At 62.2% G+C, this 57671-nt stretch carries 43 protein-coding genes and 1 pseudogene (1 of these 44 running past the window's edge); 18 read left to right on the top strand and 26 right to left on the bottom strand.

What is annotated here, in order from left to right; translation table 11 throughout:
* Positions 1-3672 carry the 5' portion of an NEL-type E3 ubiquitin ligase domain-containing protein gene (locus tag K0H47_RS21505; protein ID WP_219273586.1) on the bottom strand. 2238 nt of this gene lie to the left of the window's left edge, so the window shows 3672 of its 5910 coding nt (coding positions 1-3672); its start codon is at positions 3670-3672; its stop codon lies off the left edge, out of view.
* 285 nt (positions 3673-3957) lie between these two features.
* Between K0H47_RS21505 and K0H47_RS21500 the strand changes: the two genes are divergently transcribed.
* On the top strand, positions 3958-9102 hold the full coding sequence (locus K0H47_RS21500) for a dermonecrotic toxin domain-containing protein (protein ID WP_219273585.1): 5145 nt from the start codon (positions 3958-3960) through the stop codon (positions 9100-9102).
* Here the strand turns inward: K0H47_RS21500 and ureC are convergent.
* The 11 genes from ureC to urtA all read right to left on the bottom strand — a co-directional run bounded on the left by ureC (position 9087) and on the right by urtA (position 19269).
* Positions 9087-10787: an urease subunit alpha gene (ureC, locus tag K0H47_RS21495; protein WP_063033358.1), complete on the bottom strand. Its 1701-nt coding sequence runs from the start codon at positions 10785-10787 to the stop codon at positions 9087-9089. The two genes, K0H47_RS21500 and ureC, sit on opposite strands and share 16 nt — an antisense overlap.
* A gap of 111 nt (positions 10788-10898) precedes the next feature.
* Positions 10899-11204, bottom strand: a complete 306-nt coding sequence (locus tag K0H47_RS21490; RefSeq protein WP_063033357.1) for an urease subunit beta — start codon at positions 11202-11204, stop codon at positions 10899-10901.
* A complete protein-coding gene (locus tag K0H47_RS21485; RefSeq protein WP_063033356.1) occupies positions 11201-11731 on the bottom strand; it encodes an N-acetyltransferase in 531 nt (176 codons plus the stop codon). The genes K0H47_RS21490 and K0H47_RS21485 overlap by 4 nt, the downstream gene beginning before the upstream one ends.
* Before the next feature lie 5 nt (positions 11732-11736).
* Positions 11737-12258, bottom strand: a complete 522-nt coding sequence (locus K0H47_RS21480) for a GNAT family N-acetyltransferase (protein WP_063033355.1) — start codon at positions 12256-12258, stop codon at positions 11737-11739.
* Between the two features lie 9 nt (positions 12259-12267).
* The gene (gene ureA / locus K0H47_RS21475) at positions 12268-12570 is read right to left on the bottom strand and encodes an urease subunit gamma (RefSeq protein WP_003217383.1); all 303 of its coding nucleotides are present in this window, start codon (positions 12568-12570) and stop codon (positions 12268-12270) included.
* A gap of 175 nt (positions 12571-12745) precedes the next feature.
* On the bottom strand, positions 12746-13585 hold the full coding sequence (locus K0H47_RS21470; protein ID WP_219273583.1) for an urease accessory protein UreD: 840 nt from the start codon (positions 13583-13585) through the stop codon (positions 12746-12748).
* Positions 13586-13615: 30 nt separating this feature from the next.
* Positions 13616-14314 carry an urea ABC transporter ATP-binding subunit UrtE gene (gene urtE / locus K0H47_RS21465; RefSeq protein WP_017478391.1) on the bottom strand — a complete coding sequence of 233 codons (699 nt, stop codon included), beginning with the start codon at positions 14312-14314 and terminating at the stop codon, positions 13616-13618.
* Positions 14315-14430: 116 nt separating this feature from the next.
* Positions 14431-15291 (bottom strand): urea ABC transporter ATP-binding protein UrtD, encoded by an 861-nt coding sequence (gene urtD, locus K0H47_RS21460; RefSeq protein ID WP_003217378.1) that lies wholly within the window; start codon positions 15289-15291, stop codon positions 14431-14433.
* Entirely contained in the window at positions 15288-16367 is a 1080-nt protein-coding gene (urtC, locus tag K0H47_RS21455) for an urea ABC transporter permease subunit UrtC (protein ID WP_219273581.1), read from the bottom strand. The genes urtD and urtC overlap by 4 nt, the downstream gene beginning before the upstream one ends.
* Positions 16367-17869: an urea ABC transporter permease subunit UrtB gene (urtB, locus tag K0H47_RS21450; RefSeq protein WP_063033352.1), complete on the bottom strand. Its 1503-nt coding sequence runs from the start codon at positions 17867-17869 to the stop codon at positions 16367-16369. The genes urtC and urtB overlap by 1 nt, the downstream gene beginning before the upstream one ends.
* Before the next feature lie 134 nt (positions 17870-18003).
* On the bottom strand, positions 18004-19269 hold the full coding sequence (gene urtA / locus K0H47_RS21445; protein WP_003217372.1) for an urea ABC transporter substrate-binding protein: 1266 nt from the start codon (positions 19267-19269) through the stop codon (positions 18004-18006).
* Positions 19270-19566: 297 nt separating this feature from the next.
* On the opposite strand from urtA, the gene K0H47_RS31185 reads away from it, so the two are divergent.
* Together K0H47_RS31185 and K0H47_RS21440 are read left to right on the top strand one after the other, a co-directional pair.
* Positions 19567-20880 (top strand): hypothetical protein, encoded by a 1314-nt coding sequence (locus K0H47_RS31185; RefSeq protein ID WP_257626722.1) that lies wholly within the window; start codon positions 19567-19569, stop codon positions 20878-20880.
* Between the two features lie 171 nt (positions 20881-21051).
* Positions 21052-25488, top strand: coding sequence for a DUF4329 domain-containing protein (locus tag K0H47_RS21440; protein WP_257626721.1), 4437 nt, complete (start codon positions 21052-21054; stop codon positions 25486-25488).
* Here K0H47_RS21440 and K0H47_RS21435 read toward each other — a convergent pair.
* From K0H47_RS21435 to K0H47_RS21395, 9 genes are all read right to left on the bottom strand, one after another.
* Entirely contained in the window at positions 25485-26495 is a 1011-nt protein-coding gene (locus K0H47_RS21435) for an iron ABC transporter permease (protein ID WP_177025933.1), read from the bottom strand. The genes K0H47_RS21440 and K0H47_RS21435 overlap by 4 nt on opposite strands.
* Positions 26492-27439 (bottom strand): ABC transporter substrate-binding protein, encoded by a 948-nt coding sequence (locus K0H47_RS21430; protein WP_218263925.1) that lies wholly within the window; start codon positions 27437-27439, stop codon positions 26492-26494. Before K0H47_RS21430 ends, K0H47_RS21435 begins: the two co-directional genes overlap by 4 nt.
* Entirely contained in the window at positions 27436-28224 is a 789-nt protein-coding gene (locus tag K0H47_RS21425; RefSeq protein WP_218263924.1) for an ABC transporter ATP-binding protein, read from the bottom strand. The genes K0H47_RS21430 and K0H47_RS21425 overlap by 4 nt, the downstream gene beginning before the upstream one ends.
* 139 nt (positions 28225-28363) lie before the next feature.
* Positions 28364-30469, bottom strand: coding sequence for a TonB-dependent siderophore receptor (locus K0H47_RS21420; RefSeq protein ID WP_219273579.1), 2106 nt, complete (start codon positions 30467-30469; stop codon positions 28364-28366).
* A gap of 152 nt (positions 30470-30621) precedes the next feature.
* Positions 30622-32004 (bottom strand): PepSY domain-containing protein, encoded by a 1383-nt coding sequence (locus tag K0H47_RS21415; protein ID WP_177070014.1) that lies wholly within the window; start codon positions 32002-32004, stop codon positions 30622-30624.
* A 118-nt stretch (positions 32005-32122) separates the two neighbouring features.
* Positions 32123-34195 carry a TonB-dependent copper receptor gene (locus K0H47_RS21410; RefSeq protein ID WP_219273577.1) on the bottom strand — a complete coding sequence of 691 codons (2073 nt, stop codon included), beginning with the start codon at positions 34193-34195 and terminating at the stop codon, positions 32123-32125.
* 91 nt (positions 34196-34286) lie between these two features.
* Positions 34287-34658, bottom strand: coding sequence for a DUF2946 domain-containing protein (locus K0H47_RS21405; protein ID WP_219273575.1), 372 nt, complete (start codon positions 34656-34658; stop codon positions 34287-34289).
* A 64-nt stretch (positions 34659-34722) separates the two neighbouring features.
* Positions 34723-35205 (bottom strand): copper chaperone PCu(A)C, encoded by a 483-nt coding sequence (locus K0H47_RS21400; protein ID WP_063033343.1) that lies wholly within the window; start codon positions 35203-35205, stop codon positions 34723-34725.
* 46 nt (positions 35206-35251) lie between these two features.
* Positions 35252-35647 (bottom strand): DUF2946 domain-containing protein, encoded by a 396-nt coding sequence (locus K0H47_RS21395; RefSeq protein WP_063033342.1) that lies wholly within the window; start codon positions 35645-35647, stop codon positions 35252-35254.
* A gap of 310 nt (positions 35648-35957) precedes the next feature.
* Here K0H47_RS21395 and K0H47_RS21390 point away from each other — a divergent pair, with 310 nt between their 5' ends.
* The 6 genes from K0H47_RS21390 (at position 35958) to ribD (ending at position 41862) form a co-directional block, all read left to right on the top strand.
* Positions 35958-36404 (top strand): DMT family transporter, encoded by a 447-nt coding sequence (locus K0H47_RS21390; RefSeq protein WP_017478404.1) that lies wholly within the window; start codon positions 35958-35960, stop codon positions 36402-36404.
* Between the two features lie 91 nt (positions 36405-36495).
* Positions 36496-37242: a class I SAM-dependent methyltransferase gene (locus K0H47_RS21385; RefSeq protein WP_063033341.1), complete on the top strand. Its 747-nt coding sequence runs from the start codon at positions 36496-36498 to the stop codon at positions 37240-37242.
* Between the two features lie 64 nt (positions 37243-37306).
* A complete protein-coding gene (locus K0H47_RS21380) occupies positions 37307-38314 on the top strand; it encodes an SUMF1/EgtB/PvdO family nonheme iron enzyme (protein WP_201142985.1) in 1008 nt (335 codons plus the stop codon).
* 72 nt (positions 38315-38386) lie between these two features.
* Complete coding sequence (gene ribA, locus K0H47_RS21375; RefSeq protein WP_063033339.1) at positions 38387-38986, top strand: GTP cyclohydrolase II; 600 nt, start codon at positions 38387-38389, stop codon at positions 38984-38986.
* A gap of 69 nt (positions 38987-39055) precedes the next feature.
* Positions 39056-40759, top strand: coding sequence for a WD40 repeat domain-containing protein (locus tag K0H47_RS21370; RefSeq protein ID WP_063033338.1), 1704 nt, complete (start codon positions 39056-39058; stop codon positions 40757-40759).
* Positions 40756-41862: a bifunctional diaminohydroxyphosphoribosylaminopyrimidine deaminase/5-amino-6-(5-phosphoribosylamino)uracil reductase RibD gene (ribD, locus tag K0H47_RS21365; RefSeq protein WP_063033337.1), complete on the top strand. Its 1107-nt coding sequence runs from the start codon at positions 40756-40758 to the stop codon at positions 41860-41862. The genes K0H47_RS21370 and ribD overlap by 4 nt, the downstream gene beginning before the upstream one ends.
* Here ribD and K0H47_RS21360 read toward each other — a convergent pair.
* Complete coding sequence (locus K0H47_RS21360) at positions 41841-42767, bottom strand: LysR family transcriptional regulator (RefSeq protein WP_063033336.1); 927 nt, start codon at positions 42765-42767, stop codon at positions 41841-41843. The two genes, ribD and K0H47_RS21360, sit on opposite strands and share 22 nt — an antisense overlap.
* A gap of 47 nt (positions 42768-42814) precedes the next feature.
* Here K0H47_RS21360 and K0H47_RS21355 point away from each other — a divergent pair, with 47 nt between their 5' ends.
* The 4 genes and pseudogenes from K0H47_RS21355 to K0H47_RS31500 all read left to right on the top strand — a co-directional run.
* Positions 42815-43228, top strand: coding sequence for a VOC family protein (locus K0H47_RS21355; RefSeq protein WP_063033335.1), 414 nt, complete (start codon positions 42815-42817; stop codon positions 43226-43228).
* Between the two features lie 23 nt (positions 43229-43251).
* Positions 43252-44403: an efflux RND transporter periplasmic adaptor subunit gene (locus tag K0H47_RS21350; protein WP_063033334.1), complete on the top strand. Its 1152-nt coding sequence runs from the start codon at positions 43252-43254 to the stop codon at positions 44401-44403.
* The gene (locus K0H47_RS21345; RefSeq protein ID WP_219273574.1) at positions 44400-47483 is read left to right on the top strand and encodes a MexW/MexI family multidrug efflux RND transporter permease subunit; all 3084 of its coding nucleotides are present in this window, start codon (positions 44400-44402) and stop codon (positions 47481-47483) included. The genes K0H47_RS21350 and K0H47_RS21345 overlap by 4 nt, the downstream gene beginning before the upstream one ends.
* A gap of 37 nt (positions 47484-47520) precedes the next feature.
* A pseudogene (locus K0H47_RS31500) lies at positions 47521-47616 on the top strand (DUF6124 family protein); the annotation flags it as partial.
* Positions 47617-47628: 12 nt separating this feature from the next.
* Here the strand turns inward: K0H47_RS31500 and K0H47_RS21340 are convergent.
* A complete protein-coding gene (locus tag K0H47_RS21340) occupies positions 47629-48348 on the bottom strand; it encodes a cobalt-precorrin-6A reductase (RefSeq protein ID WP_219273572.1) in 720 nt (239 codons plus the stop codon).
* Positions 48345-49550 carry a precorrin-6y C5,15-methyltransferase (decarboxylating) subunit CbiE gene (gene cbiE / locus K0H47_RS21335; protein ID WP_219273571.1) on the bottom strand — a complete coding sequence of 402 codons (1206 nt, stop codon included), beginning with the start codon at positions 49548-49550 and terminating at the stop codon, positions 48345-48347. Before cbiE ends, K0H47_RS21340 begins: the two co-directional genes overlap by 4 nt.
* A gap of 95 nt (positions 49551-49645) precedes the next feature.
* Between cbiE and cobG the strand changes: the two genes are divergently transcribed.
* From cobG to K0H47_RS21310, 5 genes are all read left to right on the top strand, one after another.
* Complete coding sequence (cobG, locus tag K0H47_RS21330) at positions 49646-50947, top strand: precorrin-3B synthase (protein WP_342215333.1); 1302 nt, start codon at positions 49646-49648, stop codon at positions 50945-50947.
* Entirely contained in the window at positions 50940-51566 is a 627-nt protein-coding gene (locus K0H47_RS21325; protein WP_063033330.1) for a precorrin-8X methylmutase, read from the top strand. Before cobG ends, K0H47_RS21325 begins: the two co-directional genes overlap by 8 nt.
* Positions 51566-52297 carry a precorrin-2 C(20)-methyltransferase gene (locus K0H47_RS21320; RefSeq protein ID WP_003217336.1) on the top strand — a complete coding sequence of 244 codons (732 nt, stop codon included), beginning with the start codon at positions 51566-51568 and terminating at the stop codon, positions 52295-52297. Before K0H47_RS21325 ends, K0H47_RS21320 begins: the two co-directional genes overlap by 1 nt.
* Positions 52297-53937 carry a precorrin-3B C(17)-methyltransferase gene (cobJ, locus tag K0H47_RS21315; RefSeq protein ID WP_219273570.1) on the top strand — a complete coding sequence of 547 codons (1641 nt, stop codon included), beginning with the start codon at positions 52297-52299 and terminating at the stop codon, positions 53935-53937. Before K0H47_RS21320 ends, cobJ begins: the two co-directional genes overlap by 1 nt.
* Before the next feature lie 301 nt (positions 53938-54238).
* Positions 54239-55030: a hypothetical protein gene (locus K0H47_RS21310; RefSeq protein WP_063033327.1), complete on the top strand. Its 792-nt coding sequence runs from the start codon at positions 54239-54241 to the stop codon at positions 55028-55030.
* Between the two features lies 1 nt (position 55031).
* Here K0H47_RS21310 and K0H47_RS21305 read toward each other — a convergent pair whose 3' ends face one another.
* Together K0H47_RS21305 and K0H47_RS21300 are read right to left on the bottom strand one after the other, a co-directional pair.
* Positions 55032-55628 carry a MarC family protein gene (locus K0H47_RS21305; RefSeq protein ID WP_003217330.1) on the bottom strand — a complete coding sequence of 199 codons (597 nt, stop codon included), beginning with the start codon at positions 55626-55628 and terminating at the stop codon, positions 55032-55034.
* Positions 55629-55839: 211 nt separating this feature from the next.
* The coding region (locus K0H47_RS21300; protein ID WP_219273569.1) for a response regulator at positions 55840-57671 on the bottom strand (1832 nt) is incomplete at its 5' end.

Raw genomic sequence — 57671 nt, 5'->3', positions numbered from 1 at the left:
TCGGAGCAGGGTGCTGAAGTCGGGCAGGGCGCCCAAAGGGTTGTCGTTCAGGGACAGTTCTTCCAGGCGGCTCAGGCCGGCCAGTTGGCCGGCGCTGGTTTCGCTCAGGCGGATCGCATTGGCGGACAGGTCCAGGTGCGTCAGCTCCTTCATTGCCGTGATTGCTTCGGGCAGTTCGGTCAGCGTCTGGCGTCCGATACCGCCGACTTGCTTGAGGGTCATACGTTTCAGATTGGGGAAGTTGCCAAGGAACTGCCCGGCGCTCTCGGTGAAGCTCACCTGCTCGAGAACCAACTCCTCGACGTGGCCAAAGTCGGCGTTCACGTTGGGCAGGTTCACCTGGGCGCTGATTTCCAGGCGACGCCCGCTATTGGCCCCGGCACGGGCCACGGTCTGTCGGCGCCAGCAGTTCCTCAACGCATCGGCCGCCGACCGCTCCCGGCCGCCCGGGCCCACCCCAAATGGACGCCGGCTCGTCTCTTCACGGGCACTGCGTTTAACCCAGTCCTTGAGCGCGCGGTCGAGGGTGGCGTACTGGTTTTCCCTGCGCGTCAATTCACTGCGGGCATCGCTCCCGAGGGTCTCGATGAAGGCGTGTGCTTGCTCGTCGTTGAACCCCGGATACAGCTTGCGCACCCGCGTATGGGTGCTGCGCAGTTGATTGAGTTTGTGTAGCGGGGAGCCCCCTGGCAAACGCTGGTTTCCCGCCAACGGTTTGCGCAGCACCGGGTAATCCAGCAGCACCGAGCGTAGCTCATCCCGGGCCAATGGCGCTTGCCGGACCCGCTGCTTCAAAGTGCCGGCGTCCCGTGCCGCGTCGCCCAGCGCGCGGCGCTGGCCTTGTTCGAGCCGCGACAGAACAGCGCCATACAGGTCGGTGGTGCCGAACGATCCGTCTTCACCCATCGCCAGTTGCAGCGGCGGCGCGTCGGCAACTGGACCGACGGCGTCAATCAGCGGACCCTGTTCGCTGCCCAAGCGGATTTCTACCCGCAGGTTTGGGTCCCATCCCGGCAAGCTGGGCAACGTATGCAAGGCCAGGCGCCGACTGTCCTGGCTCTCCAATGCATCCAGGTACAACCCTTCATAGGCCCTTGCCATCCGCACTTGCTGCTGGCTTTCTCGCGCCAGGGCAGTGAGCCTAGGTGACAACTTCTGATGTCCACTCAGCGCGGTTAAATCCGCGTCCGTGGCCGTTTCCAGCAACTGCCCGGCAACCTCGGCCGGGAGACCGGAAAACAGGTCCATGAGCTGTTGTACCTGGGGCGAGCGGGCCAGATTATGGGCGCGGTAATCCGCGTCGAACAGCGAGGCCCGGCAGTCCCTGGCGGCCTGGGCAACTTCCCGGCGCCAGAGCATCGCCTGTTCGTCCAGCACACGAGGGGTAGGATCGAGGACCGCCGGATAGGTCAGGCCTTGTTGCGCCACCACGCGGTCGGTGATCGCCGGGTCAGCCTGCGCGTAATCCAGCGGATCATCGCTGCCCATTTGCTCGATAAACGTCTCAAGCCGCTGATGCAGGCGAAAGCGCTCAAGGCAATCGGTCAACAGGGCGGGCGGCAGTTGCAGGTCTACATGCAGTTGGCGCAGTTGATCGGCGGTGGTGCCACTCGCCAAGCGCACCTGTTCCAGTTGCGCGTCGCTCAAGCCTCCGGTGCGGTAGCCCAGGCGACGCATCAGCATCGGGCCGTCCCACGTCAGCGGCTCTTCGCCTTCATGCAGCCAGGCGCCCGCGCCGTTATGCGCCACCTGCGGGGCATAGGCGTCGGAGCGTGTGGGGTGTTGTATGCGATAGGTGTCACCGTCGGGCTCAGGTTTGAGCACGTACAGTTGATCGTCGAGGGGCAGCAGGGGGTGTTGGCCGTGACTGTGCAACCCCAGATCATCAACGGCAGCATTCCTGGGCAGCACGACTTCACTGCGATAGGGCGTAAGGTCCGGCTTCCACAGACGCGGCTCGCCGCCTGGCAGTTGAATAGGCTTGAGCTCCCGTACCACCGCTGGCGGTGCCGTCAGTTTTATCAGGCCTTTTCCGGCACCGACCGTCAAGGCCAGGGTTGCCAGGTTTTGCGCGACGTCGAACCAGTGGTCTTTCGCCGCCTCCCGGTCACCTTCGCTCCATTCCATCACCCCATCGAAGGTCTCATACAGCAACTGGCCCGCCATGGCGGCCAGCATGATTTCGCCGACCACCGGGACGAACGCCAGCGCCAGGCCAATCACGGTCGCGCCGCCTTCCAGCCAATGGGCGATTTTTTGTGCGCGCACCCGGGCGTCGACATCGGCGGTGGGCACTGCCTGGTTGCGGGCATCACTGAGGGCCTTGTCGCGCCCATGCTCAAACAGGTTGGTCCACAGGTCGACGTTGCCTGCCCACAGGCCGCGTCTTGAGACCACCATCAAGTACAGGTCGGGAGCGTCCGTCCTTACAACCCTGCAGCCGGTTTTCGGTGGGGGAAGTTTCTGCGGCAGCACCGTATCTGCCAATACCGGGAAGGCGATGTGCAGCATCGTTTGGGTCACCGACGAGCGCGCCACTGTGTCGATTACGGAGGTGGAGCCGGCAGCGGGTTGCGTAAACCGGTTGAAGAACGCCGGCTTGTCGTGTTCATCGAGAAACTGGCTGAAAAAGCGTTGGTAGCTTGTGGGCCCCGGGAGGTCGTTACTGCCTGGCTCGCTCGGTTCTTTATCGCGCGTTACCCACTGACGGTTCAGTTCGGCTCTCAGCTCCCCCAGGTTGTCGTAGCGCTTGAGCGGGTGCTGCGGATCGTGGGGGAGATAGACGATGAAGTCAGTGGCGTATTGGTATTTTTCCACTGGCATAAACACCACGCTCCCCATCAGCGCGCGGTCCATTACGCTCAGGCAACTGAACCACACGGGCTTGCCACCCAGCGTGGGGTTACGTTCGCCGTCGACAACCTTAAGCACCATGACGAAATCATCCGGGCGAATATCCTGCTTGAGCAACGCCAGGTACGCCGCGGCCCTGAGGGCGTCTTTCTGGCTGGTGATCACGGCGTCGCGCAACCGGGCGGCCACAGCTTCGTCGGTGGGCAGTAATACTTCCCTGAGGTGAGCCTGGTAGCGGGCACCCACGTCCAGTGTGCGGCACAACCTGATAAAGGCGGGCACGCTCAGCGTCTGGCTGATCGTGGGAGACGCACCCTCCCGGTCCGGGTGTTGGGTAAACCCGGAGGCGGGATCAAATGCGCCGTCTTCACCTTCGCTGGCTTCAAAGTTATGCAGGGTGGCCTGTATCAGTGAAACCTCGAGTACTTTGTATTCGCCGGCCTTGACCCCCAGCTTGCCGAGCTTCAGTGGCTCATACAAACGAAGATAGGTGCCTTCGACATCCACGCTGATGTTGAATTGTTCTTTCAGCGCGCTGTTGAGCAGGCCTGTGGCGAACGGCATGAGTGCCTGGATATTTGCCAGGTGTTTATCCACAGCGTGCTGAGATTTGAAACTGGTTTCATTGAACGCCTTCAACGTTCTTCGCTGCAGCGGCGATAAGCTGTCTATCCACTGCGCCTGTTCGAGCCTGGCCTGTTTCAGCGCGACTATCCGGTGGGCCGGCGCTTGCACCAACCAGTCTGGAATAGCCTGGCGAATGAACTCATTGTTGTCGTCTGAAGATGAGGCGGGAGTAACAGCGGGGGCATCCTGCATGGGGGCATTCCTTTGGATAGGCAAAGGAAAAAGGCTACTGAAAACCGCTGTGGATTAATAAGTCGAAAACCCGTTGGGTAACTCCCAATAGTTACCGCATCGGCCCCGGATTACGCATGGGTTGGCGACTTAATTACCCCTTGGAATCCACCCTGTATGCATCGGGCGTGGAGCTGCCTTTTGAGGGTTCAGGCAGGGGCGTTCAAACCATTCAAATAGCTACCGCCGAGTGCCAGGGGCGACTGATTAAGGTCATCGCCTTTATTTCCTCAACGGTACTCGTATATGTCAGCACCTCAAGCCTCTGCCCCTCTTTTGCCGGGCAGTGAAGGGCGTCACTATGCACAGATCAAGGCCGCCATCCCCGAGAGTCTGATCAACGCATCCCCCGCACTGCGCGCAGCCATCAGGCAGGCCAGGCCAGAGATCCCCGTCTGGTACGCGGCCGCCACTGCGGAGCAGAGGGCGTTACTCAAAAACCTGTCAGAGGCAAGCTTCAAGTCCAACAAAGCGCTGGAGCAACTAACGGCCAGGGTGCAAGAGGTCAACGCGTTCGCCCAGCCATTGCTGGAGGCGGCGTTGAAGGCCGCGGGGTTCGAGCTGGACGTCAACCAGGTGCATCTGCGCCTCTATGTACCGGTCGAAGGACTAGCGACAGGCTACCGGACCAAGACCTTGTCCCTGTTGCAAGCGGCCTTGAACAATTTTGAGGAGCGTGAGACCCACGCCGGGTTCTCTGACAGCGCTTCAGGTTTTATCACTGCGCCCGGCGCGGATGGGCATTTCGAGCGCTATACCACGCCCCTGACAATCGAGACCTTCGCCCGGTTATGTCGCGACCTGGACTTGGGTAAGCGGTACCAGGAGCACCTCACTACCTACCTGCTGCCCGTGCAAACCGTGTCCAGGGGCTTGCTGCGCGAGCGTTTTATCAACCGGCAAAAGGATGCCTTCAGGGCTGCCGCCTACGTGGCGTTGCTCAAGGGGGATATTGGCAGTGACGACTATGCGCTGCTGCTGCGCATTGCCAATGGCGAGCGACGCATCAAGCTCGGTAACAAGCAGGTCTGGCATCGCTGGCCCACTATCATGGACCTGCAAATGCACGGCTGCCTCATGATCGACCCGAGCGTGGAGCATCGCTATGGGAGCTGGTTTATCGTCTATATCCCCGACCACCCCGACCATCCCATCAAGCGCTACGAAACCCATGCCGCGTACGTAGAAGAAACCACCCGCGAGCTGACCGCTTATAAACCCGAGGACTACTGGGATAGCAGAGGGGTTCAGGTCACGGCGCATCAACAGTTTTTCTCACGGTTCATCGGGAAAAAATACCTGGCTTACTACTACGGGCGGTTCACCGAGAAACGCGTCGATGAACCCCTCAGGCGCGTGGCCCTTGGCCCTGATCCAGCGTGGCGACAGTACTACGCAAGAAAATCGCTCATCGAACTCCAGGCGATCAACGCCCTCTTAAAGTCCCCGCGACATATCAGCCGCACGCCGCAGGACCAGCCAAACCTGAACCTCAACGCCCACCCGATCAAGGGGCTGTGGATCGACGTCGATCCTTGGGACGAGCTGTACGCCGACATGCGCAAACGCGCACTCGACGATGCCTTGAGCATGGCGGTGCCCACCGCTCAAACCGACGCTGCCGGGCGTGACCGGCGGCTGGCGCATTTGATGAACATTGGCCTGTTCGCCGTGAACCTGGTGTCGATGATCATTCCTCCCTTGGGGGCAGTGATGGCAGTGGTCACGGCCGGGCAACTGCTGTACGAAGTGTTGGAGGGCGTGGTTGAACTCGGCCAGGGTGACCGCGAGGCCGGCTGGGCGCATATCGGTGATGTGCTGGACAACCTCGCGCAATTGGCGGTGGGCGGCGCTGCATTGCATTTCAGCGTGTCGCCGTTTATCGAGGGGCTCAAGGCGGTCAGGCTGCCGTCGGGAAAGGCCCGCTTGTGGAAGCCCGACCTCGCGCCCTATGCGCAGGACATCCAACTGCCTGCGGGCTCGATTCCCGACCCGGGGGGGGTGCATACCGTCAACGGGCGTCAGGTGGTGTCAGTGGACGGCACTCACTACGCGGTGACCGCGCAAGACGAACCGGACGTATACCGGGTCCAGCACCCCAGCAGGCCTGGGGCGTATGAGCCACAGATCGTCAACAACGGTTCAGGCGCCTGGACCCATGAAGCCGATGAGCCCCTGACGTGGCAAGGCGCTCCGCTGATGCGGCGATTGGGCCATGTGATGGAAAGCCTGAGCGATACGCAGTTGGAGCAGGTCCGCAAGATCAGTGACACCGACGAAAGCGTGCTGCGCCGGTTGTATGTGGAAAGCGAGCCCACTCCGGCAATCACACTCGATACGGCGGTGCGCATGCGGGCTTACGGGCGTGCCGAAAGCTTGAGTGGGCAGATCCTTGCGGGGTCGATGTCGATGGACCTGGGCAGCTACGCTGCGTCGTTGATGGTGGAAATGCCCGGCTGGCCCTCCGGCAGGACCATCGAAGTATTTGACGGTCATGGCGCAAGCAGGACGGCTTCGCTTTACGGCCAACCTCATACACCCGGGACCAGTCTTATCAGCATCAGTCGCATAGACCTGTTCGGCGGCAAGCTGCCCGCGCTGATCGTCGAGAGTTTGCCCGAGGAGCAGCTTAAAAACCTGCTCGGCCAGAACCTGCCTTACGGGGCCGCGCCGCGTAGCCAGGCGTTGCAGGCGCGGCTGGGGATCCATGCAAAACAGTCCCTGCGGCGGGTGTTCGACAGCCTCTACCTCGGGCGGTCATCGCCTGACAGTGCTGAGCTGCAACTGTTTGCGCGGGACTTCAAAAGCCTGCCCAAGGCGATGGCTCAGGAGCTGTTGGACGGTACCACCGCCGAGCAGCGGGCGGCCTTGATTGCCAAGGGCAAGATTCCCCTGGAGCTGGCGCAGCAAGCGCGCCAGAAGCTTGGGGAGTTACGCCTGACTCGAGCGTATGAAGGGCTGTACCTGGACGCGTTGGCCAATGCTGACACTGAGGCTCTGGTGCTCAATACCCTGGAGCACCTTCCCGGCTGGCGAAACAACCTGCGCATTGAAATGCACGAAGGCTCGGTGAGCGGGCGCTTGCGTGCCAGCTATGGCCAGCCTGGGTCCAGCAACCTCAAGCTGTTGGTGCGAGTGGGCGATGGTCGGTATCAGGCGTTTGACACTCAAGGCAACGAGTTACACGGGGTCGATAGCTTGTACGCTTCCTTGCAGCACGCGCTGCCGGATGCGCATCGCCAGTCCCTGGGGTTAGCCGATGTGGGGCAGGGGCCGCAACTTGGAAAGCTGATTCGACAGCACGCCCTGTCCCGTGCCGGCCTGCGCAAGGTACTGGGCATGCAACCGTTGGACACACGCTTTTTCGTGCCGCCGCAGCGCTCTTCTCTCGGGCGGGTCGGTTATTCCTGGAGTGGCCGTGGAGGGGAGTCCTGGGAGCACAAAGTTCAGCAGCGTATCAAAGCCCTTTATCCCGCTTATGACGAAGCGCAGATTGCTCGACTGCGTGCACCTCACGCGCCGGCCGACGATACCTGGCTCATCTCCCTGGAGCAGGAGTACGAAACGCTCTGCTCCACGCTGGAGGCCTGGGAAGCATCACCGATCCAGGGTTATGGTGACGCCAATAGCGCTGAATACCGAGAGCAGCGTGCCATTCGTAAAAAACTGGGAAGGTTGTTGATTAAAGCCTGGCGGCGTGTGGGTAAGGTTGATGTGGATGTTTTCGGGAATACGCTGGGCCAGAAGATCGAACTGGAGGGAGTTGAGATACAACCTCAGCTGGGGTCGCTTCCGGCGCTGAGCGCCAACTTTGATCACGTCACTTACCTGGAAATCTCCGACGCGGAACTGACCGATGCTGTCGAGCCTTACCTGGCTCCCTTTCGCGGCTTGCGCACCCTCAACCTGAACCACAACCTGCTCACTCGCCTGCCCCTGTTGCTTGAGCATCTGCCCAGACTTGAGGTGTTGAGCCTGGCGGAAAACGCGATTGTGCTGGACGTCGCGGCCGTCAACCGATTGAAGAATCTCACCCGACTCCACACACTCAATTTGGAGTCCAACCCGCTGGGCATGGCACCGGATATCAGCCGGATGGGCCGCCTGTTTCGGGTTCTTCTGGGCAATAGCGGGCAAAGTGTTTGGCCGACTGGCATCTTCGACATGCCCCGGCCACGCTGGTTTACCCTGATCCTGGAAGGTAACGCGCTTGAAGTGCCGACGGTCGAGCCAGGTTCAGTGAAGGCTGCGATTCTTGCGCGCACCCATGTCAGCCGGACCTTGCTGACGTCCGAGGGCCTGCACCAGCTCAAGCGGTATATCGAATCTGTTGGCATGGACCCGGAGCGGCAATTTCCACCCGGAGGGATGGAGGACAGCGCCCGATGGAAAGCCGGCCTCACCCACCGGGAGTGGGGCGCCTTGCAGTCCATATGGAATGCCGTGGAGGAGGCCAAGGGCGCCGAACCGTTCTTTAACGAAATCCGCAAGTTGAGGGAGTCTGCCGATGTCGTATTGGAAGGCTTCGAGGAAGACCTTACGGCCAAGGTCTGGCGAATGTTGCGCGCCATGGCCGATAACACCCGGCTGCGTGAGAAGCTTTTCGACATGGCGATGGCGCCTACCAGTTGCGTTGATGCGGGCACCCAGTTGTTCAATGCCATGGGGATCGAAGTGATGGTGTATGAGGCTTCGATCCACCCTGACCCCGACGTGGTCGCGCAACTGATGCTGACGGTGGCCAAAGGCAGGACTCGGCTCAACAAGCTGGGAGAAATTGCTCGCGCCCGAGTAGTGGCATTGAGTGAGCAAGGCCGCAAGTTCCCCAATGATCCGATTCGGCGAATCGATGCCGCTGGAAACCCCGAACGGGCTATCGATGAAGTAGGGATCTATCTGGCGTTTTCGACCGGGTTGGCCGAGCGGCTTGAGCTGCCCTGGCAATCAGGGGATGTAATGTACCCTGAGTCTGACGTCACCTCGCAGATGCTGGACGATGCTTTTGATCGGGTCATGGCATTGGAGGAGGGCGGCCTGCTCAGGGATGCCCTCGTCGAGTTGGACTTCTGGGATGAGTACCTTGAGCGCTCGACGCCCGCGGCCTTTGTCTGGCTGACGCGCAAAAGGGCGGCGCTGGAAGACTTGACGAGTGCCATGAATGATCTGGCGGCCAATGGTCGACTGCCTGAGTCGCAGAAGATGGCCCTGCGCAATACCCTGCGCAATTCGGCCCTGATGCTGGACAAGTCGGTTGAGGACTTCCCTCCCGGCACGCCCATGCACCAGGACGTCTATGATGCGCTTGCGGTGAAACTGCACGAGGAGCGCAAGGCGATTCTCCAGAGGCTCACTGACGAGGCTCTGGAGATCGCGCTTCAGAACAGAAAATAACGCTGCGCCATCGGCAGCACATCCGCCGGTTCACACCACAGCAACACACCGTCGGCCTTGACCTGATACGTCTGCGGGTCGACCTCGATATCCGGCAGGTAATCGTTGTGGATCAAGTCGGTTTTCTGCACCTCGCGGCAACCCTTGACCACGGCGATCTGCTTCTTCAAGCCCAACTGCTCGGGCAAGCCTGCCGCCAACGCCGCCTGGCTGATAAAGGTCAGGCTGGTGGCGTGCAGCGAGCTGCCGAAGCTGGCAAACATCGGGCGGTAGTGCACCGGTTGCGGCGTCGGGATCGAGGCGTTGGCGTCGCCCATCAGGCTTGAGGCAATCGCGCCGCCCTTGAGGATCAGCGTCGGCTTGATCCCGAAAAACGCCGGGCGCCACAGCACCAGGTCGGCCCACTTGCCCACTTCAATCGAGCCCACTTCGTGGCTGATGCCATGGGTGATCGCCGGGTTGATGGTGTACTTGGCGATGTAGCGTTTGGCGCGGAAGTTGTCGTTGCCTTCGCCGTCGCCCGGCAATGGCCCGCGCTGTTTCTTCATCTTGTCGGCGGTCTGCCAGGTGCGCGTGATCACTTCGCCGACACGGCCCATGGCCTGGCTGTCGGAGCTGATCATCGAGAACGCGCCGAGGTCGTGGAGGATGTCTTCGGCGGCAATCGTCTCGCGGCGGATGCGGCTTTCGGCAAAGGCCACGTCTTCGGCAATGCTCGGGTCCAGGTGATGGCAGACCATCAACATGTCCAGGTGTTCGTCGATGGTGTTGCGGGTGAACGGCCGGGTGGGGTTGGTGGAGCTGGGCAGCACGTTGGGGAAGCCGCAGGCCTTGATGATGTCGGGCGCATGGCCGCCACCGGCGCCTTCGGTGTGGTAGGTGTGGATGGTGCGGCCCTTGAAGGCGGCGAGGGTGGTTTCGACAAAGCCGGATTCGTTGAGGGTGTCGCTGTGGATCGCCACCTGCACGTCGTACTCGTCGGCGACGCTCAGGCAGTTGTCGATGCTCGCGGGCGTGGTGCCCCAGTCCTCGTGCAGCTTCAAGCCAATGGCGCCGGCCTTCACTTGTTCGATCAACGGCTCCGGCAGACTGGCGTTGCCCTTGCCGGTGAAGCCGATGTTCATCGGAAACGAATCGGAAGCCTGGAGCATGCGCGCCAGGTGCCACGGGCCCGAGGTACAGGTGGTGGCGTTGGTGCCGGTGGCCGGCCCGGTGCCGCCGCCGATCATGGTGGTGACGCCGCTGGTCAGCGCCTCTTCGATTTGCTGTGGGCAGATGAAGTGGATGTGGGTGTCGATGCCGCCGGCGGTGAGGATCATGCCTTCACCGGCGATCACTTCGGTGCTGGCGCCGACGCAGATGGTCACGCCGGGCTGGATGTCCGGGTTGCCGGCTTTGCCGATGGCGAAGATGCGGCCGTTCTTCAGGCCGACGTCGGCCTTGACGATGCCCCAGTGGTCGATGATCAGCGCGTTGGTGATCAGGGTGTCGACCACCTCATGGGCGAGCAGTTGGCTCTGGCCCTGGCCGTCACGGATCACCTTGCCGCCGCCGAATTTCACTTCTTCGCCGTAGACGGTGAAATCCTGTTCGACTTCGACGAACAGCTCGGTGTCGGCCAGGCGGACCTTGTCACCCACGGTGGGGCCGTACATGTCGGCGTAGGCTTGGCGACTGATTTTCATGTGTTTGCCCTGAGAAATTTGTGTTGAATGTGAAGTCGCTTTCGCAGGCAAGCCAGCTCCCACAGGGGAATGCATTCCAAAGGTGGGAGCTGGCTTGCCTGCGATGAGGCCCTAAAGGTCACCCATGATTTTCCCGGCAAACCCGAATACCCGGCGCTTGCCGCTCAATTCCACCAGTTCCACTTCACGACTCTGCCCTGGCTCAAAGCGCACGGCGGTGCCGGCCGGGATGTTCAGGCGCATGCCACGGCTGGCGGCACGGTCGAACGTCAGTGCGTCGTTGGTCTCGAAAAAGTGATAGTGGGAACCGACCTGGATCGGCCGGTCGCCGCTGTTGGCCACGCTCAAGGTGGCGGTGCGCCGACCCACGTTGAGTTCGATGTCGCCAGGCTGGATCTGAAATTCGCCAGGAATCATGCAGGTTGCCCCAGGGTCTTGAAGTAGATGGCGGTCGGGGTGTAGCGCCCGTCCGGGCTTTGGCAGTAGTCGGGCAATTCACCGATCTTGGTGTAGCGCAGCGACTGGTAGAACGCTTCGGCACCGGAGCCGGCTTCGGTGTCCAGGTACAGCAACCCGCGTTTGTACTGGCGGGCACTCAGTTCCAGGGCGCTCATCAGTTGCTGGCCGAGGCCGCGGCGCCGGGCCTCGCTGTGCACCAGCAGCTTTTGCACTTCGGCACGGTTCAGGCCGTTGGCTTTCATGCACAGCGCCAATTGCACGCTGGCGATGACGTGCTCATCACGCACCACCACCCACAGCAGCAGGCTGCCATCGTTAAGGCTTGCCTGCACGCCGTTGAGATAAGTGCCGGCCTGGGCTTCATCGAAGTCGGCCATGAAGCCCACCGATGCGCCGTGCTTCACGGCGTCCAGCAACAGCTCAATCAAACCCGGGCGGTAATGGGCAAAACTTTCGGCATTGACTCGACGCAGTTGGGCGTTCATCGGTGTCACTCCTTGGGCGGCGTAGCGCCTGGGTTGAGCGTCAGTTGCATGAAGGTCAGGTCCAGCCAGCGCCCGAATTTGGTGCCGACCTGGGGCATCTGCCCGGTGGTGATGAAACCCAAGCGCTCATGCAGGCGGATCGAGGCCTGGTTGCCGCTTTCGATGGCGGCGACCATCACGTGTTTGTCGCAGGTTTTCGCCCGCTCGATCAGCACCTGCATCAGCTGTGGGCCGAGGCCTTTGCCGCGCTGGTCGTTGCGCACGTACACCGAGTGTTCGACCGTGTGGCGAAAGCCTTCGAAGGGCCGCCAGTCACCGAACGAGGCATAGCCGATGACCTGCTCGTCTTCGATGGCCACCAGGATCGGGTAAAACTGCGATTGGCGGGCACTGAACCAGGCCTGGCGGTTGCCCAGGTCTACCGGTTGTTCGTTCCAGATCGCCGTGGTGTTCAGCACCGCGTCGTTGTAGATATCGCGAATCCCTGGCAAATCGGCGTGCACCGCATCACGAATCAAAAAGGACATGGCCGGACCTCAGGCGATGGGTTGGTGGACGGTGACCAGCTTGGTGCCGTCGGGGAAGGTGGCTTCCACCTGGATGTCCGGGATCATTTCCGGAATGCCTTCCATCACCTGTTCACGGGTGAGCAGGGTGGTGCCGAAGTGCATCAGCTCGGCGACGGTGCGGCCATCGCGGGCGCCTTCCATCAGCGCGGCGGAGATGTAGGCGATGGTTTCCGGGTAGTTGAGCTTCACACCGCGCGCCAACCGCCGCTCGGCCACGAGGCCGGCGGTGAAGATCAGCAGTTTGTCTTTTTCCCGTGGGGTCAGGTCCATCGTTCAAAGTCCTTCAAACAACATTCATAAAAACACTGAAGATCCGATGTGAAAGCTGCTTTATGTGGGAGCTGGCTTGCCTGCGATGCGGGCGACTCGGTATGTCTGATGTACCGAGGTGATGCCATCGCGGGCAAGCCCGTCTCCCACGGGGAGCAGGGTCGACTTTTGATCTTCATGTGCTCCAGATTCTCGGTGATACCGCCTCGCGGCCCAGTACGGCCGGGCGCAGCAGGCGCCACAGCGCGATCAGCCAAGCTCGCGCCAGCAGCGCTTCACTGGCCAGGCAGCGGGCCACCAGCAGGCCGGGCAATTGGGTCAGGTCGCCGCGTACCGCGTGGGGCAGGGAGCGGCATTGTTCGAGCAGTTCAGGGTCGATTTCGCCGGTCACCAGCAAGGTCGCAAACACCGGTTGCCCATCCAGTCCGATGGGCGAGTCGAGCAAACCGTCGGCGCCCACAATGCGCTGGCGTTCATGCCAAATCAACTGGCCGTCGCGGCGGATATCCAGGTGCGACTGGAAGTGCCCGAGGTCGAAACGCTCGCCGCTGGCGGGGCGCCCCAGGGCGACTACGTCCCAGTAAAACAGCCGGGCATCGCCTTGCAGGTCGATGCGGGTGGTGAGTTCGGCCTGGGCGGCGCTGAACACGATGGTCTCCTGCGGCAGCCATTCCAGCGTCGCACCCGCCTCAACCGTCAGCTCCAGTTTCTGATAGGCCGGCCCGCCGGCGCGGTACCACTTGGCCGCGCCGGGGCTGGTCAGTTGCGCCCAGGCGCCTTCGGCGACATGGGCCGTGATGTCGAGGCGATCACCGCCGGCAATCCCGCCCGGCGGGTGCACGATGATGTGCTGGCACACCTCGGGGCCTTCGGCGTACAGGTGCTTTTGCACCCGCAGCGGGCCGAGGTGACGGCGCATCACCGGGCGCGTGGTGTCGCCGAAGCGCGCGTAGCCGAGTTCCAGCTCGGCGTGCCAGCTGGGGGTGAACAGCACGGTGGGGGCAGGTAGGGTCATGGTCAGTGCTTATCGTTAGGACGCTACAGATTAGATCGTAACGAGCCCGCGCACACCCTCGCTTTCCATATTTTCTCCACGCCCCTGCTGGACGATTTCGCCTCGGGACATCACCAGGTACTGGTCGGCCAGTTCAGCGGCAAAATCATAGAACTGCTCCACCAGCAGAATCGCCATGTCACCGCGTGCCGCGAGCTTCTTGATCACCGCGCCGATCTCCTTGATCACCGACGGCTGGATGCCTTCGGTGGGTTCGTCGAGGATCAGCAGGCGCGGGCGGCTGGCCAGGGCCCGGCCGATAGCCAGCTGCTGTTGCTGGCCGCCGGACAAGTCACCGCCCCGGCGTTGCTTCATTTGCAGCAGCACCGGGAACAGCTCGTAGATGAAGGCCGGCACCTCTTTGGCCTCGGAGCCAGGGAAGCGTGACAGGCCCATCAGCAGGTTTTCTTCCACTGTCAGGCGGCCAAAAATCTCCCGGCCCTGGGGCACGTAAGCGATACCGGCGTGCACCCGCTGGTGCGGCTTGAAGCCGGTAATGGCCTTACCTTCCCAGTTCACCGCACCTTCCTTGGCCGGCAGCAAGCCCATCAGGCACTTGAGCAAGGTGGTCTTGCCCACGCCATTGCGGCCCAGCAGGCAGGTGACTTCGCCGACTTTTACCTCAAAGGAAAGCCCGCGCAGGATGTGGCTACCGCCGTAGTACTGGTGCAGCTTGTCGACTTGCAGCATGTTCAAAATCTCCTCAATTCCTTGTGGGAGCTGGCTTGCCTGCGATACAGGCGACTCGGTGTATCAGCTGCACCGTGTCGATGCCATCGCAGGCAAGCCAGCTCCCACATAAAGCATCAGCGGCCGAGGTAAACCTCGATCACCCGCTCATTTTCCTGCACCTGTTCCAGCGACCCTTCGGCCAGCACGCTGCCCTGGTGCAACACTGTCACGTGGTCGGCAATCGAGCCGACAAAGCCCATGTCGTGCTCCACCACCATCAGCGAGTGCTTGCCCGCCAGGCGCTTGAACAGCTCGGCGGTGAACTCGGTTTCGGCGTCGGTCATGCCCGCCACCGGTTCGTCCAGCAGCAACAGTTGCGGGTCCTGCATCAGCAGCATGCCGATTTCCAGGAACTGCTTCTGGCCGTGGGACAGCAAGCCGGCGGGGCGGTTGACCGAAGCGGTGAGGCGGATGGTGTCGAGCACTTCGCTGATGCGGTCTTTCTGCTCGCCGCTCAAACGCGCCCGCAGGCTGGCCCACACCGACTTGTCGGTCTTCTGCGCCAGCTCGAGGTTTTCGAACACGCTGAGGGCTTCGAATACCGTGGGCTTCTGGAACTTGCGACCGATGCCGGCCTGGGCGATCTGCACTTCGCTCATGCTCGTCAGGTCCAGGGTTTCGCCGAACCAGGCCTTGCCGTGGCTGGGCCGGGTCTTGCCGGTGATCACGTCCATCAGCGTGGTCTTGCCCGCGCCGTTGGGGCCGATGATGCAGCGCAATTCGCCGACGCCGATGTACAGGTTCAAGTCGTTCAGCGCCTTGAAACCGTCGAAGCTGACGCTGATGTCTTCCAGGGTCAGGATGGTGCCGTGGCGGGTGTTCAGGCCTTTGCCGGCCGCCTGGCCGAGGCCGATGGCATCGCGGGCGCTGCCCTGGTCTTTGTTGGGTTCAAGGATAGGTTCGAGCATAAATTCGGCCGTCGCTGTGATCCTCATTGGTCGCCCCTTTTCTTCAGCAGGCCAATCACACCCTTGGGCAAATACAGGGTGACGATAATGAACAGCGCACCGAGGAAGAACAGCCAATACTCAGGAAACGCCACGGTGAACCAGCTTTTCATTCCGTTGACCACACCGGCGCCCAGCAGCGGGCCGATCAAGGTTCCACGCCCGCCGAGGGCCACCCACACAGCGGCCTCGATGGAGTTGGTCGGCGACATTTCGCTGGGGTTGATGATGCCCACTTGCGGCACATACAACGCGCCTGCCAAACCACACAGCACCGCGCTCAACACCCAGACAAACAGCTTGAATCCACGTGGGTCGTAGCCGCAGAACATCAGGCGATTTTCCGCATCCCGCAGTGCCGTCAGCACCCGGCCGAACTTGCTCTGGGCCAGGCGCCAGCCGATGTACAGGCTGACCACCAACAACGCCACGGTGGCCACAAACAGCACTGCCCGCGTGCCCGGCTCGGTGATGCCAAACCCGAGGATGCTGCGGAAATTGGTAAAGCCATTATTGCCGCCAAACCCGGTCTCGTTGCGGAAGAACAGCAGCATCCCGGCAAAGGTCAGCGCCTGGGTCATGATCGAGAAATACACGCCCTTGATCCGCGAGCGAAAGGCGAAGAACCCGAACACCAGTGCCAGCAAACCTGGCGCCAACACCACCAGGCACATCGCCCAGAGGAAGTGGCTGGTGCCGGTCCAGTACCACGGCAATTCGGTCCACGACAAAAAGGTCATGAACGCCGGCAGCTCATCGCCGGACGCCTGGCGCATCAGGTACATGCCCATGGCATAGCCGCCCAGCGCAAAGAACAGGCCGTGGCCGAGGGACAACATCCCGGCATAACCCCACACCAGATCCAGCGCGAGAGCGACGATGGCGTAGCACAGAATCTTGCCCACCAACGTCAGCGTGTAGGCGGAAACGTGCAACGGGTTTTCCGATGACAACAGCGAGAACAACGGCAGCGCCAGCAGCAGGATCAGGATCACTGCACCGACCGCAACGGTCACCTTGGGGCCGGCCTTTTGCGCGGCCGTGAGCATCAATGGCTGGTTCATCAGTCGATCACCCGTCCTTTCAGTGCGAAGAGTCCCTGCGGGCGTTTCTGGATGAACAGAATGATCAGCGCGAGGATCAGGATCTTGCCGAGCACGGCACCGATCTGCGGTTCGAGAATCTTGTTGGCTATCCCTAATCCGAAGGCGGCCATGACGCTACCGGCCAATTGACCGACGCCGCCGAGCACCACCACCAGGAACGAGTCGATGATGTAGCTCTGGCCGAGGTCCGGGCCGACGTTGCCGATCTGGCTCAAGGCAACACCGCCGAGGCCGGCGATGCCGGAACCGAGGCCAAAGGCGAGCATGTCCACGCGCCCGGTGGGCACGCCGCAGCAGGCGGCCATGTTGCGGTTCTGGGTCACGGCCCGCACGTTGAGGCCCAGGCGCGTCTTGTTCAGCAGCAGCCAGGTCAGCACCACCACAAACAGCGCGAAGGCGATGATCACGATGCGGTTGTAGGGCAGCACCAGGTTGGGCAGCACTTGGATCCCACCGGACAGCCACTCGGGGTTGGCCACTTCAACGTTCTGCGCGCCGAACACCAGGCGCACCAGTTGGATCAGCATCAGGCTGATGCCCCAGGTGGCGAGCAGGGTTTCCAGTGGGCGGCCGTAGAGGTGACGAATCACCGTGCGCTCCAGGGCCATGCCGATGGCGGCGGTGACAAAAAAAGCCACCGGCAGCGCGATCAGCGGGTAGAACTCGATGGCCTGGGGCACGTAGCGCTGCATCAGTAACTGCACCACATAGGTGGAGTAGGCGCCGAGCATCAGCATCTCGCCGTGGGCCATGTTGATCACCCCGAGCAAGCCGAAGGTGATCGCCAGGCCGAGCGCTGCCAGCAGCAGGATCGAACCCAGGGACATGCCGCTGAAGGCCTGGCCGAGAATCTCGCCCACCATCAGTTTGCGTTTGACCTGAGCGAGGCTGGTTTCGGCGGCGGTGTGTACCGTGGCGTCGGCTTCGACGCCGGGGGCGAGCAGGGCTTCCAGGCGAGTGCGGGCCAGCGGGTCGCCGGTGCCGCCGAGCAAGCGCACGGCGGCCAGGCGCACGGCCGGGTCGGGGTCTACCAGTTGCAGGTTGGCCAGGGCGAGGCTGAGGGCGACGTGTACGTCATCATTGGTTTCGCCGGCGAGTTGCTGGTCGAGGAATTTCAGCTGCGCAGGTTGTGCGCTTTTTTGCAGAGTCTGGGCGGCGGCAAGGCGCACCTTGGGGTCGGCGGCGAGCAATTCCTGGCTGGCTTGCACGTTGTCGATCAGGCCGCGCAGGCGGTTGTTCAGGCGTACGGTTTTGGTCTCACCGTTGACCGTGATCTGGCCTTGTTGCAGGGCGTCCACCAACTCGATGCGCGCCGGGTCGGGCTGGGCGGCCCAGTCCTGGAGCAGCTTGGCTTGTTGCATCGGGTTGGCGTTGATGAAGTCTTCGGCGTCGCTGGCGTGTGCGGCGAAGGGCAGCAACAGCAGGGCGGCGAGGATGAAGCGGTATAGGGCAGTGGGCATACAAAATGTCCTGATCATGCACGGACAATGTGGGAGCGGGCTTGCTCGCGAAAGCGCTGGCTCAGTTTCGGATGCGTCGACTGACACACCGCTTTCGCGAGCAAGCCCGCTCCCACATTTAGACCGAGTCGGTCTTAGTTGCTCTTGACGGCGTAATCCGGCTTTTTGTCATTCCCCGGAATGTACGGGCTCCACGGTTGCGCCCGAATCGGCTCCTGGGTCTGCCACACCACCGAGAACTGCCCGTCAGACTGGATCTCACCGATCATCACCGGCTTGTGCAGGTGGTGGTTGGTCTTGTCCATGGTCAGGGTGAAACCGGACGGCGCGGCAAAGGTCTGCCCGGCCATGGCTTCACGCACTTTGTCGACGTCGGTGGACTTGGCTTTCTCCACCGCCTGCGCCCACATATGGATACCCACGTAGGTGGCTTCCATCGGGTCGTTGGTCACGGCTTTATCCGCGCCCGGCAGGTTGTGGGCCTTGGCATAGGCTTTCCAGTCGGCGACGAATTTCTTGTTCACCGGGTTCTCCACCGACTGGAAGTAGTTCCAGGCGGCGAGGTTGCCCACCAGCGGCTTGGTGTCGATGCCGCGCAGTTCTTCTTCACCCACGGAGAAGGCAACGACCGGCACGTCGGTGGCCTTCAGGCCCTGGTTGGCCAGCTCTTTGTAGAACGGCACGTTGGAGTCGCCATTCACGGTGGAGATCACCGCAGTCTTGCCGCCGGCCGAGAATTTCTTGATGTTGGCCACGATGGTCTGGTAATCGCTGTGGCCGAACGGGGTGTAGACCTCTTCGATGTCTTTATCCGCTACGCCCTTGGAGTGCAGGAACGAACGCAAAATCTTGTTGGTGGTGCGCGGGTACACGTAGTCGGTACCCAGCAGGAAGAAGCGCTTGGCGCCGCCGCCTTCTTCGCTCATCAGGTATTCCACCGCCGGGATCGCCTGCTGGTTCGGCGCCGCACCGGTATAGAACACGTTCGGCGACATCTCTTCGCCTTCGTATTGCACCGGGTAGAACAGCAGGCCGTTGAGTTCTTCGAACACCGGCAATACCGATTTGCGCGACACCGAGGTCCAGCAACCGAATACCACGGCGACCTTGTCCTGGGTCAGCAACTGGCGGCCCTTTTCAGCGAACAGCGGCCAGTTGGAAGCCGGGTCCACCACTACCGGTTCGAGCATCTTGCCGTTCACGCCGCCCTTGGCGTTGATCTCGTCGATGGTCATCAGCGCCATGTCTTTCAGCGAGGTCTCGGAGATCGCCATGGTCCCGGACAGCGAGTGCAGAATGCCGACCTTGATGGTCTCGGCGGCCTGCACCGTCCAGGTCATGCCCATCGCGGCGATGGATGCCGACAGTGTGAAAGCCTTGATCAAGCTGCGACGCTTCATTGTGCAATCTCCATGACTCAATGATGTGATGAGGGAGTGATTGCAAAGGCTGTGCCGGGGCGCGCAATCGTGGTGCGCGCGAGCTGTGATCGGTCTGTGGGGGTGGGCGATGCACCAATGCGGCGCCATTCCCGGCGGCGTGTGCGCGCAGGCGCACCCTGATGGTGCCTGATGCCCCGAGCCTTAACTATCTAATGCCTGCGTCCAGCCAAACCCTTGAAAGTGAAGCCTGCCTGGCGCCCTCGGCAACCCAGGGACAGCGTCAGTTTTCTTAACTTCACTCAAGTGGCGATGGACATGGACAGTACTCACATTCAAGACGATCAAGCGGCGAGCATGCGCAGGCCGGTTCCCCATCTGGGGCCGGCATTCGTCACCGACCACGATGCCGCCCATTGGGCGCATCAACAGATCGGCAACCGGCGGGAGACGGTATTTGGCGGGCTGGTTTTCAAGCGTGATGACGGGATGTACCTGCCGACCGTACCGGTGGCCGGCACCGCCACTGCATTCGATTTCCAGAGCGACCTGCTCAAGGTCGATGCCAACAGGAATTTCCTGGCGTACGAGGGCCACAGCGTTCACGCCCTGTACAGTTCGCGCGCTGGGGACGGCGCCCGGCGCTCCGCGCAGATACAGCACTGGACAGACGCGCAGCGCCGCCTGGATCGCAGCTTTTTCCCCATCAATATCCTGCGCATCATCATCCAGGTGCGCAGGCTGTGCACCCGTTACTACCTGTCCGGGTTCTATGGTTCGCTCATCCAGTATGAAAGCAGCGGCTCTGCGACTGAGGCCAGCTTCTTGAGCAAGTTGATGGCGGCCAAGCCTGCGGCCGATTTCGACGACTACATCGCCTTTATCAATGAGGCGGCCAGAGCCGGTTACCTGCGGGTCATCGTTGCCAACGCCGAGTTGGGTGGAAAGCCTGGCCAACTGCTGACGCCGTGGACACTCAATCAAACCCTGTCGCAGATCGGGCAGGAGGCACTGGCGCCCCTCGCCAGCCCAGTCAGCCGCCGGTGGCAGGACGCGGTGCGAGCGGTTTTGCCGCCGCTGGGGTTCGCACGGCAGGAGAGCCACTTTGGCTATCTGTACAAAAGCGCGTCGAACCAGTTCGTGGCCGAATTTCCGTCGGACGAACTCAAGGCGGCGTTTGCGCTGACCAGTGGCAAGTTGTCGCTGCCTAAAGTGCACAAGGCGGACAGTGAGTTTTTAACCTTCGGTATTTACTGCTCCCTATCGCCGCAGGCGAAACCCACCGTGGCGAAGGAGTCGTGGCTGGCCGAAAATTTCTTCCCGGCTTCTGCGTTGGCTGCCGTGGCGATGATGGCGGGGACCGACGACCTGGGCTTGCACTTTTACTTGCGTGCCAACGACGGCGCGCTGCTGATGTACCACTGCACAGGCTCGCAGGCGCAGTCCCGGTTGTTCGCCAATTACGGTGCGGAGATCGACAGGTGCTTGAAGGACGGTACGTTGAGCCCTTCCGAGTTTGTCCGGCAGGTGGCCGCTGTGGGTACGCTGACGGTGGTTGAGCCCGGACGGGTATGGGACAAGGCCGGAGTGGTAGGACCGCAATGGCGGGCCTTCGCGAAAGTCCATGCGTAGCTGAGCCCTGCCTTCGTCACCGCCGATGACGCTGCACGCTACCTGCATTACACGGTGGGTTCACCCCACGGCTCTTTTCTCCAGGCTTACATCTTCAAGCGCAGCGATGGGCTGTTTGTGGCCTCCAGGCTGTCAGACCCTGACACGTGGCGGTCGTTGTGGGGTGGGGCATTGCCCGCCGACAACGCTGTGACGCGGGTCGAGCTTGAAGGCCACCAACTGGTTGGCGAGTTCAATCGACCTGTCTACGACCTGGCCGAGGTGCGTGCCAACTATCCTCAAAAAACCTCGCGACAACTGGCGCTCCTGATCAGTACACCGTCGACTCAAGCAATCGACATGACGCTGGTTTTTTCCGATCAGATCAAGGTGCTTTACACCAGCGGAACGAACGGTACGTTGATCAAATACGCTGTCAGCGGCTCTCGGGCCGAGCGTGAATTCGGCGAGTACCTGGCGCGAGTTGAGCGCGATGGCCAAGGTGTGGCCCGCGTACAAGGTTTTGACGGCACTCGTGAAGGGCTGATCAAAGAGCTGGTAAAACTCGGTGAGTTGACGGTGCTGCTGGCGGATGAGACCTGGTACAACGTCCAGGGCCGAGTCCCGGCCACCTGGGAACCCGAAACGCCTTTCGCCGCCGCAGCCCCCATTAATGCGCCCCTGAGCTGGGTTTTCACTGACCTGGCAACCGCCGCCCGTTATGCCCATGACCGTATGCAGGCAACGGCGGATGGCCGGCGAGTCGGCTGCATCCTCAAACACTCGAGTGCAGAGCAGTATGTGGCCAGCGAACCTTCCGCACCGATACCCGCCGGCGAAGCCCTTTTCGAGTTGGCGAATGTTTTTCGCAATGCCGGCCTGCCGCCAGGCTTCGCCCTGCGTGGCTGGTACTGCCGCAGCGAACCGGACGCCACCGGCATCGCCGCCGAACCCTGGCTGTACGAGGCGTTTATCGACACCACGGATTTTGCCCAGGGGATTGCCGCGCTGCGCATCCACCCCGAGAGCAATCCGGCCTTCTACCTCAGCACGGCGGACGGCGCTCAGCTGGCTTATGACGCTTCCGGCTCGGCCGAGGAAAGCCAGCTCTACCAGGTGCTGCCCGATGGCCGGGTAACGGACAACGGGCTGGGAGATGAGCTGCGAGCCGCTACCGTGACGCCCCACGAGATGATCCAAAAGGTCGCCGGCGCCGGGGCGCTGTCGGTGTTGCAACCGGGCACGTTGTGGGATGTGGCGGGGCTGGTCGCCGACACCTGGCGACCTTACGCCCTGGCACCTCGCCCGCAACTGAGCCGCGGTTTTCTCCAAATAGAAGACGCGGCACGCCACGCTCACGGGCAAATCGGCAGCTGGCGTGAGGGCGAATACTGCGGCTATATCCTGCAGCGTCCGGACGGCCTTTATGTGGCCACCGAGCCATTGCCGGCCAGTGACGCCGGGCGCTTTGCCCAGGGCGTTGTCTACCCCCAGGACGTCAAGGGCCGCTCACTGCTCCCGCCCCGTCACGTGCTGAAGGCCGTATACGGTTCCAGCCGAGGGGTTTCGCTGCTGGAACCCGAGCGCCTGCAGCGCCCGGGCTGGTCGCGGGACGATGCCTGTCTGGAGGCGCAGATGTTCAGCGCCCTGGACGTGCACACGCTGATCCGCAAACGCCAGCAGGTGTCCGTGGCCTACCTGTCGGGCGCCGAAGATTGTTTGCTGGCGTATGACCTGATCGACTCACCCGCCCAGGCGAGCCTGTTCAAGGCGCTCGACCCCTCGCCCCAACGCAGCCCGGCGGCCCTCAACCTGGCCAACGGCACATTGACGGCGATGGAGTGGATTCGGCAAGTAGCGGCGGCCGGCAGTGTGCGGGTGGTGCTGGGCAACCCGTTGTGGGGCGCGCCGGGGCTGATCACCGAGCACTGGCAGCCACGCCTGCCGATACTCCGGCGCGAACGGCCGGAGCTGGTTGCCTATGGTCCGGCCTGCGCCAGTGCCGCTGACGCGGCTCGGGCACTGCACACGCGCCTGGACCATGAAGCACCGACGCAAACCGGTTTCGGTTTCATGCTCAAGCATCGCGATCAGGACGCTTTTGTCTGCTCCGAGCTTGTACCCGCCTGGGATAAGGCCGGGCTGTTCGCCTTGAACGCCGTGTTTGCCGTGGATGACGACGGCGAATTCATTTACCCGGCGGGTTATCAACTGCATGCCTTGGTTTACCGGCGCAACTGGATGCCACAGGGGCTGACCACCGCCGAACACTGGCTGGCACAGCATTTTATTTCGGCGGCGGATCTGGCCAGTGCCACCGTCGAGGCCAAGCGCCAACGGGAGACAGGCGCACTGACGGGCTTGCCGGTGTTTATCTCGACACTGGACCAGGCGCTGCTGCAGGTACAAACGCCGGTGTCATCGACGCTGTTCAACCCGGTGCGTCAGCCGTCGGGGGTCTTTGAAGACGTGCAGACCTTGATGGCCAGCGGGCAGCTCTCGGCAATCGGGTTTGTCAACGAAGTGGCGAAGTTGAGCTGGTTGAGCGTTTTGGTGCCGAGCGAATGCTGGGGGTTGGCGGGTAAGCTGGATGTCAGCCAAGCCCCATGGACCGCCTTCGCCAACTTTATGCGTCGCCCATTGAGCCCGCTGTTCAGTCATCAGGCCGATGCGGTGCGTTACGCCCACCAACAGCTGGGCACACAGCGCGACACGCTGCATGGCGGGCTGGTGTTGCAGCGCAACGGCAAGTTTGTCGCGACCCTGGCGGTGCCGGTGTTGAGTGAAGACTTCGACCCGAACGTCATCCTGCCGGGCCTGGACGTCAGCCAGGCGCTGCTGGCCCCCGGCTGGAAAATGGTCGCGCGCTACCGGTCACGTCCCGCCCGGGTGCTGGGGTTCTGGTTGCCCTCTGAAGAAAACGCGGTGTATCAAAACCTGTTCTCGACCAACGTGCTGGGGACTGCCCTGAAGTCAGGCCACCTGTGGACCCACGAATACCTGCTGACGCCCGATGGCTCACTCATCGGTTTCAGTACCCAGGACGTGGAGCGGAGCTTGCTCGCCCCGGCCCAGCGCAACGAAGCGACACAGTTGCTCAGCCACCTGGAAACCTCCCTGGCCCCCAACAGCCTGGCGCTGCACGACCCTTACAGCAATGCCGTCGAGCAGCAGATGCGCAGCGGCCGCAAGAGCCCCACCGAGCTGGTCAATCAGCTGGCGCGGGTGGGGACTTTGCAGGTACTGGAGGGCGGCCCGTTGTGGGGCACTGCCCAGCGTGTGCTGCCGGGCTGGATGCCCGGCCTGGCCTATGTTGCACCGCAGACGGCGGTCCATGCCGTGGCGGATCGGCAGCTGGGCCCGGTGTTCAAGCATGCCGACGACGCGGCACGCCATGGTCATCAATACGCCCAGGCGCGCACTGAACTGAGCTTCGGCGTGATTCTCAAGTCCTCCGACAATGGGCATTTTGTCGCCTGCGCGCCGGTCAAGGGGGATGACCTGGGCTTTGCTCTCGACCGGGCGTTCCTGCGCGGCCAGTTGCCCATCGGGTACAGCCTGCAAGGCCTGTATCTGAGACTCCCGCAGCGCGCGGCGCCCGAGTTGCCCCAGGCCGAAGGCTACGCGCAACTGATGGCTCCGGCCGTGGTGCTGGCGGCGCTGAGCTTTTCGCGGGTGGCACAGAGCGAGCGTTTCCTGGCGTTGTATGTGTCGTGCCCCGATGGCTCACTGTTTCGGTATCAGGCAGTGCAGATCGATCCGGATTGGGATTCCAGCCGTCGGCAGGCGGCGTATCTGAAACACCTTAACAGTCGTGGCAGCATCGACAGTCATGTGCTGAAACTGGTGGAGTCCGGCGAGCTGCGGGTACTCGACAGCAGCCCGTTCTGGGACGCCTTGTTGCCACGCATAAAGCGCCTGGCCACGACACTGGCAGTGCTCGATACCCGCCTGGCCCTTGGCCCGTTGTGCGCGCACCCGGACGATGCGGCGCGCCTGGCGTGGCAACAGGTTGTGCCGCTGGCGCACCAGCCGCGGCTGGGGGCGCTGCTGGGCAACGGCGACAGCGACACCTTCATCGCCGTGCAACCGGTGGCAGACCCGGGCCCCTCGGTGGCCGTGGGACTGCGGCCGGATACACCGGCCTACAAGGCACTGTTCGAGGGCATCATGAACCTCGGCTATCCCAGCACATCGACCCGCTACCCGGCGGGCTACAAGGTGATGGGCGTCCAGCAGTTGTTCAAACTCGACACCGAGCGCCAGCATCTGGGGGATCGCTACGAAGAAGGCCTGGCCCACAACTTCATTGCCCAGAAGGAAATTCGCGGGTTCATCGAGATGCTGCGCCAGGGCAAGATCGCGGGGGCGCGTTACTACTTCACCCCGGTGCACGGCGCGTTGATTGTCTATGAGCCCAGCTATCACGCGGACGAAAGCCAGTTGCTGCGGGATGACTGGATCGATGAAGACACGGGTGTGATGAAGGTCAAGCCCAGCGAGGTGATCCGTCGGTTGGCGACCTCGGGCAAGCTGACCATCCTGGAAACCGACCGCTTCTGGCAACCCCGCAGCCAGGTGGCGCGGCGCTTGTTGCAGGCTTTCAAGCAGGCCGACCAGGGTGTTTAACGCCGGCGCATCAAGCCGATAAAAAACAGCCCGCCGATGGCCGCCGTGGCCACACCGATGGGCAGGTCTTCGGGGGCGATCATCGTGCGGGCCGCCACATCGACCCAGACCAGGAACACACTGCCCAACAGTACGCACACCGGCAGCAAACGCCGGTGTTCGGCACCCACAAGACGCCGGGCAATGTGCGGCACCATCAGCCCGACAAAGCCGATGGAACCGCTGATGGACACCAGCACGCCGGTCATCAGCGAGGCGATCAAAAACACCTTGAGCCGCACATTGCGCGCGTTCAGGCCCAGGGTCACGGCGGTCTGTTCGCCGGCCATCAGCGCGTTCAACGGGCGTGCCATCCCCAACAGCAACACCAGCCCCAGCAACACCGTGGCGAAGGGAATTGTCAGCAGTTCCCAACGCGCCAACCCGAGGCCGCCGAGCATCCAGAACATCACCGCCGAGGCCGCGCGATGGTCGCCCATGAACAACAGCAAATTGGCCACCGCCATCATCACGAACGACACCGCCACCCCGCATAGCAGCAGGCGGTCACTCTCCAGCCGACCGTTGCGACTGGCCACCGCCAGCACCACGATCATGCTCAGCAACGCGCCGATGAACGCCGCGATGGGCAGGGTCAGCAGGCCGATCACTTCACCCACATGCAACACCACGATCACCGCGCCGAGGGTGGCGCCGGAGGTCACGCCCAGCAGGTGCGGATCCGCCAGCGGGTTGCGCGTCACCGCCTGCAACACCGCACCAATCAACGCCAGCCCGGCGCCCACCAGGGCACCGAGCAACATGCGCGGTACGCGGATCAGCCACACGATATGTTCCTGCCCGGCGCTCCAGTCCACCTCGCCCATGCCGAAGGCTTTATGCAGCAAGATCCGCCACACCACGTCCACCGGCACCCGCGCCGAGCCAAACCCCAGCGAGACCACGCATGAGATCAGCAACAACGCGCCAAGGGCACTCAGCAGCAGGGCGTAGCGACGGGTAATCATTCGCCGTGGAACCCCTTGGCCAGGGTTTCAACCGCCAGCACGTTGTCGATGCCCGGCGTGGCTTGCACGTAGGGGATCACGATAAAACGCTGGTTCTTGATCGCGTCCACCGATTGCAGCGCCGGGTTGTTCAGGAGGAACTGCTCTTTTTGATCGGCGGTGATTTCGCTGTAGTCGACGATCACGATGACTTGCGGATTGCGCTCCACCACGGTTTCCCAGTTGACCCGGGTCCAGCTGGCGTCCACGTCATCCAGAATGTTGCGGCCGCCAGCGGCATCGATCAGCGCTTGGGGCATGCCCAGGCGGCCGGAGGTCATGGCGCGGTCTTCGCCGCTGTCGTAGAGGAACACGCGAGGTTTGTCGACCGGCAGGCTTTTCTGCACTTCGGCCACCTGTGCCTGCATCTGTGCAATAAGCGCATTGGCGCGGTCCTGCACGTCGAAGATCTTGCCCAGGTTGCGCAGGTCGTTATAGGTGTCTTCCAGGGTGGCCGCCGGGCGCTTCATCACGAAGGCACAGGACTCGGTCAGCTCATAGACGTTGATGCCCAACGGTTGCAGGGTTTGCGGGGTGAGGTCGCCACCGACGCGCATGCCGTAGTCCCAGCCGGCGAAGAAGAAGTCGACGTTGGCATTGAGCAGGGTTTCCACCGACGGGTATTTGCTCGCCAGTTCCGGCAGGCCGTCGAGGATCTGCGCCATTTCCGGCGTCACGGACTTCCAGCCGGTCACGCCGCTGTAGCCGGCCATGTGCGACTTGAGGCCCAGGGCGAGCATCATCTGGGTCATGTTGATGTCGTGGCTGACCGCGTGTTTCGGGGCCTCGGCGAAGGTCACTTCGCGGTTGCAGCTCTTGATTTTCAGCGGGTAATGGGTCGCTTCGGCGAACGCCTGGGAAGTGCCGAGCAGCAACGCGAGAGACAGCAGGGAGCGCAGGATCATGGTTGGGTTATCCAGGTAATTCGGGGGTAGCCGGACAAGGGGTGAGTGTCGATCAATGCTTCAACGCCGAACACTTCGTGCAGTAATTCGGCGGTCAGCACCTCGTGAGGTGTGCCGCTGGCGACGATGCGCCCGTGGTTGATCACGTACAGCCGATCGCAGAACGCGGCGGCCAGGTTCAGGTCGTGAATGCTGGCCAGGGTGCCGATGTTCAGGCGTTTGACCAGTTGCAGCAATTGCAGCTGGTAGCGCGGGTCGAGGTGGTTGGTCGGTTCGTCGAGGATCAGCAGTTGCGGTTGCTGGGCCAGGGCGCGGGCCAGGATCACCCGCTGCTTTTCACCCCCCGAGAGGGTGGCGAAGGCGTGGTCTTCAAAGCCCAGCAGGCCGACGGATTCGAGGGCCTGGCGGATCAGGTTGCGGTCTTCAAGGGTGTCGCTGTCGAACAGGCCCTTGTGAGGTGTGCGGCCCATGGCGACCACTTCATCCACCCGCAGGCCGAACGCATCGGGAAATTCCTGGAGCACCACGGCGATACGTTGTGCGCACCATTTCGAGGATTGCTTCCAGACGTTCTGGTGTTCCAGCAGCACCTCACCCGCAGCCGGTTTGCTGAACCGGTAGGCACAGCGCAGCAGGCTGGTCTTGCCGCTGCCGTTGGGACCGATCAGCCCGACAAACTCACCGGCACCCACCCGCAGGCTGGCATCACGCAGTTGGAACTGGTGATGGCAGTGCTCGTGGCCGGGAGGGGCCCAGGCGAGGTCGGTGAGGTTGAGTGAGGTCATCTTTACTCTCAGGTCCAACACAGGACAAATGTGGGAGCGGGCTTGCTCGCGAAAGCGGTGTGTCAGGCACTGTATCTGTTACTGATCCACAGCATTCGCGAGCAAGCCCGCTCTCACATTTGGACAGTGTTGCGTTCAGTTAGAAGGTGTAGTCCGCCGTCACAAAGAACGACCTGGGCTCGCCCAGGATCCATTGCTGGCCGTCATTGTATTGGCTGACGGCGTAGGTGCGGTCAAACAGGTTATTCAATTGCAGGCCCAATGTCGTGTTGCGCATGGCTTTCCACGACACGCTGGCGTCGACCACGGTGTAGCTCGGCACTTCGCTGGTGTTGGCGGCGTTGGCGAAACGCGAGTCTACATAACGCACGCCGGCACCGGCGCGAACGTCGTCAGTGATGGCCTTGCTCAGCCACAGGTTGGCGGTGCGGCGCGGTACGTCGGTGGGGCGGTTGCCGTTGCGGGACACGGCCTGGCCGTTGACCACTTCAGAGAAGTCGTCGTACTGCGCACGTACGATGGCTGCGTTGGCTTGCAACTGCCAGGCGTTCGGCAATTGCAGGTCGAGGCTGGCTTCCAGGCCGTTGGAGGATTGCTGGCCGACTTGTTCCTTGAGGGTGGTGCCTGGGATGCTCACCAGCAGCTTCTTTTTGACGATGTGGTAGGCCGCCAGCGTCCATTCACCCCGCGAGTCCCAGAACGCCTGCTTGAGGCCGATCTCGGTTTGCTTGGCGGTGGACAGGCCGAACTGCTGCTGGCTCGGGCTCAGGGTAATCAGGCTGCCGACGCCGTCGGTGCTGGTGGCGTACTGGCCGTATACCGAGGTGTCCGGGGTGATCGCGTAGACCAGGCCGGCTTTCCAGTTGTTGCCGGTAAAGGTCTTGTTGGAGTCGCTGCCATCCACCAGGGAGTCACTGTCGATGTGCACGTAATCGCGGCGCACGCCGGTGATCAGCGACAGTTGATCAGTCAGTTGCAGGCGGTTTTCGGCGAACGCAGCCAGCTGTTTGGTGGTGCTGACGGACTGCGGGACGAAGGGGCTGGCGCTTTCAAACGGTTGCGGAACCGGGTGGTTGATGTCCACTGGTTGGCCGGCGTTTGTCAGGTCATCGAACGGCGAGTTGCTGGCCAGGCGAAAGCGAATGCGGTTGTACTCGACGCCCGTCACCGTCTGGCTGTCGAGGCCGAACAGGGTGTGTTTGAAGGTAAAGGTCTGGCGGTCGCCGACCTGTTCCTGGTTGTGCTTGATGCCCAGGTAGCTCTGGCGCACCAGGCCGCCGTCGACGTAGTTGTAGCTCTCGGCGTTCTGCCAGCGGCGCTGGTTTTTCAGGTAGGACAGTTCGTTGGTGGCGGTAACGTTGTCGTTGATCTGCCACTCGCTGGTCAGGCGTGTCCACTGGTCGTTGTAGTGCTGGATATCGTTGCTGACGTTGTAGTTCTTGTCCCGCAGCCCCTTGTGCAACTGGCCGTTGATCAGCGGTGTGCCGTAGTCGTTTTGCGGGGTCTGGTCGCCGTAGTCGGAGGCCAGGGTGAAGCTCAGGTTGTCCGCCGGCTGCCAGCGCAGGGCGCCGCTGACGAAGTCGCTGCCGGAGTCGCCACGGTCGATAAAGCCGTTGCTGCGCAGGCGGTTGATGTTCAGGCGATAGCTCAGGGTGTCGGTCAGCGAGCCACCGCTGTCGAGGGCTTGCTGCTGGCGGTCATAGGAACCGTAGCCCAGGCGGACATGGTTCTCGATCTCGCCCTCGAAGGGTTTCTTCGCGATGGTGTTGATCACCGCGCCGGTGGCGCCCTGGCCGTACATCACCGAGGCCGGACCGCGCAGTATGTCCACCCGCTCCACAGACCAGGTGTCCACCGGGAAAGTGGAAGTGCCGGCGCCATCGAACATGCGGGCGCCGTCGTACAGTTGCAGCACCGAACTCTGGCCAGTGAAACCGCGTGCCGACAACGAGGTGCCGCCGTCGCCCGGCGTGCCGGTACGGCTGATGCCGGTGGCCCGGGAAATGGCGTCCTGCACCGTGGCATCGCCCCGTGCGCGAATCTGCTTGCCGGTCTGGCTTTCAACGCTGCCCGGGGTTTGCAGGGCTGTGAGGTTCAAGCGCGAACCTGCCGTGGTCGGGGTTTGCAGGTCGACGCGCTCGTCGTCGACGGCTGGGGCGGAGACGGCACTGGCGGGAAGCGTCAGGGCCTGGGCAGTGTTTTGCAGGGCGAGCAGGCACAGGCCGGACGCAAGGTACTTGTTCATCGGACGATAAATCGCTTCTTCGAGGCGGTACTCGCCGCTGGGCGCGGCGAGTGGGGGAACGCGTTAAGTGTTACAACATAACACTTTGTGCGATGTGGGCGAAAGCCCGCGTAAGACTACATAACGCCTCTAGGTAGGGCATCTCGTCTGTTTCACGCTGAACCTGAAGCAGATTCACGTTGGCCAAACAGACGTGAAAGCACCAGGCGATCCAACGCCCAGACCACGATCAATGAGGCGCCCACCAGCGGAAAGACAATCGCCAGCCCGAGCATGATCACCATCGCGGTTTTCCATTTCGGCAGGTCATGGCGCAGCGGTGGAACCCCCAGCCCACCCTGCGGCCGGCGCTTCCACCAGATCACCACACCGCTGATGGCACTGAGCAGGATCATCAGGCAAATCAGCAGCACGATGATCTGATTGACCACGCCAAACATCTTGCCTTCGTGCAGCATCACGCCGGACTCGGTAACCCGCGCCACGGTGTTGTAGTGCTCCCAGCGCACATCGGCCAGGACCTTGCCGGTGTATTGATCCACATGCAGGGTCGCGTCGTTGCGCGGGTCATTGGCGAACACCGAGAGGGTGAACACGCCTTCGGCGGTGGTGGGGAAGGTGACGCTGTAGCCGGGCTCGACCTTGCGTGAGTTGGCGAGGTCGACCACTTGCTGCAGGCGGATACTCGGGGCTGCTGGGCCCTGGCTCATGCCGGCGTGCTTCATGTGCTCGGCATGCTCGCCAGACATCGGCATCGGCGTGTTTTCCATGGCCCACGGCACGGTCTGTTGGCTCGCGGTGTTGAGGCTGCGGGCCTGCTGGTCGGACTGCGGTACGTTGTTCCACATCGCCGCCGGGAATTTATTCCACAGTTCGGCGTATTGCTTGCCCCAGAAGCCGGTCCAGGTCATGCCGCTGAGCAGCATCACCAGCAGGAACGCCGCGCCCCAGAAGCCGGCGACTGCGTGCAAGTCCCGCCAGAACAGCCGGCCACGACTGCCCAGCCGAGGCCACAAAATGCCCGCTGCTGACTTGTTTCGCGGCCACCACAAGTACAGGCCCGAGATCACCAGCATCACGCCCCAGCCGGCGGCCAGTTCCACCAGGCGATCGCCGACGGTGCCGATCATCAACTCACCATGCAGCGCACGTGCTATGGCTTGCAGATTGTATTTGGAATCCTGTTCACCGAGCACGGTGCCGCTATACGGGTCGACGAATACAGTCACTTCGTGCCCGTCGTTACGCATCACGAATTGCGCGCTGCTGGTGGCGTCGGCAGGTGGCAGGTATTTGCTGATTTTGCCTTGGGGATAGGCGGCCTGGGCGCGTTGCAGTTGTTCGTCGGCACTCAGTGCGTGTTCGGCGCGTTGCACCGTCAGCAGGTTGCCGTACATCAGTGGGTCGAGCTGGGGTTTGAACAGGTAGATGATGCCGGTCAGGGCCAGCAGCACCATGAAGGGTGCGACAAACAGCCCGGCGTAGAAATGCCAACGCCAGGCCAGGTTGTAGAAGGAAATCTTGGGTGGGTTCATCAGGGTGTGCTCCGCAAAGGCTTGGATTTTTTGTGTTATCGAGGACGCCATCGCGAGCAGGCCAGTTCCCACAGGGGAATGCATTTCCACTGTGGGAGCTGGCTTGCCTGCGATGCTCTTAGAAGCTCATGTCCACCTTGGTCCAGAGCGTACGCCCGGGTTCCTTGATGGCTTGCGGGTCATTGGCCGGGTAGCCGAACCCGGCGTTGCCGGCCAGGTTCAGGTGCTCGGCGTACGCCTTGCCGAACAGGTTGTCGACGCCCGTGCTGACCTTGAAGTTTTTGTTGATGCGATACGCCGCGTTCAGCGAGAACACGCCAAAGCTCGAGCTCTTGTCGAAGTCCTTGCCGACCACGTTGCCCTTGTTCTGGTCGATGCGGTTTTGCGCCGCGACCACCCGCCACAAGGCACCGGCACTCCAGTCGTCCTGGCTGTAGGTCAGCCCGAAGCGCGCATCCAGCGGCGGGATTTGCGGCAGCGGTTTGCCGTCGCTGCTGTTCTTGCCCCAGGCGTAGGCGAAGGTGGCGTCGGCCTTCCAGTTGGCGGTCAGCTTGTACGCCGCCCCCAGCTCGCCGCCCATGATTCGTGCGTCGACGTTGCGCGCCTGGGAAGTGGTGCCCATCATTCCCGGCCGGTAGTCGAACAGGATGAAGTCGCGTACCTGGCCGACGTAGCCCGAGGCCCAGGCGTCAAGGTCTGCGGATTTGTATTGCAGGCCGAAATCCAGCTGGGTGGTTTTCTCGGGCTTCACACCATCAAAGGCATTCACTGAACCGACCGCCCCAGTGTTGGGGGAAAACAGCTCCCAGTAGTCCGGGAAACGTTCGGAGTGTCCTAGGCCGGCGTACAGGGTGGTCGGGCTGTCGGCCAGGTCGTGCTCGTAGCGCACAAAGCCCGACGGCAGGGTATCGGCGCGGGTGTTGCCGGCGGTGGGGTTGGGGCTGCTCATCATCCCGGAGCTGATGGTTTGCCGGAAATCCTTGGCTGAAGCGCGGTCGACGCGGGCGCCGGTGATCAGGCGGTCGCGGTCGGCGGCGTACCAGGTCAGTTCGCCGAACACCCCGTAGTTGTGGAAGTTGGCGTCCTTGCTGCGGGGCAGGTCCTTATAGGTGTCGACGCCCATGGCGCTGCGTTGGCGGTGCTCGTTGGTTTGCGCATCAAGGCCGCTGATCAACTGCACATCGGCCCAACGCCAGGTGGCCTTGATACGGGCCCCCAGAGTACGGCGATCGACGTTGGCCGCCATGGGCCCGGCCATCATCCCGGTGCCTGAGGGGACGCGCAGGGTGTAGTTGTCCATCACATGGTCGGCGTAGTTGTAGTAGACCTGTGCCTCGACCTTATCCAGCACCTCGCCGATGTTCGATTTCTCGAAGCGCAATCCGAGGCTCTCGCGCAAAAACTGCGAACCGTCCATGCCACGCCCGGCGTAGCGGGCTTCGCCATCGCCACGGCCGGCGGTGAGTTCCAGCAGGGTGTCGGCGTCCGGGGTCCAGCCCACGGCCACGTCGCCGTTCCATTTGTCGTAGCGCGAGGCAACGGTGTCGTTGTTGCCGTCCTTGTAGTCGTCGGCGTGGGCCTGGTTGCCGATCACTCGCACATACCCCAGCGGCCCGCCGGCTGCCGCATCGACAACTTTATCGAAGCGCCCGTTGGAGCCCGCCAGGATGCTGGCGTTGACCCGCGTGCCCAACTCGCCGAATTGCTCGGGCTCGCGTTCGAACAGGATCGTGCCCGCCGAAGCACCCGGCCCCCAGAGCACGGTTTGCGGGCCTTTGATGACCGTCAGCTTGTCGTAGGTTTCCGGCGAGATATAGGAGGTGGGGGCGTCCATCCGGCCGGGGCAGGCGCCGAGCATCATGCTACCGTTGGTGAGGATGTTCAGGCGTGAGCCGAACATGCCCCGCAGCACCGGGTCACCGTTGGTGCCGCCGTTGCGCACCAGGGCGAAGCCGGGGATGGTCTTGAGGTAGTCGCCGCCGTCGCTGGCGGGCACCGGTTGGCGCGGGTCTTTTGGGTTGGTGACGACGGTCAGTGGTGAGCTTGGGGCAATGGCGGTGATCACCGTCGGGCTCAGTTCGTTCTGGTCGGCATGCTCGTCGGCGTGGACCTGTGGAACCAGCAGCGCGCCACACAGAACGGCGAACACGGGAGTACATCCCAAACGGGTGTCAGCAGAAAACCTGGACATGAAAAATTCCATCAGTCATTCGTAAACAACACGGCCAGCAGCCTGCGGCTGTCTGTCTAAAGTCGGCCGGGGTGAAGTAACGGTGAAGTGCTTACGCGATGATGGGCGGGGCGCGGCTGCGGGCACCGGGGAACACGGTTTGCCGGGCATGCCCCAGTCGTGGGGCGGGGGTGAGGGCATTGGCGGGTGGCGGGCTGCCAAGGGTGACAAACGACACACTGCCCGGCAGCGCCGGGCAACTGAAAAGCAGGCTGCAATAGCCGCACTTTTCCCAGAGCACGTGGTGTTCGTCGGGGGCCTTGTTGTGGTCGGTCGCAGGCGATGCGTCGCCATGGCAGCTCGGCGCGTCCATGGATATTTCCATGGACATACCGGCGTGATGATCCATCGGCATCGCTTGGGAAATCAGCGGACCGATAAAGATCATCAGCATGGCGAACAGGCTGATCCAGCTGCCGCGCATAAGGCTCACAGGCTTACGGCGGTGCGGGGACAACCTGGCGCGTGGGGCGCCCATCAAGCGTTATCTATTGGGCGTGCATGTGCTCGTGGCCGGCCATGGGCGGTTGCTTCTGCACCGACACTTCCACCTTCACCGGCCCGGCCTTTTCAAAATTCAGGGTCAGCGGGAAATGCTGGCCGTCACGCAATGCGCTACGGTCCTTCAGGTCCAGCAGCATCACGTGGTAGGCCATGGGGGCGAACGTCAGGTCGCCTTTGGCCGGCACCGCGACGCTGGTCACCTGCTGCATCTTCATCAGATCGCCCTGCATCACATGCTCATGCAGCTCGGCCTTGGCGGCCACGGGCGTGTCGACGCTGAGCAGCCGGTCAGCGTTTTCGCCCTGGTTATGAATCACGAAATACGCCGCGACGGTTGGCGCGTTGGGCGGCAGTTCCTGGGACCAGGGTTCGCTGACCACCAGTTCGCCGACCTTGAAGTCTTCGGCATTGGCAGCAGCACACACCGGCAGCAACAACGCAGCCAGAAGCAGGGAAGATTTGAGCATGGCAGTTCTCCAGAACGGTTCTAAACGCAGTTCACTTGCGAAGAAATCAGACCGTTGGAGAAGCGCGGGGGTTAAGGCTCGGCCATTGCTGGCGCGGGGTGGGGGATTGCAATGACGGCGGTGGCAAGTCTTGCACCGCGTCGAAACGAGCAAAGAACAGGCTTGGTGTGTGCCCGGGCAGCGCGACCAGAGGCGCCGAGCCCGAGCAACACCAGCAATGCTGCATGGTGGAGTGATCGTCCTGCTGCGGCGCCGGAATCTCCAGCTTGCCCAGGGCAATGGCTGTCAGTTTCGTGCCATTGGAGGAGCAGAAACTGCCCCAGAGCAGTTGGTCGAGGGCATTGTTCGAACGTTGCATCGCCCCGGCCATCGGCATGGCAAACGCATTGAACAGCACTGCAAAGCAGGCGATCCAGGCAAATGCAAAGCGTTGACGGGCCATGGCGGACAATCCGTAGGGTTAAGCGATCAGGTGGGTATTTAGCCTGATCGGGGGGGATAAGTAAAAAGGAGCGGTGTGGTTTGGTGTCGCAGTGCTGGATTCAGGATAGACGGGAATCAAGGATTTCCATTTTTTTCAAATGGGCTGCAATGTTCAGTGCGACAGCTGAACGCTGTGCCCGATTCGAATGTGGAGGTCATCCGCAGAAATTTCCGGCTGATCAGTGCGACGAATACAACTCATCAAAACAAAGAATTGGCGCCGACAAACCGATCACCGTAAAACTTCAAAAAAAAGGAAAGTACACTCCATGACCTTACTGATGTTTGTCCTGCTCAGCTTATTCGCCGGCTTCGCAGTGCCCTTGCAAGCCGGGACTAACGCAAAATTAGGCAGTCTCCTGGGCCACCCTTTGTGGGCAACCGCAGTTTCCTTGTTGGTCAGCCTGGTCGTTCTCATCGTTGTCATCATTGTTGTAAAAGCACCCCGTCCGAACTTGTCGGCGGTACAAGAAGGTCCGTGGTGGATTTGGATGGGCGGTGTCGCGGGTGTGTTTTACATCACCGTCGCCTTATTGATGGCCCCCCGGCTCGGCGCGCTGAACTTCATCATGGCGGTATTGGTCGGCCAGCTTATCGTTTCAATCGCGATTGACTATTTTGGCCTGATCGGCTTTCCCAAGCAGTCTCTTAATATTAATAAACTGGTCGGCGTAATCGTCGTCATTGGAGGTTTTCTTATTACTACGCGCACTTGAAAGCAAACGACGGGGTCACCGAAACAGAAGACTTCTTCATGTTCCCGAGTCAGGGATTGACGACAGCTATTATTTTTAAAAAGGTGAGGCAATGACTAACCAATCTGCAACTGCTACGTATGACGCCATTGGCGAACGCTTCGAGGCGTTCACGGACACGGCTTCCCAGCGCTCAGTAGAAACCGCGACGTTTTTCCATATGGTCGGTGATGTCAAAGGCAAATCCGTACTGGACCTGGCCTGCGGCTTCGGCTTCTTTGGCCGTGAATTGTATCGCCAGGGCGCAAGCAAAGTGGTCGGGGTGGATATTTCCGCCTCGATGATTGACCTGGCTCGCAAGGAATCGGCGCGTAACCAGGAAGCGATCGAGTTCCACGTCAGCGATATCTGCGACCTGGGCATCCTCGGCAAATTCGACCTGGTGACCGCCGCCTGGCTGTTCAACTACGCCGACTCGCCGGCAAAACTGGACAAGATGTTCCAAGTGGTGGCCAAGAATCTCGCCCCTGGCGGCCGCGTCGTGGCCTACACCGTGGAGCCGACGTTCCAACTGCAACGCGGCAACTTCACCAAGTACGGCGTGCATGTGCTGACCGAAGAAGCCCACGAAGGCGGCTTTCGCCACCACGCTGAATTCGTCACCCAGCCGCCCAGCGCCTTTACCTTTCATCGCTGGAGCCGTGAGCGTTATGAACTGGCGATCATGAAGGCCGGCTTCTCGCGTCTGCAATGGCAAAAACCCCTCATCTCCGAAGCCGAGCGGGCCAAACATCCTAAAGGCTATTGGGATGATTTCGAGCGCAACTGCCTGCAAACCGGGCTGATCTGCACCCTATGAAAGCCGGGCACGCGGCACCTGGGTGCGCGTGCCTTTTCTTTACAGCAGCAGGAAACCAAGCGTTATGACTTCCAAGGGTTTCAACCATTGGCCGGTGTTCGACGGCCCCCTGACCGCCGAGATGACCGACCGATTTTTGATGGGCCTGCCTGAGCACTTCCAGGACGCGCTTAACCTGAAGCTGCCCCTGGCCGCCTGGCGCCAGGTCTCGGAAGAGTCCATCGAACAGTTGGCTGAACGCGTGGAAAACCCGGTCTCGCCACTGGCCTGGCGCTATGCCGCCGCCCAACTGCTGGCCCTGACCATGGACCCACGGCTCGACGTGCTCAACCCGGCAATGATTCACATCAGTGGCGGCCAGGTCGAAATCGGCCTGCCAGAATCGGCGGTGGATCAAGTCATGCACGACCTGCAGGGCCTCGGCCTGGACCGCGACTGGATCGCCAAGGAAGTACCGCGACATCCGGTACACCTGCAACCCTACGCCATTGGCAAATACCCGGTGACCAACCTCGAATACCGCGCCTTCCTCGAAGCCTCGGGCCAGGCGCGGATTCCCGAAAGCTGGGCGTTCGGCCAATATCCCAACGCGCGCGCCAATCACCCGGTGTTCGGCATCACCGCCGAAGACGCCGACGCCTACGCCGCCTGGCTCAGCGCAGCCAGTGGCCAGGCCTTCCGCCTGCCCACCGAAGCCGAATGGGAATACGCCGCGGCCGGCCCGGAAAACCTCGAATACCCCTGGGGCCCGACCTTTCTGCCGCAGCACGCCAACACCGCCGAAATGGGCCTGTTCGACACCACCCCGGTCGGCTTGTTGATCGAAGGCGCCTCGCCCTTTGGCTGCCTGGACATGGCCGGCAACGTCGAAGAGTACGTCAGCGATGACTATGCCCCCTACCCAGGCGGCACGGCTATCACCGACGACCTGGTCACCGTGGTCGGCAACCATCGGATCGCCCGCGGCGGCAGCTTCACCCGCTTTCGCGACCTGACTCGCAATTGCCGACGCCACGGCAAATACCCGCGACAGATTTATGTAATGGGTTTTCGCCTCGCCAAGACCCTGTAGACCCCTCGCTGTTTTACAACGAATAAATTCAAACAAAAACGCGTTAATCATTCAGCATGGAAGGAACCGCAAATGACCCGCCTAAGCGTACGCAATCACGTTGATATTCCCTTGGATGACACGTCGCATCCCGGTACTTTTTATACGTTCAGTGGATTGGAAACCGCCCTCGAACATATTGTCATTAAACTGGGGCCGGCTAATCCGGTCAGTCCGTTAGTGCGGATTCATTCCGAATGCCTGACGGGTGACGTATTCAGTTCACAGCGCTGTGATTGTGGCCCTCAATTAAATGAGTCCATCGACCGTATGCGAGAAGTTGGTGGCTATTTGATTTACCTGCGCCAAGAAGGTCGCGGTATTGGCTTATATGCAAAGTTGGATGCTTACCGCCTGCAAGATTCTGGCATGGATACCTTCGAGGCGAATGCACACCTTAACTTCCCCGAAGATGATCGCGACTTTTCCATGGCCGCCGGCATGTTAAAAGCGTTGGATATCAAGCGTTGCCAATTGATAACTAATAATCCGGAAAAAGTTCAGGCCTTGGTTGATAACGGCATTATCGTCGATAAAGTCATTCCCACCGGCGTATTTGTCACGCGCCATAACACCCATTACCTGCAAGCCAAAGTCGATAAAAAAAATCACGTGATCAAGCTGGTGAAATAACTCGCTTGCGCGGCCGAATCATTCAGGTCGCCCGCAATAAGCCAACCTCAACATTAAGGATAATGACGCATGAGACATTTTGGCCCTATCAGCGGTATTGCAACGTTCAACGATACCTACGTCGCCACCGCTGGCTATGACAACCAGGTCATCCTCTGGGACGCAAAAACCAAAACCCCGATCCAGCGCGTACTCCACGACCACCTGGCCAACCAATGCGCGTTCAACGCCAGCGGCACGTTGCTGGTCAGTGCCAGCAGCGACTACACCGCCCGCGTCTGGGAAATTCCTTCGCTGCGCCTGAAGAGCGTGCTGGTCGGCCACGATGACGACATCGAAATGGCGGCCTTCTCGCCGGATGGCCAGACCATCGCCACTTGCTCCCGCGACCACACCATCCGCCTGTTCAACCTCAGTGGGCAAACCCAGAAGATCCTGACAGGCCATGAGGCCGATGTGATCTCGGTGTGCTGGTCCGCAGACGGCCAGACCCTGGTGTCGAGCAGCGATGACGGTTCGATCCGCCGCTGGGACGCCGCCTCGGGCGAGCAACTGGACATCATCGACCTCGGCGGTGTCGAGACCGACACCGTGGCCTTGTCCCGCGAAGGCATCATCTTTGCCGGTGACGACGAGGGCAAGATTTCGGTGATCAGCAGCAGCGGCACCTACCTGCAACCGGCCCACGCCGCCGGGATCAAACGCATTGTGTGGAACGACGCCCAGCGCCTGCTGGTCAGCCTGAGCTACGACCGCTGCGTAATGCTATGGAAACTGACTGCCGACAACCGCCTGGAAAAAACCGCTCAGACCTCACTGCCAAGCATCATCTGGCCGCGCAGTTGCGCATTGCTCGGTGACCAGCGCATCGCCTTCGTGACCTTTGGTTCCACCTACGCCACCTGGGATTTCACTACCCAGCAATGGGACGTCAGCGGCATCGAGCCGGCCATCAGCCTGAACGCGGTGACGGTGGTCGGCGACGACATTTACAGCATCGGCGACGCCGGCATCCTGCAGATCAATGGCCAGCCCAGCACCAAGGCCGGCAGCCTGTGCAATTTCCTGCTGCCATTCGGCGACAGCGTGTTGACCGGCGGGCAAATGGGCACGGTATTCGACGCCAAGACCGGCGACGTGATCTACCAGCACCGCTCACCGCTCAACTGCGGCACGACCTTTGAAAAGGACGGTGAGCTGCACGCCGCGATTGGTACCTACACCGGTGAAGCCTTGATCTTCAACCTGAAGGATCAGCAGCCGCAGTTCCTGCGCGAAGTGCGCATGCATGAAAATGCGATCAAAGGCATCGCGGCGGATGAACAGTATTTGTTCAGCGTGTGCGCGACGGCGGCGGCGGCGTTTTTCCGCATTGCCGACTTCGAGCTTGAGACCTACCTCGATAAAGCCCACGACCGCATTTCCAACGGTTGCACACAGATCCAGGGCGGCTTTGCCAGCATCGGTCGGGACCTCAAGCTGCGCCTGTGGCAGGCCGGCAACAGCGAAGTCTATGACACACCCCACAGCCACTCGATCAAGTGCATCGCCATCTCCAAGGACCGCAAGATGATCGCCACGGGCAGCTACGGCGGTACCGTGGCCGTGTTCGACCTGGCCAAGCGCAGTTGGGCAAAGGTGGAGAAGATTACCGCCAGCGGTATCTCCTGCCTGACCCACGACGCCGAAGGCAGCGGCTTCCTCGCCAGTGCCTATGATGGCCGCATCTACCCGATCAGCGCCCAGGCGTCGGCACGGCAAACGCGCCCATGACCCACTTCAGCGAAATCGACTTTCAACATATGCAGCATGCATTGTCGTTGGCCGAGCGCGGCAGTCACTCCACCTGGCCCAATCCTCGGGTCGGGTGTGTCATCGCCCACGGTACGCATATCGTGGGTGAGGGCTGGCATCGGCGTGCGGGTGGCCCGCACGCCGAAGTGTTTGCCCTGCGCCAGGCCGGCTCCCTGGCCAAGGGAGCCACCGCTTATGTGACGCTCGAACCGTGCAGCCATGTCGGCCGTACGGGGGCCTGCCATCAAGCGCTGATCGAGGCCGGCGTGGCGTGCGTGATCGTGGCCCATGAAGACCCGTTCAAGCAGGTCGACGGGCGCGGCATCGCCGAACTTCGCGCCGCCGGGATCGAGGTCAAGGTCGGCTTGCTCAACGTCGCGGCGTGGGAACTGAACCGGGGTTTCTTGTCCACGGTCAAGCGCAAGCGGCCCTGGGTGCAGTTGAAGATGGGCATGAGCCTGGACGGCCGCACCGCGCTGAACAATGGCAGTTCGCAGTGGATCACCGGCGCCCGGGCGCGCGCCGATGTGCAGTACTGGCGCGCGCGCAGTGCGGCGATCCTGACCGGTAGCGGCACCGTGCTGGCGGATAACCCCTCGCTGACCGTGCGTGAAATGGCGTCCGCCGAGGCCATCGCGCCAGTACGGGTCATCCTCGACAGTCAGGCGCGCGTGCCGCAGACCGCACAGGTGTTCGACGACCGGGCGCCAAGCCTGCATGTAATGCACGAGCGCCATGTACCGCAAGACGCCAACGGCGAACGCCTGCTCGGCCTGCCGGGCAATCAGCAGGGTCTGGATCTGCATGCCCTGATGGCTCACCTGAGCGAGCGCGGCCTGCATGACGTCATGGTGGAAGCCGGCCCGACACTGGCCGGCAACCTGTTGCGCGCAGGCCTGGTCGACGAGTTGCTGCTGTACGTGGCACCGCGTCTGCTCGGCGACCTGGCACGGCCATTGGTGCATTTGCCGGAGCTGGAACACCTGACGCACTCACTGGACTTTGCCCTGTACGACGTCACCCAACTGGGGCAAGACCTGCGTTTACGCCTGCGCCCCGATCAATCGACCAGTACGGTATGAGCCACCACTTGCTTGACTTGATCGCGCAACCACGCATGTGCCGGATCGTCACAGAAACGCTGGTGCCAGATCTGCACAAACGGAAAGCGCGGAATGCTGAACGGTGGCGGCAATTGCACCAGGTCCGGGTTAAGCAGGGTGTCCTCCAGGGTTCGCGTCGCGACGGTGAGGATCAGGTCAGTGTTGTGCAACAGGCTTGGCGCGGTGCGCCAGTGCGGCACGCTCACGGCGATACGACGGCGCAAGCCCTCGGCGCGCAACACGCTGTCGACTTCGCCATTGGCGCCACCGTCCATGGACACCTGGATATGCGGGCGCTCCAGGTAGCTCTCCAGGTCCAGCATGCCTTCCTTGGACAAGGTCCGCCGGTCGAGCAGGCAGGAAAAGCTTTCCTCGAACAACACTTCCATCGACACATCGGGCGTCAGGCTGGGGAACACTCCCAGGGCCAGGTCGATCTTGCCCTGCGCCACTTGCTCGAACATCCCGTGCCGGCTGCCCTGGGTCACCACCAGGGTGGTGTTCGGCGCCTCTCGACGCAGTCTCACCAGCAATTTGGGCAAGATAATCGCCGCGCCATAATCCGACATCGCCAACTGGAAGGTGCGTTGAGAGCGGGCCGCGTCGAAGTCGATGGACTTGCCGAACAGCGTTTCAATCTGGCTGAGAATCTCGCGCAGCGGGTCCTGGATGTTTTGCGCCATGGCGCTAAGCATCACCTCATTGCCCTTGCGGATCAGGATCGGATCGTCCAGCAGCACTCGCAACTTACTCAGGGAATGACTGATAGCCGGCTGGCTCAAATTCAGCCGCTCCCCCGTGCGGGTGACGTGTTTTTCGGTCAGCAGTGCATGGAGCACCACCAACAGATTCAAATCGATGTTGCGCAGTAAGACGGTGACCATGCGATGAATTCCATTTCAGGGAGCAACCCTTTAAAAAGGAGCAAAACATGCCTCAAATCAAACGAATTATTGAGACCGCGCTGTACGTGGATGACCTTGAGCGCGCCAAAGCGTTTTACAGCCAGCACCTGCAACTGGAAGTGATGGTTGAGAGCAGCGTGCTCGTCGCGTTCAACGTTGGCCAACAGAATACTCTCTTGCTGTTCAAACGGGGCGCCTCTGTGCACACCAAGTATTTGAGCGGCGGCGAGATCCCGCCCCACGACGCCAGCGGGCGTATTCATATCTGTTTTGCCATCGATGCCGAAGACCTGCCGACCTGGGAGACGCGTCTGGACGCGGCCAATATCGCCATCGAAGGGCGTACGCACTGGCCCAAGGGCGGATCGAGCGTTTACTTCCGTGACCCGGATGCGAACCTCGTCGAACTGCTGACACCGGGCTGTTGGCCCATTTACTGATTGCTCTTCAAGGAATGAAGCTTATGCCTCACGTCAGCACTCCGGGACGTGCCGTTTCCCGAACCACCGTGGCATTGCTGATCGCCGCGCTCCTGTTGCTCGCCCTGGCCTGGGGCTTATGGCGCTGGAGCCATCCGGCCGTTGCCTCCTATGCCCCGGCGCCGATAAAAGTCGCGATTGCGCCGGTCAGCGATGCACCGTTCACCCGCTACCTGGAGGCCATTGGCGAACTGGAGGCGGTGCAACAGGTGAGCGTGCCCGCCGAAGTCGGCGGGCGCGTTGTGCAATTGCCGGTAGAGTCCGGCCAGCGTGTCGAGCGGGACCAAGTGCTGGTCAAGCTCAACGACGCGCCACAGCGCGGTAGCCTGATGCGCCTGCAAAGCGAGCTGGAAAACGCCAAGGTCAAGCTGGAACGTTCGCGCAGCCTGGTCAAGGTCAGCGCTATCTCTCACGAAGCCTTCGACAATGCACAGACCGAGTACACCACGGCCCAAGGAGCCCTGCAGGAACTCAAGGCGCAGATTGATCAACTGACCATTCGCGCCCCTTTTGCCGGCACCCTGGGGATTCGCAAGGTGCACTTGGGGCAGTACGTCAATCCGGGCGACAGCCTGATCAACCTGGTCGGCGACCAAGGCCTGTACGTCAATTTCAGCGTGCCGGAACAAGCGCTGGCGCAACTCAAGGTCGGCAACCGCGTGAACGTGCAGCTCGATGCCCTGCCGGGGCAACACTACACCGCGCGCATCAGCAGCATCGACCCGTTCCTCGATCGCGCGCGCACGTTGAGTGTCCAGGCGCTGCTGCAAGCGCCGACGCCCGGCGCCTTGCCGCGCATGTTCGCCAAAGTGCGCCTGCCCCAGCCGCTGCCGAGCAGTACCCTGACCGTGCCGGAAACCGCGATCACCTATAACGCCTATGGTGAAGATGTGTTTGTGGTGCAACCCTCGCCAGACGCCAACACCCCGCCGGTTGCACGGCGGGTGCTGGTCAAGACCGGCGAACGCCGGGATGGCCGGGTAGTGATCGACTCGGGGTTGAATCCGGGTGAACAGGTGGTGATTTCCGGGCAGATCAAGCTCAGCGACGGCGCCGCCATCGAACCCCTTGAGCGCACGGTGTTGAACGACGCCAACACGCCCGCGCGGCTGAGCATGTCCGGAGAGCAACCGTGAAATTCACCGACCTCTTTGTGCGCCGCCCGGTGCTGGCCCTGGTGGTCAGCCTGCTGATCGTGCTGGCCGGCCTCAAGGCTTACCTCGACCTACCCGTGCGCCAGTACCCGCTGCTGGAAAGCTCGGTGATCAGCGTCACCACTGACTATCCCGGCGCTCCCGCCGAGCTGATGCAAGGCTTTGTGACCCAGCCGATCAACCAGTCCCTGGCCTCGGTGGAAGGCGTGGACTACGTCAGCTCGACCTCGGTGCAGGGACGCAGCCAGATCACCTTGCGCATGGCCCTTAATCAGGATTCGGCCAAGGCCCTGAGCGATGTGATTGCCAAGGTCAACCAAGTCAAATATCGCCTGCCGGAACAGGCCTACGACCCGGTGATCGAGCGCTCCGCCGGCGACGCAACGGCCGTGGCCTATGTGGGGTTTTCCAGTGATTCGCTCAGCGCTTCGGCCTTGAGCGATTACCTCAGTCGCGTGGTGCAGCCGCTGTTTTCCACCATCGAGGGTGTGGCCAAGGTCGAGACCTTCGGCGGCCAGCGCCTTGCTATGCGCCTGTGGCTTGATCCGCAGCGCATGGCAGGCCACGGTATCAGCGCGGCTCAGGTCGAACAGGCCATCCGCGACAATAACTTCCAGGCAGCACCGGGGCAGATCAAGGGCCAGTACGTGATCTCCTCGATCCAGGTCAATACCGACCTGAGCAGCCTGGATGAATTTCGCAACATGGTCATCAGCAACAATGGTGACCACCTGCTGCGCCTGCGCGACATCGCCACCGTCGAGCTCGGTTCGGCCGCCTATGAAACCAGTGCCTTGATGGATGCCAAGCCGGCGGTACATCTGGGTCTTTACGCAACGCCCAAGGGCAATCCGCTGCTGATCGTCGCCGATATCAAGCGCCTGCTGCCGGCCATCGAGAAAACCTTGCCGCCGGGGGTCAAGGTGGCGCTGGCGTTCGAGACCGCGCACTTTATCGAGGCGTCGATCATCGAAGTGATCGAGACCCTCATCGAAGCGATCCTGATCGTGGTGGTGATCATCTACCTATGCCTGGGCTCGGTGCGCAGCGTGATCATCCCCATCGTCAGCATCCCGCTATCGATGCTCGGCGCTTTGGGGCTGATGACGTTGTTCGGGTTCAGCATCAACCTGCTGACGCTGCTGGCGATGGTGCTGGCCATCGGCCTGGTGGTGGATGACGCCATCGTGGTGATGGAGAACATCCACCGTCATCTCAAGGAAGGCCGCACGGCCCTGCAAGCCGCGCTGTTCGGCGCACGGGAAATTGCCTCGCCGGTGATCGCCATGACCATCACCCTGGCCGCCGTCTATATGCCCATCGGACTGATGAACGGCCTGACCGGTGCGTTGTTCAAGGAGTTTGCCCTGACCCTGGCCGGCGCGGTGCTGGTCTCCGGGGTCATCGCCCTGACCCTGACCCCGGTGATGTGCGCCAAGCTGCTGCCCAGCCAGGAGCACGAAGGGCGCATGAGCCGCCTGGCCGAGCGCTTCTTCCAGCGTCTGGCGCGCCTCTACCAGCGCGCGCTGCTCGGCTCGTTGCGCAGGCGAGGGCTGATCCTGCTGCTGGGCGCACTGGTGCTGATCAGTCTGCCCTGGCTGTACGGGCAGGCCAGCAAGGAACTGGCGCCGAATGAGGACCAGGGCAACCTGCTGCTGGCGATCAAGTCACCGCAACACGCCAACCTCGATTACGTGGAGCGCTATGCCTATCAGTTGAGCGAGATTCTCGGCCAACTGCCGGAGACCGTCAGTACCTGGATCATCAATGGCAACGACGGGGTGGCGGCCAGCTTCGCGGGCGTCAACTTCAGCGAGTGGTCGCAACGTTCACGCAGCGCCGCGAGTATCCAGGCCGAACTGCAACAGAGCGTGGATGCGGTGGAGGGCAACTCGATCTTTGTGTTCCAGTTGCCGCCACTGCCCGCTTCGACCGGCGGTTTGCCGGTACAACTGGTGATGCGCAGCACCGAGGACTACCGCTCGTTGTACCAGGCCATGGAAGAGCTGAAGACCCAGGCACGGGCCAGCGGCCTGTTTGCGGTGGTCGATAGTGACCTGGCCTTCAACAACCCGGTGACCCAGGTGCGCATCGACCGCAGCAAGGCCAACAGCCTGGGGATCCGCATGCAGGACATCGGCAGCACCCTGGCGGTGTTGATCGGCGAAAATTACACCAACCGCTTCGCCTTGCAGGGCCGTTCTTATGATGTGATCCCCCAGAGCCAGGCGTCGCGCCGCCTCACGCCCCAGGACCTGAATGCCTTCTACCTCGATACCGACGCCGGCCAGCAGGTGCCGCTGTCGACCGTGGTCAGCCTGCACAGCGTGATCGAGCCGAACAAGCTCAAGCAGTTCAATCAGCAGAACAGCGCGACCTTCCAGGGCATCCCGGCGCCGGGGGTCAGCCTGGGTCAGGCGGTGGCGTTTTTGCAGGCGCACAGCCAACAGCTGCCGGCCAGCTTCAGCCATGACTGGCAGGCCGATTCGCGCCAGTTCATTCACGAAGGCAATGCGTTGATGCTGACGTTCCTGTTTGCGCTGATCGTGATCTATATGGTGCTGGCCGCGCAGTATGAAAGCCTGACCGATCCGCTGATCATCCTGATCACGGTGCCGCTGTCGATCTGCGGCGCGTTGATCCCGCTGGCCCTGGGTTTGGCCACGATCAACATCTACACGCAGATTGGCTTGGTGACGTTGATCGGACTGATCAGCAAACACGGGATCCTGATGGTCGAGTTCGCCAACGAGTTACAGCTGCTATACCGCTGCACACCGGCTCAGGCGATCATTCGCGCGGCGCGAATTCGTCTACGCCCGATCCTGATGACCACCGCCGCGATGGTGGTTGGCCTGGTGCCGATGCTGTTCTCGTCCGGCGCCGGCGCCAGCAGTCGATTTGGCCTGGGGCTTGTGATCGTTATCGGGATGCTGGTGGGCACCTTGTTTACGCTGTTCGTGTTGCCGTCGGTCTACACCCTGCTGTCACGAGCGCATAAGCCGGTAATTGATTGGGAGGTGATAGAAAAAACAGCTGCAGGCTTCAAGCCTCAAGCTTAAAAGCAAACGGGCGTCCTGAGGACGCCCGTTTCAGTCAGTGCCTGTAGCCGATGGAATCTGCACCGAAGACCTGTTGATCAACCTTATTGAAGCACTGGCCTCGGCCAACGCGCTGAGTTGCGACTTGGCGTTTGTTCGTATCAGGTCATAACGACTGTAATGCTTGCAGTACCGAGTTGACGGTCGTGAACTCCCGGTCCACCTCCGGCAACACCGGCCGCTTCAACACCAGCACCGGCACCCCACGCTCCCGCGCCACTTCCAGCTTTGGCTCCGTGGCGCTGCTGCCGCTGTTCTTGCTGATCAGTACATCAATCTGCCGGCGCTCAAACAACGCCCGCTCATCCTCGATCAAAAACGGTCCACGGGCACCGATCACTTCACAACGTTCATTGCTCGGATATACGTCCAGCGCGCGCAGCGTCCAGAACTGCTCGGCGGGGATTTCGTCGAGGTGCTGCAACGGTTCGCGGCCCAGGGTGAACAGCGGCCGCTTGAAGGGTTTCAAGGCTTTGATCAACTCCGCCCAGTCACTGACCTCGCGCCAGTCATCACCGGCCTGTGGCTGCCATGCCGGGCGGCGCAGGGCCCAGCAGGAAATGCCGCACACACCAGCGGCGCGGGCCGCGTTGGCGCTGATCTGCGCGGCATACGGATGAGTCGCGTCCACCACCCGTTCGATGCCTTCGTCGCGAATAAACTGCGCCAGGCCATCAGCGCCGCCATAGCCGCCGACGCGCACTTCACAAGTAAGGTCGGTCGGCACCCGACCAACACCCGCCAGGCTGTAGATATGCTCCGGCCCCAGTGTGCGGGCAATGGCCAGGGCTTCCGTCACGCCGCCCAGCAGCAGGATGCGTTTCATAGCGGCTTGATCACTTCCAGCAGGGTGATCGGCAGCGCCTGGCGCCAGGTATCAAAGTCCCCCAGTGGCTGGGCCTGGGCCACATGAATGCGGGTCAGTTCGCCGCCGTGTTGTTCGCGCCAGGCCATCAGGGTCATTTCACTTTGCAGGGTCACGGCGTTGGCCACCAGCCGACCGCCGGGGCGCAGGTGTTGCCAACAGGTGTCGAGCACGCCGTCGCGGGTGACGCCGCCGCCGATGAAGATGGCGTCGGGCGCTTCCAGCCCGTTCAGTGCGTGGGGTGCCGTGCCGCGAATCAGTTGCAGGCCGGGGACGCCAAGGGCGTCGCGGTTGTGTTCGATCAACAGTTGCCGACCTTCATCGGCTTCGATCGCCAGCGCGCGGCAACTGGAGTGGGCGCGCATCCATTCGATCCCGATGGAGCCGCTGCCCGCGCCGACATCCCACAGCAGTTCGCCGGGCATCGGCGCGAGGCGGGCGAGGGTCATGGCGCGCACGTCACGTTTGGTCAATTGGCCATCGTGCTTGAAGGCCGAGTCCGGCAGCCCCGCCAGGCGTGACAGGCGGGCTGTGTTGGCGTCGGCCATGCAGTCGATGGCCATCAGATTCAACGCGGCAATCGGTTCACCTGGCCAATCCCGGGCGATGCCGTCGATGCGCCGCTCATCCGGCCCGCCGAGGTGTTCAAACACCCTCAGACGACTTGCGCCAAAGCCACGCTCAGCCAACTGCGCCGCCATCGCCGCCGGGCTCTGGCCGTCATTGCTCAGCACCAGTAAACGCACGCCGCTGGCCAGGTGCGCATTCAGCGCCGCCAACGGCCGGGCAACCACCGACAGCGTCACTACGTCCTGCAACGGCCAGCCCAAACGCGCCGCCGCCAATGACACCGACGAAGGCGCCGGCAGAATCAGCAGCTCATCGGCGGGCACCTGCCGCGCCAGGCTCGCGCCCACGCCATAGAACATCGGATCGCCGCTGGCCAGCACGCACACCGCTTCACCGCGCCTGGCCAGCACCGGTTCCAGGGAAAACGGGCTTGGCCACAGCTGGCGTTCGCCACGGATACATACCGGCAACAAGTCCAGCTGGCGCTGGCCGCCAACAATGCGCGAGGCGCGCAACAGGGCGTGCCGGGCGTTTCTGCCCAGGCCCTTGAAGCCGTCTTCACCGATGCCTACTACCGTCAGCCAGGGCGACATATGAATTCCTTGAACGACATCCGACGGGCAGGCTTTTCATGCCGCCGGACAAAGCAGGCATAATACCGCGCCTTTACCCGTGAACCGGTAGCCCTGTGAAACCAATACCACCGTCCAATACCTTGCGTCCCTCGGCCTGTCCGGGGTTGCTGCGTATTGTCCAGGCGTTGGACGGCGGGATTTGCCGGATCAAGTTGGCCGGTGGTTCGATCCTCGCCGAGCAGGCCCTTGCCGTGGCCGATGCGGCCCAGGCCCATGCCGGCGGCGTGATCGAGGCGACCAACCGCGCCAACCTGCAGATTCGCGGAATAGGTGCCGAACAGGACGCATTGATCGCCGCCTTGCTGGCCGCTGACCTTGGGCCCAGAAGCGCCGCCGGTGACGATGTGCGCAACCTGATGCTCAGCCCCAGCGCCGGTATCGACTGCGAGATGCTGTTCGACACGCGGCCGCTGGCCGACGAAATCCTCACCACACTGGAAACCCACCCGCGTTTCCATGAGCTGTCAGCCAAGTTCGCCGTGCAACTGGACGGCGGTGAAGCCCTGGCGATGCTCGAGCATCATCACGACCTGTGGTTGTCGGCGTTCGACGCCAATGGCCAGACGCTGTTGGCATTCGGCCTGGCAGGCTGCCCGGCGCAGGACGCGCCATTGGCCGCCGTGCCTTTGGCGCAAGGGCATGCACTGGTGGTGGCGGTTCTGGAGCTGTTCCTTGAACTGGCCCGGCCCGATCAAACCCGCATGCGCCACCTGCTGGCTGAAACGTCTGTGGATAACTTTCTGCGGCAGCTAAACCTGCCCTTGCAGCCGGTTGACGGCTTTTCACGCCATTCCAACCCCGCGCCGCTGCACCTGGGAAGTTATCCACAGCGCCAAAAAAACCAGTACTACGTCGCCGCCGTCGCACCCTTGGGCCGCCTGGATTCGGCGATGCTCAGGGGCGCCGCGCAGCTGGCCGTCGATCATGGCGACGCCACCCTGCGTGTCACGCCATGGCAGGGCCTGCTGCTGCCCAATATCCGTGACGCGACGGCTGTCATTGAACGCCTCGAACGGCTTGGCTTTTTGTGCTCGGTGGACCAACCCCTGGCGCGCCTGATCGCCTGCACCGGCTCCAGCGGATGCGCCAAAGGCCTGGCCGACACCAAGGCCGACGCCCTGCAATTGGCAACGCTCGCTCCCGGCCACAGCGTGCACCTGTCCGGTTGCCCACGTTCCTGCGCCGCCGCACACACCGCGCCCGTCACCTTGCTGGCGGTAAGCCCCGGCCACTACGACCTCTATTTCCGCGACGCAGGCCAGCCCGGTTTCGGCCGCCTGAACGCGCGCACTCTTTCTATTGAAGCGGCGGGCGCCTTGCTGCGCGCCCACCCACGGAGCAACACCGATGATTGATTACATCCGCGACGGTCAGGAGATCTATCGCAACTCCTTCGCGATCATTCGCGCAGAAGCCAAGCTGGATCGCATTCCTGCCGACCTGGAAAAACTCGCCGTGCGGGTGATTCATGCCTGCGGCATGGTCGACGCGATCGACGGCCTGCAATTTTCCGAAGGTGCCGGCAAGGCCGGGCGCGAAGCCCTGGCCGCCGGCGCGCCGATCCTGTGTGATGCGCGGATGGTTTCCGAAGGCGTGACCCGTACGCGCCTGCCGGCCAACAATCAGGTGATCTGCACCCTGCGCGATGACAGCGTGCCGGCGTTGGCCCGCGAGCTGGGCAACACCCGTTCCGCCGCCGCCCTGGAGCTGTGGCGCCCGCACCTGGAAGGCAGCGTGGTGGTGATCGGCAATGCGCCGACAGCGCTGTTCTACCTGTTGGAAATGCTCGACGCCGGCGCGCCAAAGCCCGCGCTGATTCTCGGTTTTCCGGTGGGCTTTGTCGGCGCCGCCGAATCCAAGGCGATGCTGGCGGCAGACAGCCGCGGCGTCCCGTTCGTGATCATGCAGGGCCGCCTGGGCGGCAGTGCGATGGCCGCCGCCGCGGTCAACGCCTTGGCCACGGAGGTCGAATAATGCCGGCACGCGGACGTTTGATTGGCCTGGGCGTAGGCCCCGGTGACCCGGAACTGATTACCCTGAAAGCCCTGCGCCTGCTGCGCGAGTCGCCGGTGGTGGCGTACTTCGTGGCCAAGGGCAAGAAGGGCAATGCCTTCGGCATCATCGAAGACCATTTGGTGCCCCAGCAAACCCTGATGCCGCTGGTTTACCCGGTGACCACTGAAGTGCTGCCCGCGCCGCTGTCCTACGAGCAAGTGATCAGTGATTTCTACGACACCGCCAGCGTCGACGTTGCCGCACACCTGGATGCCGGGCGCGATGTGGCGGTGATCTGCGAAGGCGACCCGTTCTTCTACGGCTCCTACATGTATTTGCACGACCGCCTGGCCGAGCGTTATGAAGCTCAGGTGATCCCGGGCGTATGCTCGATGCTCGGCGGGGCGTCCGTGCTGGGTGCGCCGCTGGTGTATCGCAACCAGAGCCTGTCGGTGCTCTCTGGCGTATTGCCCCATGACGAACTCAAGCGTCGCCTGGCGGATGCAGACGCGGCGGTGATCATGAAGCTGGGCCGCAACTTCACCAAGGTGCGTCAGGTATTGGAAGAGTTGGGGCTGGCGAGCCGGGCGTTGTATGTCGAGCGCGCGACCATGGCCAATCAGAAAATCGTCGCTCTGGACCAGGTCGATCCAACGTCCTCGCCGTATTTCTCGCTGATCATCGTTCCTGGTGAAAGGTGGCAAGGCTGATGACGGCTCCCGCGATTGTCATTCTGGGGCAGGGCAGTCTCGCCACTGCTCGGGCTATCCAGCAGGTGTATCCCGACGCACTGATCCACGGCCTGGCCGGACGGGTTGAAGGTGCGGATCAGGCCTATAACGAATTCGCTGCCAGCGTGCGCCAGTTGTATCAACAGGGCACGCCGATCATCGCCCTGTGCGCGGCCGGAATTGTGATCCGCACCCTGGCGCCGCTGCTGCTGGAGAAGGGCGTCGAGCCTGCCGTGCTGGCGGTTGCCGAAGACGGCAGCGCGGTGGTGCCGCTGCTCGGTGGCCTGGGGGGTGTGAACGTAATGGCGCGGGAAATCGCCGCCGCCTTGGGCGTTGCCGCTGCGATCACCACCAGTGGCGAACTGCGTTTCGGCACCTGCCTGCTCAACCCGCCCAGCGGTTATCAGCTCGGGGATCTGGAACTGGGCAAACGCTTTGTTTCCGATTTGCTGGCGGGTGAATCGGTACGCATTGAAGGCGCGGCGCCATGGCTGGATCAGGCCAACTTGCCCCAGAACCAGCAGGCGCGTCTGGCGATTCACGTCGGCAGTGCCGAGCGTACGCCCGCCGCTAATGAACTACTGATTTATCCGAAAAACGTGTTGGTCACTTGCCAGTCGGGGCCGCAACTGGCCGCACGCATTCGTGCAGCGTTGCAGGATGCAGGGCTCGCCGTGCAGTCCCTGGCGTGTTTGCTGGCGTCTGAAACCGAGATGGCCGATTCGTCGCTGCATGAAGCTTCAATCGAGTTGGGCGTACCGTTGCGCTTCGCCAGTTTGGCGACCCAAACGGACATCGCCATCACGGTGGCCGATGCACCGCTGGACCTGTCCCTGGTCGGTCGTCCCCGTGGCCGCCTGGCGGTCATCGGTTTGGGCCCCGGCGCTGCCGAACTGATGGTGCCAGCGGTAAAGGCTGAACTGGCCCGCTGCACCGACGTGCTGGGTTACGAAACCTATGTGCGCATGGCCGGGCCGTTCCGCCCGGACCAAATCCAGCACTGCACCGACAACCGCGAAGAGATGCAGCGCGCCCGTCACGCCTTTGAGCTGGCGGCGCAGGGGCGTTCGGTGGTGGTGGTGTCTTCGGGTGACCCAGGCGTATTCGCCATGGCCGCTGCGGTGATCGAAGCCTTGCACGAGTCCAGCGACCCGGCCTGGCATCAGGTCGAGCTGGAAATCCTGCCGGGTGTGTCGGCATCCCTCGCCACGGCGGCGCAGGCGGGGGCGCCGCTGGGGCATGACTTCTGCGTGATGTCGCTGTCGGACAACCTCAAGCCCTGGTCGATCATCGAGAAGCGCCTGGACCTGGCTTCCCAGGCCGACCTGGCGCTGGCGTTCTACAACCCGATTTCCCGTGCTCGGCCCTGGCAGTTGGGGCGCGCCCTGGAGATCGTCGCGCAGCACCGCACGGCCGAGACGCCCGTGGTGTTGGGCCGCGATATCGGTCGGCCGGGCCAGACCCTGCGAGTCACCACCCTGGGGCAACTGACCCCGGAGCAGGTGGACATGCGCACGATGGTGCTGATCGGTTCGTCCACCACCTGTGTATTCCCACGGGCCGGGGGCGGCGAATGGGTGTATACGCCACGTTGGTATGGCGAGAAACCCGCGTCCTGAACAGAGGTGGCCCCGCAATGGGGCCGCTTTGAAAGAGTCGCCAGGTGATGGAAGAAAGGTCTGCTTGCCGGGTGGTTCTTGCAGCGGGTCGAGTCTTATCCTTCGCTTCTGGTTGAAGAAAAATACGGCCTCTTTTCGCACCGCAGGTTGATCCCCAACGTTTACTCACCGTCGCCGCCAGCAGTGATTTTTCCTGCGCACCGCAGCGCGTTTTGCCTTCGATTTCCAGCACCTCAAAATCCCCGGCAACTCGACTAGTGTTGGCGTTAAGCCCCATGTTGGGGGTTATGGAGAAATGGCTATGGAGCGAAATAACAGACGGATCAACAGCGCAAAAAGGAGGAAGCTGATTGCCGCATACCGGCTTCCGGGCGCGTCCAGCTTGTCGCCGGGGTTGAGCGCGCCGGTGAAGCTCGAAGGTGATGATGAGCTGAACGCGGCAGTGGTGAACAACAGTGTCATGTCGTTTGTGGAAGGCATGACGAGCCTCAACAAGGAGTACACCCGCAAAAGCTATTTGCTGGCGAGCAGCTACGTCAGTGATGTATTGCGGATCGCCCGGGGAACAGAGGCCTGGTACAACGAATTCATCAAGGTGATGAGCAGCCTGGGCTGGATGCCGGTCAGGAGCAGTTTCGAGCGGGTATACACCACTCGCAAAGGGCTGTCGGTGCAGTTGGCGGCGCTGAATCTGGTGGCGGCCACGGTGGCCTCGACGTTCCTGTCCGGGCCATTGATCAGTGCACTGCCCAAGCGGGTGGGGGAGGCTATCGAAGCCTTGAAGCAACTCCCGGCTTCATTTGAGTTATTCAAACGAAATACCACGACCCATGAGGGCGGAGATTTCGGCTTGGCGTCCTGTTCGGAAACGGCGGGGGAAGTGTCGATGGTGCTGGTGACCTACAGTTCCCACGGCGTCAGCAAGCAGTGGGGCATGCCGTTTCTGGAGTGGGACAGTGCGTCCGTTGAAGCCTTCAGTGGCCGCACCTGCCTGGTGCTGAACAGTTCGGTGGTCAACGAAGCCACGATTCAACTGATGCGCGACAGCGCAGGGGACAAGGTCCGCCTGGCTATCGCCCAATACAGGATTTGACCTACGGCACCAGGTAACCGCGTACCCCGGTGAAGATGATTTGCGCTGCCAGTGCACACACAAACAACCCCATCAAGCGGCTGACAATCTGCAAGCCCTGGTCGCCGAGAATGCGTTCGATACGGTTGGACAGGTACAGCACCACACCCACCGTAAGGCTGGCCAGGGCGATGCTGAGGATGGCGGTGATCTTATCGTCCCAGTGCGGCTGGCTGACGCCCATCACCAGCAGCGCACCGATGGTACCGGGGCCGACGGTCAGGGGGATGGTCAGCGGGACGATGGTCACGTCCTGCTGCACGTTATCGGTCTGCACCGCCGACTTGCCTTGGGCCATGCCCAGGGCCGAGATGAACAGCACACTGCCGGCGCCGATGCGGAAGGCGTCGACGGTGATGCCGAACACACTGAAAATCACCCGGCCGAACAGGTAGAGCAACACGCTTGATACCAGGGTGGCGAGGGCCACTTTCCAGGCCAGGCGCCGCCGCTCCTTGCTGGAGTAACCGCGAGTCAGGCTGATAAAGCAGGAAAGCACGAAGAAGGGGCTGTAGAGCACCAGCATCTTCAGGTAAACGCTGAATAGCACATGGAGCATGGTGGGAGCTCGCAGCGAAGGAGGGCGAGCGGGAGTTTATCAGGCCTGTGGCTGAGCGCTATCGGTGAAGCGACAACAATCCAATGTGGGAGCGGGCTTGCTCGCGAAAGCGGTGTATCAGTCAAACATGTATTGGCTGACACACCGCTTTCGCGAGCAAGTCGAATCGTCGCACCGCCGCTCCCACATTTTGATCTGCGCCATGCCTGGGTCAGGTAGGTGCGTGCTCAGGGCGCTGTTGGCGCTGCGCCACCCAGTACTCCACCAGCTCGCGCAATTGCGACAACTCCACCGGCTTGGCCATGTGCCCGTCCATCCCGGCCTGGCGCGCACGCTCTTTGTGTTCCGAAAGAATGTGCGCCGTCAGCGCCACCACCGGGGTACGAATGCGCTGGTTGCTGACTTCCCACGCCCGCAGTTGCTGGGTGGCGGAGAAGCCGTCGAGGATCGGCATTTCACAGTCCATCAACACCAGGTCATACCGCTGGGTTTTCATCGCTTGCAACGCTTCTTCACCATTGCTCGCGGTGTCCGGCTGCAGGTTGAGCTTGCCGAGCATGCCACGAATCACCTTGGTGGAGATGCTGTTGTCTTCGGCCACCAGAATCCGGAAGTCATTCGGCACGGTCACCGGGACCGGTGCGCTGATCGCCGCCTGGCGCGGTTGCACAGTGCCCTTGCTCCGTTGGGTCAACTCGTCGGCAAGGGTGGTCTTGAGGGTGTAGCCGGCCACGGGTTTGGCGAGGATGCGTTTGATCCCGCAGTTGCGCGCGATGATCTTGCTCGGCGCATTGCTGATGCCGGTGAGCATGATCAGCAAGATGTCGTGGTTCAGGCTCGGGTCTTCCTTGATCTTCGCCGCCAGTTGCATGCCGGTCATGCCGGGCATGTTCTGGTCCAGCAGCACCACATCGAAGTAATCCCGCAGGTGCGCCTTGGTGCGCAGCAGCGCCAGGGCTTCCTTGCCCGAAGGCACGGCACTCACGTTCAGGCCCCAGGCCGTGCATTGCTGCACCAGCACTTTGCGGCAGGTGTCGTTGTCGTCCACCACCAGCACGCGCGCGCCCTTGAGCGGGCCGTCGAGGTCGGAGGTTGGATGTTCGAGACGTTCCGGGTCCAGTGGCAAGGTCAGCCACAGGGTGCTGCCTTGTTGGCTGCCACTCTTGATGCCGAACTCGCCGTTCATCAACAGGATCAACTGGCGGGCAATGACCAGGCCCAGATGGCCGCTCAGACGTGTGGCAGACAGGAAATTCTTGCTGTGCAATTCGCTGTGCAGCAGGGCGTCGCGCTCGGCGGGCTCCATCGGCAGGCCGCTGTCTTGCACCGCAATGCGCAGGCGCGGCTTGCTGCTGCGCTCGTCCAGCGCCACGACGATCAGCACTTCGCCTTCATCGGTTTTTTGCAGGGCGTTTTCCAGCAGGCTCAACAGTGCCTGGCGCAGACGCGTCGGGTCGCCGCTGATGACTCGTGGCACCTGGGGCTGGATAAAGCTGATCAGCTCGACGTTTTGCTGCTCGGCCTTGGCGCGGAAAATACTCAGGCAGTCTTCGATCAACGCGTTGAGGTCGAACTGCACGTCATCCAGTTCGATCTGCCCGGATTCGAGCTTGGAGATGTCGAGAATCTCGTTGATCAGCGTGAGCAATTCGTTGCCGGCACTGTGGATGGTTTGCACGTAGTCGCGCTGCTTGACCGACAGCGGCGTGCCCAGCAGCAGTTCGGTCATGCCCAGCACGCCGTTCATAGGGGTGCGGATTTCGTGGCTGATCTTCGCCAGGAACTCGGCCTTGGCGGCGATTTCGGCATTGCTCGCCGCCAGATCGCGGCTGAGGCTGAAGTTGTCTTCGGTGATGGCGCGCTGGCGTTCGCCCAAGGCCAGGCTCATCAACAGGCCGCTGAGGCAGATAAAACCGAGCAGGGTAACGATCAAGCCTTGGGGCGCCACCAGTGTCAGGCCCAGCAAGGCCGGCAGGATAATCAGCGTGCCGATGTTGAATATCACCATCGCCACCATGAACAGGCGCGCCGGGCGATAACCTT

It is taken from the genome of Pseudomonas sp. Xaverov 83 (assembly GCF_019352905.1).
Lineage (GTDB): Bacteria > Pseudomonadota > Gammaproteobacteria > Pseudomonadales > Pseudomonadaceae > Aquipseudomonas > Aquipseudomonas yamanorum.
This window is presented reverse-complemented; position numbering and strand designations above follow the sequence as displayed.

What these genes read in the sequence shown, in the direction of transcription:
- K0H47_RS21385 (WP_063033341.1), top strand. Translation starts at nt 36,496, where the DNA reads ATGACTAACCAATCTGCAACTGCTACGTATGACGCCATTGGCGAACGC.
- K0H47_RS21415 (WP_177070014.1), bottom strand. Translation starts at nt 32,004, where the DNA reads ATGAACCCACCCAAGATTTCCTTCTACAACCTGGCCTGGCGTTGGCAT.
- cbiE (WP_219273571.1), bottom strand. Translation starts at nt 49,550, where the DNA reads ATGTCGCCCTGGCTGACGGTAGTAGGCATCGGTGAAGACGGCTTCAAG.
- K0H47_RS21325 (WP_063033330.1), top strand. Translation starts at nt 50,940, where the DNA reads ATGATTGATTACATCCGCGACGGTCAGGAGATCTATCGCAACTCCTTC.
- ribD (WP_063033337.1), top strand. Translation starts at nt 40,756, where the DNA reads ATGACCCACTTCAGCGAAATCGACTTTCAACATATGCAGCATGCATTG.
- K0H47_RS21340 (WP_219273572.1), bottom strand. Translation starts at nt 48,348, where the DNA reads ATGAAACGCATCCTGCTGCTGGGCGGCGTGACGGAAGCCCTGGCCATT.
- urtB (WP_063033352.1), bottom strand. Translation starts at nt 17,869, where the DNA reads ATGCCCACTGCCCTATACCGCTTCATCCTCGCCGCCCTGCTGTTGCTG.
- K0H47_RS21410 (WP_219273577.1), bottom strand. Translation starts at nt 34,195, where the DNA reads ATGTCCAGGTTTTCTGCTGACACCCGTTTGGGATGTACTCCCGTGTTC.
- urtE (WP_017478391.1), bottom strand. Translation starts at nt 14,314, where the DNA reads ATGCTGCAAGTCGACAAGCTGCACCAGTACTACGGCGGTAGCCACATC.
- K0H47_RS21470 (WP_219273583.1), bottom strand. Translation starts at nt 13,585, where the DNA reads ATGACCCTACCTGCCCCCACCGTGCTGTTCACCCCCAGCTGGCACGCC.
- K0H47_RS21320 (WP_003217336.1), top strand. Translation starts at nt 51,566, where the DNA reads ATGCCGGCACGCGGACGTTTGATTGGCCTGGGCGTAGGCCCCGGTGAC.
- K0H47_RS21305 (WP_003217330.1), bottom strand. Translation starts at nt 55,628, where the DNA reads ATGCTCCATGTGCTATTCAGCGTTTACCTGAAGATGCTGGTGCTCTAC.
- ureA (WP_003217383.1), bottom strand. Translation starts at nt 12,570, where the DNA reads ATGGACCTGACCCCACGGGAAAAAGACAAACTGCTGATCTTCACCGCC.
- K0H47_RS21310 (WP_063033327.1), top strand. Translation starts at nt 54,239, where the DNA reads ATGGAGCGAAATAACAGACGGATCAACAGCGCAAAAAGGAGGAAGCTG.
- K0H47_RS21390 (WP_017478404.1), top strand. Translation starts at nt 35,958, where the DNA reads ATGACCTTACTGATGTTTGTCCTGCTCAGCTTATTCGCCGGCTTCGCA.
- K0H47_RS21380 (WP_201142985.1), top strand. Translation starts at nt 37,307, where the DNA reads ATGACTTCCAAGGGTTTCAACCATTGGCCGGTGTTCGACGGCCCCCTG.
- K0H47_RS31185 (WP_257626722.1), top strand. Translation starts at nt 19,567, where the DNA reads ATGGACAGTACTCACATTCAAGACGATCAAGCGGCGAGCATGCGCAGG.
- urtA (WP_003217372.1), bottom strand. Translation starts at nt 19,269, where the DNA reads ATGAAGCGTCGCAGCTTGATCAAGGCTTTCACACTGTCGGCATCCATC.
- urtC (WP_219273581.1), bottom strand. Translation starts at nt 16,367, where the DNA reads ATGAACCAGCCATTGATGCTCACGGCCGCGCAAAAGGCCGGCCCCAAG.
- K0H47_RS21490 (WP_063033357.1), bottom strand. Translation starts at nt 11,204, where the DNA reads ATGATTCCTGGCGAATTTCAGATCCAGCCTGGCGACATCGAACTCAAC.
- K0H47_RS21405 (WP_219273575.1), bottom strand. Translation starts at nt 34,658, where the DNA reads ATGCGCGGCAGCTGGATCAGCCTGTTCGCCATGCTGATGATCTTTATC.
- cobJ (WP_219273570.1), top strand. Translation starts at nt 52,297, where the DNA reads ATGACGGCTCCCGCGATTGTCATTCTGGGGCAGGGCAGTCTCGCCACT.
- K0H47_RS21350 (WP_063033334.1), top strand. Translation starts at nt 43,252, where the DNA reads ATGCCTCACGTCAGCACTCCGGGACGTGCCGTTTCCCGAACCACCGTG.
- K0H47_RS21400 (WP_063033343.1), bottom strand. Translation starts at nt 35,205, where the DNA reads ATGCTCAAATCTTCCCTGCTTCTGGCTGCGTTGTTGCTGCCGGTGTGT.
- K0H47_RS21430 (WP_218263925.1), bottom strand. Translation starts at nt 27,439, where the DNA reads ATGATCCTGCGCTCCCTGCTGTCTCTCGCGTTGCTGCTCGGCACTTCC.
- K0H47_RS21360 (WP_063033336.1), bottom strand. Translation starts at nt 42,767, where the DNA reads ATGGTCACCGTCTTACTGCGCAACATCGATTTGAATCTGTTGGTGGTG.
- K0H47_RS21435 (WP_177025933.1), bottom strand. Translation starts at nt 26,495, where the DNA reads ATGATTACCCGTCGCTACGCCCTGCTGCTGAGTGCCCTTGGCGCGTTG.
- K0H47_RS21355 (WP_063033335.1), top strand. Translation starts at nt 42,815, where the DNA reads ATGCCTCAAATCAAACGAATTATTGAGACCGCGCTGTACGTGGATGAC.
- ureC (WP_063033358.1), bottom strand. Translation starts at nt 10,787, where the DNA reads ATGAAAATCAGTCGCCAAGCCTACGCCGACATGTACGGCCCCACCGTG.
- K0H47_RS21485 (WP_063033356.1), bottom strand. Translation starts at nt 11,731, where the DNA reads ATGAACGCCCAACTGCGTCGAGTCAATGCCGAAAGTTTTGCCCATTAC.
- K0H47_RS21395 (WP_063033342.1), bottom strand. Translation starts at nt 35,647, where the DNA reads ATGGCCCGTCAACGCTTTGCATTTGCCTGGATCGCCTGCTTTGCAGTG.
- K0H47_RS21370 (WP_063033338.1), top strand. Translation starts at nt 39,056, where the DNA reads ATGAGACATTTTGGCCCTATCAGCGGTATTGCAACGTTCAACGATACC.
- urtD (WP_003217378.1), bottom strand. Translation starts at nt 15,291, where the DNA reads ATGAGGATCACAGCGACGGCCGAATTTATGCTCGAACCTATCCTTGAA.
- ribA (WP_063033339.1), top strand. Translation starts at nt 38,387, where the DNA reads ATGACCCGCCTAAGCGTACGCAATCACGTTGATATTCCCTTGGATGAC.
- K0H47_RS21425 (WP_218263924.1), bottom strand. Translation starts at nt 28,224, where the DNA reads ATGACCTCACTCAACCTCACCGACCTCGCCTGGGCCCCTCCCGGCCAC.
- K0H47_RS21420 (WP_219273579.1), bottom strand. Translation starts at nt 30,469, where the DNA reads ATGAACAAGTACCTTGCGTCCGGCCTGTGCCTGCTCGCCCTGCAAAAC.
- K0H47_RS21500 (WP_219273585.1), top strand. Translation starts at nt 3,958, where the DNA reads ATGTCAGCACCTCAAGCCTCTGCCCCTCTTTTGCCGGGCAGTGAAGGG.
- K0H47_RS21480 (WP_063033355.1), bottom strand. Translation starts at nt 12,258, where the DNA reads ATGTCCTTTTTGATTCGTGATGCGGTGCACGCCGATTTGCCAGGGATT.